The organism is Nostoc sp. JL33, from assembly GCF_017114985.1.
In the GTDB taxonomy this organism is placed as follows: domain Bacteria; phylum Cyanobacteriota; class Cyanobacteriia; order Cyanobacteriales; family Nostocaceae; genus Nostoc.
The window spans coordinates 1-57,671 of sequence record NZ_JABXKP010000021.1 but is presented as its reverse complement, the minus strand read 5'-3'; the positions used below and the strand labels follow the sequence as shown (position 1 = coordinate 57,671).

General features: G+C 42.0%; 47 protein-coding genes and 2 pseudogenes (1 of these 49 running past the window's edge). 25 read left to right on the top strand and 24 right to left on the bottom strand.

Annotated elements, in window-relative coordinates; all coding sequences use genetic code 11:
* From HWQ23_RS04730 to HWQ23_RS04720, 3 genes and pseudogenes are all read right to left on the bottom strand, one after another.
* On the bottom strand, positions 1-1,620 hold the 5' portion of the coding sequence (locus HWQ23_RS04730; protein WP_292824512.1) for a CHAT domain-containing protein. 1,134 nt of this gene lie to the left of the window's left edge; the window shows 1,620 of its 2,754 coding nt (coding positions 1-1,620); the start codon lies at positions 1,618-1,620; the stop codon falls past the left edge of the window.
* A gap of 172 nt (positions 1,621-1,792) precedes the next feature.
* A complete protein-coding gene (locus HWQ23_RS04725) occupies positions 1,793-1,945 on the bottom strand; it encodes a hypothetical protein (protein WP_292824277.1) in 153 nt (50 codons plus the stop codon).
* 880 nt (positions 1,946-2,825) lie between these two features.
* Positions 2,826-3,119, bottom strand: a pseudogene (locus HWQ23_RS04720) (aldo/keto reductase); the annotation flags it as partial.
* Positions 3,120-3,154: 35 nt separating this feature from the next.
* Here HWQ23_RS04720 and HWQ23_RS04715 point away from each other — a divergent pair.
* Positions 3,155-3,754, top strand: coding sequence for a DUF1802 family protein (locus HWQ23_RS04715; RefSeq protein WP_292824274.1), 600 nt, complete (start codon positions 3,155-3,157; stop codon positions 3,752-3,754).
* Positions 3,755-4,242: 488 nt separating this feature from the next.
* A complete protein-coding gene (locus tag HWQ23_RS04710; RefSeq protein ID WP_292824271.1) occupies positions 4,243-4,509 on the top strand; it encodes a hypothetical protein in 267 nt (88 codons plus the stop codon).
* A 58-nt stretch (positions 4,510-4,567) separates the two neighbouring features.
* On the opposite strand, the gene ggt is transcribed toward HWQ23_RS04710, so the two are convergent.
* Positions 4,568-6,400 (bottom strand): gamma-glutamyltransferase, encoded by a 1,833-nt coding sequence (gene ggt, locus HWQ23_RS04705; protein WP_292824268.1) that lies wholly within the window; start codon positions 6,398-6,400, stop codon positions 4,568-4,570.
* A gap of 388 nt (positions 6,401-6,788) precedes the next feature.
* Between ggt and HWQ23_RS04700 the strand changes: the two genes are divergently transcribed.
* The gene (locus HWQ23_RS04700) at positions 6,789-9,653 is read left to right on the top strand and encodes a beta strand repeat-containing protein (RefSeq protein ID WP_292824265.1); all 2,865 of its coding nucleotides are present in this window, start codon (positions 6,789-6,791) and stop codon (positions 9,651-9,653) included.
* A gap of 342 nt (positions 9,654-9,995) precedes the next feature.
* A pseudogene (locus tag HWQ23_RS04695) lies at positions 9,996-10,625 on the top strand (Uma2 family endonuclease).
* Between the two features lie 109 nt (positions 10,626-10,734).
* On the opposite strand, the gene HWQ23_RS04690 reads toward HWQ23_RS04695, so the two are convergent.
* The 5 genes from HWQ23_RS04690 to HWQ23_RS04670 all read right to left on the bottom strand — a co-directional run bounded on the left by HWQ23_RS04690 (position 10,735) and on the right by HWQ23_RS04670 (position 14,559).
* Positions 10,735-11,658, bottom strand: coding sequence for a glycine betaine ABC transporter substrate-binding protein (locus tag HWQ23_RS04690; RefSeq protein WP_292824262.1), 924 nt, complete (start codon positions 11,656-11,658; stop codon positions 10,735-10,737).
* Positions 11,658-12,290 carry an ABC transporter permease gene (locus HWQ23_RS04685; protein ID WP_292824259.1) on the bottom strand — a complete coding sequence of 211 codons (633 nt, stop codon included), beginning with the start codon at positions 12,288-12,290 and terminating at the stop codon, positions 11,658-11,660. The genes HWQ23_RS04690 and HWQ23_RS04685 overlap by 1 nt, the downstream gene beginning before the upstream one ends.
* On the bottom strand, positions 12,287-13,045 hold the full coding sequence (locus HWQ23_RS04680) for an ATP-binding cassette domain-containing protein (RefSeq protein ID WP_292824256.1): 759 nt from the start codon (positions 13,043-13,045) through the stop codon (positions 12,287-12,289). The genes HWQ23_RS04685 and HWQ23_RS04680 overlap by 4 nt, the downstream gene beginning before the upstream one ends.
* Before the next feature lie 188 nt (positions 13,046-13,233).
* Positions 13,234-13,650: a hypothetical protein gene (locus HWQ23_RS04675; protein ID WP_292824253.1), complete on the bottom strand. Its 417-nt coding sequence runs from the start codon at positions 13,648-13,650 to the stop codon at positions 13,234-13,236.
* A 633-nt stretch (positions 13,651-14,283) separates the two neighbouring features.
* Entirely contained in the window at positions 14,284-14,559 is a 276-nt protein-coding gene (locus HWQ23_RS04670) for a hypothetical protein (RefSeq protein ID WP_292824250.1), read from the bottom strand.
* A 596-nt stretch (positions 14,560-15,155) separates the two neighbouring features.
* On the opposite strand from HWQ23_RS04670, the gene HWQ23_RS04665 reads away from it, so the two are divergent.
* A complete protein-coding gene (locus HWQ23_RS04665; protein ID WP_292824247.1) occupies positions 15,156-16,850 on the top strand; it encodes an alpha/beta hydrolase in 1,695 nt (564 codons plus the stop codon).
* Positions 16,851-17,108: 258 nt separating this feature from the next.
* Here the strand turns inward: HWQ23_RS04665 and HWQ23_RS04660 are convergent, their stop codons facing one another.
* The gene (locus HWQ23_RS04660; protein ID WP_292824244.1) at positions 17,109-17,339 is read right to left on the bottom strand and encodes a hypothetical protein; all 231 of its coding nucleotides are present in this window, start codon (positions 17,337-17,339) and stop codon (positions 17,109-17,111) included.
* Positions 17,340-17,712: 373 nt separating this feature from the next.
* On the opposite strand from HWQ23_RS04660, the gene HWQ23_RS04655 reads away from it, so the two are divergent.
* Positions 17,713-18,390, top strand: coding sequence for a hypothetical protein (locus HWQ23_RS04655; RefSeq protein ID WP_292824241.1), 678 nt, complete (start codon positions 17,713-17,715; stop codon positions 18,388-18,390).
* Positions 18,391-18,433: 43 nt separating this feature from the next.
* On the opposite strand, the gene HWQ23_RS04650 is transcribed toward HWQ23_RS04655, so the two are convergent.
* Entirely contained in the window at positions 18,434-19,765 is a 1,332-nt protein-coding gene (locus HWQ23_RS04650; RefSeq protein WP_292824238.1) for a beta-barrel domain-containing protein, read from the bottom strand.
* 921 nt (positions 19,766-20,686) lie between these two features.
* On the opposite strand from HWQ23_RS04650, the gene HWQ23_RS04645 reads away from it, so the two are divergent.
* The 7 genes from HWQ23_RS04645 to HWQ23_RS04615 all read left to right on the top strand — a co-directional run bounded on the left by HWQ23_RS04645 (position 20,687) and on the right by HWQ23_RS04615 (position 27,721).
* Complete coding sequence (locus HWQ23_RS04645) at positions 20,687-20,992, top strand: hypothetical protein (protein ID WP_292824235.1); 306 nt, start codon at positions 20,687-20,689, stop codon at positions 20,990-20,992.
* A 99-nt stretch (positions 20,993-21,091) separates the two neighbouring features.
* On the top strand, positions 21,092-21,388 hold the full coding sequence (locus tag HWQ23_RS04640) for a hypothetical protein (RefSeq protein WP_292824232.1): 297 nt from the start codon (positions 21,092-21,094) through the stop codon (positions 21,386-21,388).
* 95 nt (positions 21,389-21,483) lie between these two features.
* Entirely contained in the window at positions 21,484-21,783 is a 300-nt protein-coding gene (locus HWQ23_RS04635; protein WP_292824229.1) for a hypothetical protein, read from the top strand.
* A gap of 100 nt (positions 21,784-21,883) precedes the next feature.
* On the top strand, positions 21,884-22,183 hold the full coding sequence (locus HWQ23_RS04630; protein WP_292824226.1) for a hypothetical protein: 300 nt from the start codon (positions 21,884-21,886) through the stop codon (positions 22,181-22,183).
* Between the two features lie 576 nt (positions 22,184-22,759).
* Complete coding sequence (locus HWQ23_RS04625; RefSeq protein ID WP_292824223.1) at positions 22,760-23,035, top strand: hypothetical protein; 276 nt, start codon at positions 22,760-22,762, stop codon at positions 23,033-23,035.
* A gap of 214 nt (positions 23,036-23,249) precedes the next feature.
* Positions 23,250-25,394: a peptidase domain-containing ABC transporter gene (locus HWQ23_RS04620; protein WP_292824220.1), complete on the top strand. Its 2,145-nt coding sequence runs from the start codon at positions 23,250-23,252 to the stop codon at positions 25,392-25,394.
* A 1,454-nt stretch (positions 25,395-26,848) separates the two neighbouring features.
* Entirely contained in the window at positions 26,849-27,721 is an 873-nt protein-coding gene (locus tag HWQ23_RS04615; protein WP_292824217.1) for an SDR family NAD(P)-dependent oxidoreductase, read from the top strand.
* Positions 27,722-27,884: 163 nt separating this feature from the next.
* Here HWQ23_RS04615 and HWQ23_RS04610 read toward each other — a convergent pair whose 3' ends face one another.
* Positions 27,885-28,196, bottom strand: a complete 312-nt coding sequence (locus HWQ23_RS04610) for a zinc ribbon domain-containing protein (RefSeq protein WP_375466501.1) — start codon at positions 28,194-28,196, stop codon at positions 27,885-27,887.
* 256 nt (positions 28,197-28,452) lie between these two features.
* Here HWQ23_RS04610 and HWQ23_RS04605 point away from each other — a divergent pair, with 256 nt between their 5' ends.
* From HWQ23_RS04605 to HWQ23_RS04595, 3 genes are all read left to right on the top strand, one after another.
* Positions 28,453-29,952, top strand: a complete 1,500-nt coding sequence (locus HWQ23_RS04605) for a glycosyl hydrolase family 57 (protein WP_292824212.1) — start codon at positions 28,453-28,455, stop codon at positions 29,950-29,952.
* Positions 29,953-30,693: 741 nt separating this feature from the next.
* The gene (locus HWQ23_RS04600) at positions 30,694-31,857 is read left to right on the top strand and encodes an FIST signal transduction protein (RefSeq protein WP_292824209.1); all 1,164 of its coding nucleotides are present in this window, start codon (positions 30,694-30,696) and stop codon (positions 31,855-31,857) included.
* 7 nt (positions 31,858-31,864) lie between these two features.
* Positions 31,865-32,944 carry a sensor histidine kinase gene (locus tag HWQ23_RS04595; protein WP_292824206.1) on the top strand — a complete coding sequence of 360 codons (1,080 nt, stop codon included), beginning with the start codon at positions 31,865-31,867 and terminating at the stop codon, positions 32,942-32,944.
* A gap of 63 nt (positions 32,945-33,007) precedes the next feature.
* On the opposite strand, the gene HWQ23_RS04590 is transcribed toward HWQ23_RS04595, so the two are convergent.
* On the bottom strand, positions 33,008-34,366 hold the full coding sequence (locus HWQ23_RS04590; RefSeq protein WP_292824203.1) for a sensor histidine kinase: 1,359 nt from the start codon (positions 34,364-34,366) through the stop codon (positions 33,008-33,010).
* Positions 34,367-34,468: 102 nt separating this feature from the next.
* On the opposite strand from HWQ23_RS04590, the gene HWQ23_RS04585 reads away from it, so the two are divergent.
* The 3 genes from HWQ23_RS04585 (at position 34,469) to HWQ23_RS04575 (ending at position 36,653) form a co-directional block, all read left to right on the top strand.
* Positions 34,469-34,612 (top strand): hypothetical protein, encoded by a 144-nt coding sequence (locus tag HWQ23_RS04585; RefSeq protein ID WP_292824200.1) that lies wholly within the window; start codon positions 34,469-34,471, stop codon positions 34,610-34,612.
* Positions 34,609-35,370 carry a Uma2 family endonuclease gene (locus HWQ23_RS04580; protein WP_292824197.1) on the top strand — a complete coding sequence of 254 codons (762 nt, stop codon included), beginning with the start codon at positions 34,609-34,611 and terminating at the stop codon, positions 35,368-35,370. Before HWQ23_RS04585 ends, HWQ23_RS04580 begins: the two co-directional genes overlap by 4 nt.
* Before the next feature lie 131 nt (positions 35,371-35,501).
* The gene (locus tag HWQ23_RS04575) at positions 35,502-36,653 is read left to right on the top strand and encodes an S-layer homology domain-containing protein (protein ID WP_292824194.1); all 1,152 of its coding nucleotides are present in this window, start codon (positions 35,502-35,504) and stop codon (positions 36,651-36,653) included.
* Positions 36,654-36,811: 158 nt separating this feature from the next.
* On the opposite strand, the gene HWQ23_RS04570 is transcribed toward HWQ23_RS04575, so the two are convergent.
* On the bottom strand, positions 36,812-37,249 hold the full coding sequence (locus HWQ23_RS04570) for a CAAD domain-containing protein (protein ID WP_292824191.1): 438 nt from the start codon (positions 37,247-37,249) through the stop codon (positions 36,812-36,814).
* Between the two features lie 1,015 nt (positions 37,250-38,264).
* Here HWQ23_RS04570 and HWQ23_RS04565 point away from each other — a divergent pair.
* Entirely contained in the window at positions 38,265-39,989 is a 1,725-nt protein-coding gene (locus HWQ23_RS04565; protein WP_292824188.1) for a sensor histidine kinase, read from the top strand.
* An 89-nt stretch (positions 39,990-40,078) separates the two neighbouring features.
* Here the strand turns inward: HWQ23_RS04565 and HWQ23_RS04560 are convergent, their stop codons facing one another.
* From HWQ23_RS04560 to HWQ23_RS04545, 4 genes are all read right to left on the bottom strand, one after another.
* Positions 40,079-40,780 carry a carbonic anhydrase gene (locus HWQ23_RS04560; RefSeq protein ID WP_292824185.1) on the bottom strand — a complete coding sequence of 234 codons (702 nt, stop codon included), beginning with the start codon at positions 40,778-40,780 and terminating at the stop codon, positions 40,079-40,081.
* 32 nt (positions 40,781-40,812) lie between these two features.
* A complete protein-coding gene (locus HWQ23_RS04555; RefSeq protein WP_292824182.1) occupies positions 40,813-41,124 on the bottom strand; it encodes a P-II family nitrogen regulator in 312 nt (103 codons plus the stop codon).
* Between the two features lie 4 nt (positions 41,125-41,128).
* Positions 41,129-42,097, bottom strand: coding sequence for a sodium-dependent bicarbonate transport family permease (locus HWQ23_RS04550; protein WP_292824179.1), 969 nt, complete (start codon positions 42,095-42,097; stop codon positions 41,129-41,131).
* 706 nt (positions 42,098-42,803) lie between these two features.
* Positions 42,804-43,055, bottom strand: coding sequence for a hypothetical protein (locus tag HWQ23_RS04545; RefSeq protein ID WP_292824177.1), 252 nt, complete (start codon positions 43,053-43,055; stop codon positions 42,804-42,806).
* A gap of 178 nt (positions 43,056-43,233) precedes the next feature.
* Between HWQ23_RS04545 and pcrA the strand changes: the two genes are divergently transcribed.
* Positions 43,234-45,558 carry a DNA helicase PcrA gene (gene pcrA / locus HWQ23_RS04540; RefSeq protein ID WP_292824509.1) on the top strand — a complete coding sequence of 775 codons (2,325 nt, stop codon included), beginning with the start codon at positions 43,234-43,236 and terminating at the stop codon, positions 45,556-45,558.
* A 48-nt stretch (positions 45,559-45,606) separates the two neighbouring features.
* Here pcrA and HWQ23_RS04535 read toward each other — a convergent pair whose 3' ends face one another.
* From HWQ23_RS04535 to HWQ23_RS04515, 5 genes are all read right to left on the bottom strand, one after another.
* Complete coding sequence (locus HWQ23_RS04535) at positions 45,607-45,900, bottom strand: antibiotic biosynthesis monooxygenase family protein (RefSeq protein WP_292824174.1); 294 nt, start codon at positions 45,898-45,900, stop codon at positions 45,607-45,609.
* Positions 45,901-45,992: 92 nt separating this feature from the next.
* A complete protein-coding gene (locus HWQ23_RS04530; protein ID WP_292824171.1) occupies positions 45,993-46,637 on the bottom strand; it encodes a retron system putative HNH endonuclease in 645 nt (214 codons plus the stop codon).
* Positions 46,634-47,893, bottom strand: coding sequence for an AAA family ATPase (locus HWQ23_RS04525; RefSeq protein ID WP_292824168.1), 1,260 nt, complete (start codon positions 47,891-47,893; stop codon positions 46,634-46,636). Before HWQ23_RS04525 ends, HWQ23_RS04530 begins: the two co-directional genes overlap by 4 nt.
* A gap of 53 nt (positions 47,894-47,946) precedes the next feature.
* Entirely contained in the window at positions 47,947-48,480 is a 534-nt protein-coding gene (locus HWQ23_RS04520; RefSeq protein ID WP_292824165.1) for a GAF domain-containing protein, read from the bottom strand.
* A gap of 4 nt (positions 48,481-48,484) precedes the next feature.
* Entirely contained in the window at positions 48,485-49,402 is a 918-nt protein-coding gene (locus HWQ23_RS04515) for a metallophosphoesterase family protein (protein WP_292824162.1), read from the bottom strand.
* A 135-nt stretch (positions 49,403-49,537) separates the two neighbouring features.
* Between HWQ23_RS04515 and HWQ23_RS04510 the strand changes: the two genes are divergently transcribed.
* Genes HWQ23_RS04510 through HWQ23_RS04495 form a run of 4 tightly spaced genes read left to right on the top strand, consistent with a single transcriptional unit; the run spans position 49,538 to position 56,634 of the window.
* Positions 49,538-50,416 (top strand): hypothetical protein, encoded by an 879-nt coding sequence (locus tag HWQ23_RS04510; protein ID WP_292824159.1) that lies wholly within the window; start codon positions 49,538-49,540, stop codon positions 50,414-50,416.
* A gap of 44 nt (positions 50,417-50,460) precedes the next feature.
* The gene (locus HWQ23_RS04505) at positions 50,461-51,294 is read left to right on the top strand and encodes an ATP-grasp domain-containing protein (protein ID WP_292824156.1); all 834 of its coding nucleotides are present in this window, start codon (positions 50,461-50,463) and stop codon (positions 51,292-51,294) included.
* Positions 51,295-51,351: 57 nt separating this feature from the next.
* Positions 51,352-55,494 (top strand): cobaltochelatase subunit CobN, encoded by a 4,143-nt coding sequence (cobN, locus tag HWQ23_RS04500; RefSeq protein WP_292824153.1) that lies wholly within the window; start codon positions 51,352-51,354, stop codon positions 55,492-55,494.
* A 9-nt stretch (positions 55,495-55,503) separates the two neighbouring features.
* On the top strand, positions 55,504-56,634 hold the full coding sequence (locus HWQ23_RS04495) for a peptidoglycan-binding domain-containing protein (RefSeq protein WP_292824150.1): 1,131 nt from the start codon (positions 55,504-55,506) through the stop codon (positions 56,632-56,634).
* Positions 56,635-56,765: 131 nt separating this feature from the next.
* On the opposite strand, the gene HWQ23_RS04490 is transcribed toward HWQ23_RS04495, so the two are convergent.
* Positions 56,766-57,221 carry a Fur family transcriptional regulator gene (locus tag HWQ23_RS04490; RefSeq protein WP_292824148.1) on the bottom strand — a complete coding sequence of 152 codons (456 nt, stop codon included), beginning with the start codon at positions 57,219-57,221 and terminating at the stop codon, positions 56,766-56,768.
* Between the last annotated feature and the right edge of the window lie 450 nt (positions 57,222-57,671).

The following is a 57,671-nucleotide window of genomic DNA, read 5'->3' as shown; positions in this document are numbered from 1 at the left end:
TTTTCCTTGTTGGGATTTCAGCAGTAACTCTACTGACTGTCGGTAGATTGGTTCTACGCTGTCCCGGAAGTTGAATTGCACATCCTGATTCACTACATCTTTATTGACTACTAAATCTTTGCGAAGAGACTGAAGAGTTTCCACAGCAGTATCATATGCCGCGATCGCACCATTAATATCTTTTTGTGCCGAGAGCAATCTACCTAACTGCCATTGTAAGGTATAGGTAATTTCGGGTGCATTGCTGCTCTGTGCCAAAGCTAATCCTTGCCGGGTAAGGTCTTGCGCCTCTGACCACTGTCTGGTTTCTTCGTACAAGCTGCCTAAACTCTTTAGAGCATAGGCTTGTGCGCGGTTGTCCCCTAAACTCCGGGATTGCTGGATGGACTTGGCGAGTAATAGTGCTGACTGGGGAGTGGGGAGTGCTGATAAATAATTTTTACTGGATGCTTGCAATACAGCACTATTGACTTTTGCGATATTTTGTGCAAAGTTAACCTGAGCGTAAATACTAGCACGGCTGAGGGGGAGTTGGTCGAGTTGGGACTCAATCAACGGCAACAGAGTTTGAACCTCTGGCCATTGTTGATCTTGAATGAGTAGGCCCAGGTGATTCAGTTGCGCTTGGACTTTTGTCAGAGGTGAGGGAGATGCTGTGACTGTTTGTTGATAATAGGCGATCGCCCTTGCTTTATCCTGTTGTTTACGGGCATTATTCCCCAGGCTGAACAGACTAGCCGCAATATCACCGCTTGATTGCAGATTTCGAGCAATCTTCAGACTTTCTTCTAGGGCTTGGCGTGACTTTTCCAAATCGCCCACTAGCAAAAGGGCATCACCGAGCGATCGCAAACCCACTGTCTTTTCGATAGATTCTGGTTGAGATTTTAACGTCTGACTAACCTGTTGGAGTGTTTTGACAGACCGAGGGTAAAATCCTTGGGTTCGCCACGCCTGTGCTTGATTGATTAGCGATCGCACCACGCCACTTTTATTATCTAGTTGCTTGTAAATTTTTTCCGTCTGCCGCCAAGTTGCTAAAGCCGCTTCCGAATGTCCCATTGTCAGTTGCAGACGACCTTGAATATCCAGCGATTGGGCAAATATTTGCAGATTTTGGTTTCCATCCTCTCCTTTGAGTAAATCTAAGCTCTCTGTAATTGCCTGCTGTGCCTGACTCCATGCACCAAGTTGCTGGTAGGCTAGGGAAAGATTACTCAGTGTCGCTGCCAGTCTGAGGCTCTCCCCTTGCTGCTTATATGTTTGGACAGCCTGTTTTAACACTTCTACAGCCTTAGCAAAGTTTCCGGTATTGTATAAAACTTTGCCCTGTTGTAGTAGTGAGGCGGGGTCAGTGGCCACAGCCAGCGATGTCAGACTGTTAATTGGTAGTTGCGATGAGGAATTAATTGAGCCAGGAACTTTTGCCAGCACGGGTGAACCAAGGATGCATAGCAAACCGATCAGGAAGTACAAAGGCAAACGTAAAAACTGAGCTAGCGCAGTCTTCTGCCAACGCGAAAAAGCGTCTTGTAGAGAAGGCGAACTACTACGTTGCTTTTGCCTGTTAAGTTTTACAGAATTCGCGCCAAAAATCTTAGTTGTTTTAATCATAAGCATAGCAAGAGGTGATAACCAGGAACGCACAGGATTAACTGTAGGTGTTTGGGCTACCAGGGTAATGTTACCATTCGCATCCATTACTCATGCCTGAGCTTCCACAATCTTATTTCTCGTGGTTTGGATGAGGTTTTACCCCATTTGTGACAGGTTAAGAATGAAATTAGTTTTGTCAATAGTAGTTAGGCTGCAAATTAACCCAGTCAGTGGGTATTGAATTAAATACTGTACGTCCCTTGAGGTTCAGAATAAGTGATGCTTTTTTTAATGAGGCGATGCCTGCTTTGGACGTAGCGATCGCTACGTCCAAAATTGTGTTTTCCACCCCCGTTTTTGACAAAATTTTAAGCAATATTGTTTATTGACAAATAGTTCCATCCTTAACAGATTAAGGATGGAACTGATGCCATTTTTTGGCGAAGCTATTAGACATCTCCAGAAATTAAATATGCGTTATCTAGAACCCTTGTAGAGACGTAGCAATGCTACGTCTCTACATTCTTTTTCAGCAGATGTCTATTGTAAATTAGGGAATATTTGTTTCACCCATGAGAGTCTGTTAGTTTAATCCCATTTGGGTTGTACACCGATTGAACAAGCTCTTTTTTTACGTCCTTCAATCCATCAGGAGTGAATATTGCGATCGCATATCCATTAACGCGTGAATCATAAACTTTGTTAATGTTATCCTAGTCTCACAACTAGCTCCTCAAACCTTAATTCTGGCACTTGCTGCTGCACTGAGAAAAATTATATTACTATAAAATACCAAAAACCTGGTCAAGGTTGACCAGGTTTCATCGAGTTCACAGGTTTCAAATTGTTAAACTAATTAAATAATTGAAGTTAATAACTAGGGTGGACTAAACAATGAACAAACTCAGCATCATTGCGTTTTTCCGCTTTGGGATTTGGCTTTGCCTTCTACATTAGGCTTTTTACCACTTCTATATTTGATCTGCTGAAATTTGCTTGGGCTGATGACAGGGGACACTCAGTCATTTTCCCTTTTTGTTTGATTTTCTTTTGTTTGGTGTCCTACTATTTAAGTTATCACTTAGTTTATGAGTTGCAACCCTTGGTTTACTAAAGTTGACGTTTTGTTAGATTTTGCAATCTAGCTCTATAAAGTTGATCCCCAACACTCTTTTTAAGAGAGTTGAAGGGATCTTCGAGAATTAAACATGGCTAACTAAACAGCATTGTCACCAATTCCACATAATTGGACTGTTATCAAGATGGTTAGTGACACTACGTCCAATAGCGTCAATTTCTGCCAATTGGGCGGCTAATGCGTTGTCTATTGCTTGTTCGGGATAACGCGCCCCGGCAATATCTGACGACAAGCCGCTACGCGTCTACGCATTTGTTTAGGGTTGAGCAATTAACCACGCCAAAGCTAACTGAGCAAGGGTACAATTAGGAAGAAGAGCTATAGAATGCAGTTGTTGTAGCGCTTATTGAGTACGTTCAAAGTTTTCGCGTTGAAACAATTTATGAGTCTTAGCTTGAAATTAAATCAGAGTTACCATAGATGTTGATGGAATCGACTACAACTTTTCATGCTCTCAAAGAATGGGCAGTCGCCGTAAATGCTTTAGAAGACGGTAAAACAATTATGTTGCTCCGCAAAGGGGGTATCCATGAACGGAATGGACATTTCCAAGTTGCCCACAAGCAAATTTTGCTTTATCCTACTTATGAACATCAACAAGCTTTCATGCTGAAAGCTGAATATGCCAATCATGTTTATCCAGTAACATCAGGTTGGCATCCTGAAACAGTTCGCATCGGCAGTTGGGCTGAAATTACAGATATTTTGCCAGTGAGTGACGAGTCTATTGTCAACACTTTACTTCCCTTCCATATTTGGAACGAGCATTTTATTAGCGATCGCCTCAAATGGAAACCACGTCAACCGCTTTATATTCTCCTGTTGCGGACATATAAACTTCCCCAAGAGCAAGAAATTCCCTATTACACCAAATACGGTGGCTGTAAATCATGGATTGATTTAGATCAACAAATTCAGTTGCAAGCAGCAAAACCAGTTTTATCTAACTTTGCATACACTCAACTAGTAGAGAAAATTCGCCAGATTGTCGGCGATAAGTTGTATGCTCCATCCTTCTAATAACTCAAGTTGCTGCCCAGATACCCGACTTATTCAATAAGTCGGGTATCTAAATCTAGCGATTAGACATAGGCGTGAAATTAAATATGCGTTACTCAGAACCCTTGTAGAGACGTAGCAGTGCTACGTCTCTACATTCTTTTTCACGCCTATGTCTATTTAGCTGTAATCTGCGCTTATGTGTGTAAGCAGGAAAACAAATAGTCTGATTGCAAACTTCAGTCAAAATAGTAGTTATTGTTACACCCAGTCACAAATAACGCGGATAACATTAGAAAAATCTCCCTTAAAAGGAAACTCAGGGAAAGCTGTTTATCTTTCCTACTAGCAGCTTTCTCAGGCTATGACTTGTTAAGCAGGTATTTCGTAGTGGATAGAACTTAATTACACTTTGTCTAAAGTATTAGGCAAAAAATTACCCCCAAGGGTGATAAAGGGCTTGACAAAAGTCTGCTATTATGCATTTAAATAAAACAAAGGAGTTTGCAATGCATCGACAAATGTGCTGGTTATCTAAGTCTGGTGGCGACGGAGAGAAAATTTTGTATTTGCAGACAGAACCCAATCAACCTTGGCGTCCCTACACAGCTTTTGGACATTTTGCAGTCCCAGATTATAAAATACAAGGTGGTTCTAAAGGTTGGGCAACTTATCAAAAACTTCTCAAAGCAGGTTGGACTCTAGTACCTAGCAAACGGGCAAACGAGTTTGGCAGCAGCAGCAGCTACGCAGAGTCAACAGTCCAAAATCAATAGTTAGGAGTTAGGAGTTAGGAGTTAGGAGTCATTTTTTCCTCCTTGTCCCCACTCTCCCTTACAAACCTCTGGGTGAACCTTCACCGCGAGGATCAGCCGCACCTTCTAGAGTTCCATCAGGTGTTACAGCGATCGCATTACCATTACCCCAAGGAGTAGTTTCCTTTATTTTGTGTCCCCGACGGCGTAAGTCTTGCATAGTCAGAGCATCCAAGCCCCAAGATTCGACGCGCAACTCATCGGGAAGCCATTGATGATGTATGCGTGGAACAGAAACAGCCGCACCAACATCCATGTTATATTCCAGCACATTCAGGATCACTTGTAAAACTTGGGTGATGATCGTGCTACCACCAGGCGCACCTGCTGCCATGCGGAAATGACCATTTTCAGTGACAATTGTGGGAGTCATGCTGGATAGGGGAGTTTTGCGGGGTGCAATGCTGTTGGCATCATTACCAACCAAACCAAAGGCATTAGGCACTCCTGGCGCAGAAGCAAAATCATCCATCTCATTGTTGAGGACAATTCCAGTTCCCGGTGTCACCACAGCAGCACCAAAAATGAGATTAATCGTGAAAGTCAGACTTACGGCGTTGCGTTCTTCATCCACAACAGTCAGATGAGTGGTTTGGGGAGATTCATGGCGGCTTGTGTTCGTTTGTAGAGACTGAAGGGATGATGGGATGATATTTTCTGCCGATTTCTGAATATTAGCTTGACTAAAACGTTGTAGGGTTTCTTTGTCTACTGGCTTGACCTCGGTCGAGGGTCTAGCCACTTGCATATTAATTTCTTGACGACGTTTTTTGGCGTAAGCTGGACTGATCAGTTCTTGTACAGGGACTTTCACAAAATCTGGATCGCCTAAATATTGGGAGCGATCGGCGTAAGCAATCTTCATTGCTTCAACCATTAAATGTATCGCGTCGGGATGATGCCATCCCAAAGATTTTAAATCAGTGCCACCGATAATATTTAAAATCTGCAATAGATGAACGCCTCCCGATGATGGTGGTGGCATTGAGCAAATTTTAGCTTTGCGAAAGTTTCCACAAACGGGAGTACGCCAGATTGGTTTGTAGGCTTTGAGGTCTTCGAGAGTAATTAAACCACTATTTTTTACCATATCAGAAGCGATCGCACGCGCAATACTTCCGGTGTAAAAACTTTGGGGATTTTGGGCAATTTCTGTTAATGTGCGTGCCAAATCACGCTGTACCAGTTTCTCCCCTGGTTTATAAAATTCCCCATTGCGAGTGAAAATTTCTCGCGCTGCTGGATTGTTGAGAATTGCTTGCTTGGAAAATTGGTTTGTTTGCAGAGAACGCCAAGTTGGTGCATCGCCAATAACAAAGCCATATGCAGCGAGTGCGATCGCAGGTTTCATCACTTCTTGCCAAGAAAGCTTACCATAGCGACGATGCACTTCATATAGTCCCGCTACCGTTCCTGGTGTCCCTACTGCCAAATAACCATTAATACTTGCATTCGGGCGCACCTTTCCTTTTGCGTCTAAATACATATTTCTTGTAGCTTTCAAGGGTGCGCGTTCGCGGAAATCTAGCGCTTTAATTTCGCCAGTTTTCTCAGAGTGCATCAGCAAAAATCCGCCGCCACCGATTCCGGCTGAAAAAGGCTCAAGTACAGAGATTGCAAAAGTTGTAGCTACGGCTGCATCAACTGCATTACCACCTTTGCGTAACATCGAAATTCCCGCTTCACTCGCTAGGGGATGGGCTGAAACTACCATTCCCTTTTTGCTGCGTAGGGGTAAAGTTAAAGCAGCCGAGGCGACTTGGCTATAAACAAGGAGGGTGAAAGAAAAAACTGCGATCGCTACGTGCGCCGCAGGCACCGCAACTCGCTTGGCTTTAGTAACAGCAGGCATTTTTATACCATTCCTCATAAAATCTTATACATATTTAGCATTTTAGTGTACTTAATTTATCAGATTTTGATTCCCATTGTTTGCCTAGCTTGCCGCCTTCTCTACGAGACGCTCCGCGAACGGCATCGCTCTCCTACTACCCCTTGAACGGTTAGAGCCTATTTATAAAGTAAATATTTAAGTAGGGGTGTTACGGCTGTGTAGGAATTTGAGGGTTTGAGAAAGTCTAATTTAGCCGTAACGCACCATATTCCCAGGTGCCGTACTGTCAGCGATAACGCACGTTATAATTTAACATTTACTTTATAAATTTATTTTATAAAACAGCACTAACTAAATTATTGACAACTAAAGTTACTCCAAAAATCGATTCAGGTAGGAAAAATTTATGGCAATTACCATTGGAACCAACGGTAACGATACCCTACAGGGCTTTTCCAATCAGGATTTCTACGACGGCGTAACCACCGTAACTGGTGGCGGTGGCAAGGATATATTTGTTTACAGCGAGGACATAGGTTACTTGAACAGTGTAATCACTGATTTCGGTGGAGTAGGCAAAGGAACAAACCCCACGGCAGCAGTCATTGCTGAAGTGGATACCCTAAATTTCCAGAACTATAATAGTGGCTTGACTGCCCAGAACTTGATCCTCACCCAGAATGGCACAAGTTTGGAAATCAGCTTTCAAGGGTTTATTTTTCACAAAATCATCTTGGAAAACTTTGCCCTGGAAAACCTGGATAACCTCACCAAATCCACTGGAGCCACTGTAAACTCTGGCAATATACTTTTTGATGGGCAAACTACCATCACCGACAGCTTTGATGTCTTCAATGCTAACTCCACCCAAAGCACTGTGTTTAGAAAAAACACAGTCACCTTCCTAAACGACCTCGACAACAATGTTAGTGGATTTGACAATTCAAATGATGTGATCAATGGTCAAGGGGGTAATGACATTATTGAAGGCTTAAGTGGCAATGACCTTTTGAGGGGTGGTGCGGGCAATAATACCCTCAACGGTGGTGTTGGTGACGACTCTTTGGATGCTGACTCCCCCTCAAGCAATAATCTGCTTAATGGTGGCGATGGCAATGATTCTCTGACAGCCTCTGGCAGTTACTACTACAACACCTACAACGGACAAGGCGACGATCGCTCTTTAGGCAATAATACCCTCAACGGTGGTGCTGGTGCTGATACTTTAAATGCTAGCGGTTCATTCGGCGATAACCTCTTAGATGGGGGTGATGGCGATGATTCTCTCTCTATCTCTGGGAATGTAAGTAGTGCCGAGTACACATTATATAGGTCTGTCTCAAATGGCGATAACACCCTCAACGGGGGTGCTGGTAATGATATCTTGAGTACTAGTGGTTCATCAGGCAATAACCTGCTTTTTGGAGGCGATGGCAATGATTTTCTAGACATCTCTGGCTTTAGTTACCTATATCCTGACTCCTACTTCAACTCTCGCTCATCTGGCAATAACCTCCTCTCTGGGGGCGATGGCAATGATAGTCTAACAGCATCTGGTGCCACTGGTAATAACACCCTCAACGGTGGTAATGGCGATGATAGCCTTACAGGCGGCGGTGGTAAAGATAGCCTCACAGGCGGCGGTGGTAAGGATAAATTTGTTTATAAAGGCTTAAGTAACGAAACGATTAATACTGGCACTTATACGATCGCCGATTTTACTGGAGTAGGTAAAGGAAAAAACCCCACAGCAGCAGTCATAGCCGAAGTGGATACTCTAATATTCCAGGACAATAGTAGCTTCACTGCCGACAATTTGCTTCTCACCCAGAATGGCACAAGTTTGGAAATCAGCTTTCAAGGGTATGGTAATACCAGATTCATCCTGGAAAACTTTGCCCTGGAAAACTTGGATAACCTCACCAAATCTACTGGAGCCACCGTAGATTTGGGCAATATTCTGTTTTATGGGCAAACTACTATCACTGACAGCTTTGATGTCTTCAATGCTGACTCCACCCAAAGCACTGTCTTTAAAAAAAACACAGTCACCTTCCTAAACGACCTCGACAACAATGTTAGTGGATTTGATAATTCAAATGATGTCATCAATGGTCAAGGGGGTGATGACATTATTGAAGGCTTAAGTGGCAATGATACTCTCAATGGTGGCGATGGCAATGATACTCTCAATGGTGGCGATGGCAATGATACTCTTAATGGTGGCGATGGCAATGATACTCTCAATGGTGGCGATGGCGATGATTCCTTAAATTTCCACTCCCTATCTACCTTAGTGACTCAAACAGTAGACGGAGGAACAGGTAACGACACCTTGTCTTTCAGTTATAGCAGTGCTACCACGGGAATTACTTCGACTTTCAATCCTACTACCAACATTGGAGTAATTTCTTCGACGGCGGACACAACAGTGTTTAGCTACAAGAATATCGAACAATTAAATATCACAGGTACAGACTACGATGATTATCTTGTGGGAAGCAATGGTAATGATACGCTCCGTTCAGGCAATGGTAACGATACAATAGATGGCGGCGCTGGTGAAGATTTCTTGGATATTAGTTTTTCGACAGGGGATCACCTCCTCAATGGAGGCAATGGCAATGATTCTTTACAGGCTTCGAGTTACATTTACGACGAATTCGGTAATTACGTTGGGGGTAGCATAATATCTGGCGATAATACCCTCAACGGTGGTGTTGGTAACGATACATTAAATGTTTCCGATTCAACAGGCGATAATCTATTAGATGGGGGCGATGGTAATGATTTTCTGATAGCCTCTAGTGGCTCAGGCAATAATCTATTAGATGGCGGCGATGGTAATGATTCCCTGATAGTCTATGGTGCCTCAGGTAATAAGACCCTTAAAGGTGGTAATGGTGATGATACCCTCAAAGGTAACTATGGTAATCATAGTCTCTATGGAGAAGGTGGTACTGATACCTTTGTTTTCGATACCTCCTACATTGAAGAAGGTCTTAATCTGATACGTGACTTCGATGCCACTAATGAACTAATTCAGGTGTCGGCTGATGGTTTTGGTTCCGGCTTATCAGCAGGTGTACTTAAGGCAAGTCAGTTTACACTTGGAGAATCTGCAACCACTAGCAGCCAGCGATTTATTTATAACTCCACTACAGGTGCATTGTTCTTTGACCCGGATGGTAGTGCAGGCGCTACTCAGGTACAACTTGCAGGATTATCTGCTGGGTTGTCACTAACGAACAACAATTTTGTGGTTGTTTAATCGTTATTAGAGTTTCATCACTTAGCCGCAGAGGACAAGAATAGGACTTACGCACTGAAGCCTAGATCCCCCTAGCCCCCGATCAATTAGAGGGAACTTCTAAAGCCCCCTTTTTAAGGGGGTTGGGCGATCTGAGTGTGTAAGTCCTAAAGAAAAAATTTTGATCATGAGGGGTGTTAAAAATAGCACCTCCCATTTCATTGCTTAATACAGTGAATTTAATAAACCAAGGCGATCGCATTCTCAGGGTATAGTCATTCGTGAGAGTTTAATATAAAGCTATTCATTGAATTCATGAATCCTGTAATCGCCCATCTTCCATGTAAATAATGTGAGTTAATTATGGATACCGTAATTACACCAGAAAGAATCGAATTACCACCTGGCGCGGTGTTGAAGCTTTTAGGAAACTGGAAAGACTATCAAGTATTGAGTCAGCAACTAGGCGATCGCTCTTCGCCTCGCATTAAATATCGAAGGGGAGAAATTTTACTGATGGCACCGCTAACAGAGCATGGAAGAGATGCGAGTTTGCTGGCAGATATTGCTAGGGTTTTGCTGGATCATTTAAACCGCATATACGAGTCATTTACGCCCATTACCATGAGCTTGCCAGAAATTAGTGGTATTGAGCCAGACTTTTGCTTTTAGATTGAAAATTCCAGAGCAGTAGTAGGCAAAAAAAGAATTAATTGGGAGTCAGATCCACCACCAGATTTAGCAATTGAAATAGATGTGACAAGCTACACCGATATTAATCATTTCTTGCCTTATCGAGTACCAGAAGTTTGGATATTAAAGGGTAATCGGCTATTAATTTATAGATTGCTCTTAGAAAGTTATGTGATTACAGAAAGCAGCTACTTTCCTAACGTCAGAGAAATTGTGCAGCAATGTCTTCAAATGTCCAATGAGCAAACAACAAGTGAAGTCATTAGATGGTTAAAGAACTTTTTGCATGGACAACACTAGACAGGCGGTAATCGGTAAACTGGTTAGGCGATCGCTCCTTTGTATGCAATATACATAGGAGTGAAATTAAATATGCGTTACCCAGAATCCTTGTAGAGACGTAGCAGTGCTACGTCTCTACATTCTTTTTCACTCCTAATCCTTTCGATTTGCGAAACTCCTGGACAACATCTTTAATATCACGTAATTCTCCCTCAACTAAATAATTTAACTGTCGCATTTCCTCTGCCGAAATCTTTCCAGCAAGTTGTGCGATCGCTGTTCTTAATTCGGGATATTTTTTTAATATTTCTTGTCGAACAATTGGCACAGTTTCATAAGGCGGAAAATACTGTTTATCATCCTTTAGTACAACTAAACCCAACCGAGAAATCTGCCCATCAGTTGAATTACCCGCCACCATATCTACCTGTTTTTGAACCAAAGCACGATATATTAAACCCAAGTCCATGATTTGGGGAGATTTGGCAAAACGTAAATTGTAAGCTTTAGCTAATCCGGGAAAACCATCTTCTCGTTCTAAAAATTCGTAGCCGAAACCACCGCGCCATTGTGGTGTATATTGAGTAGCTTCGGAGAGAGTTTGAATGTTGTAGCGTCTGGCATCTTCACCCCGAACAATCATCGCAAAAGTGTTTTCAAAACCTAAGCTTGGCATTACTTCCAGATTGAACTGTTGGGAATATGCTTGTTTTAACTTCTGATAAACTTCTTTAGGATCATTAACTGCTTTTTGCTTTAAAATTCCAGTAAAAGCTGTGCCTGTATACTCAATATATGCGTCAATTTTGCCAGCAGTAATAGCACTATGACAAACAAAAGAACCACCCAAACGGGGGCGACGATCTACTTTTAAATTAGTTGTCGCCTCGATTTGCTGTGCTAACAGTTCACCTAAAATATCTTGTTCAGTAAAATCTTTGGAAGCAACGATAATATTACCATTGCTGCTACTATTTAAATTCGGCGTACAGCTAGTGGTTAACAATAACAAGGCAAAAGCTAAAAAGCAAAGTGTTAAAAATCTTTTCATTAACTTTTAATTTTTAATTTATTCTCCAACCAGCCAATTGCAAAGTCAGCCAGCAATGCAATTCCCGCCGCCGGAACTGCACCAGCTAAAATTAACTGATCGTTCACAACTGATATCCCGCGAAAAATAAACACTCCCAAACCACCAGCACCAATTGCTGCTGCAATAGTCGCAATACCAATCGCAATTACCGTTGCTACTCGTACTCCTGCTAAAATTACTCCCATTGCTAAGGGAATCTCAACTTGCAATAATAATTGTCTATCTGTCATCCCCATTCCTCTCCCAGCTTCTCGAATAGCTGGATCTACGCCAGTAATACCTGTGTAGGTGTTACGAATTATCGGCAGCAGAGAATATACTATCAGGGCAACAATTGCTGGTACTGCGCCAATTCCGCCAATTATGGGAACGGGAATGAGTAAGCCAAACAGCGCCAAACTAGGAATAGTTTGCAGAATATTCGCTATGCCGAGAATTGGTTGGCGGAGATAGGTTTTACGTGTAATCAAAATACCTAATGGAATGCCTATAAGTATGGCAATTACAATAGCAATACCTACCAAAAATAGGTGTTCTAGAGTATGCTGAAGAATTTCTGGGGCATACTTAACGAGGAAGAAATTTTTCATAAAGTATCTTGCAGGGAACGCAGACATTGGAGAAAAGCGAGGCTTTCTGGGTGTTGCGATCGCATAAATTCATCTGTTGTCCCCAATACTACCAATTCTCCACCAGACATTAAACCAATTCTCGATGCCAAAATAAAGGCTTCTTGAATATCGTGGGTGACAAAAACAACTGTTTTGCCTAATTCTTGCTGCAAATGCCGAAACTCTTGTTGAAGTTCTAAGCGCGTAATCGGATCAAGTGCGCCAAAGGGTTCATCCATTAACAACACTGGCGGATCTGCTGCTAAAGCCCTGGCTACACCGACTCTTTGCCTTTGTCCTCCCGAAAGTTCGTGCGGGTAACGCCCCGCGAATTGTGCTGGTTCTAAACCCACCAATTGCAACAACTCATAAACCCGCGTTTTTATTTGTTTCGGTTGCCAACCTTCCAAAGCCGGGACTAAACCCACATTACGTTCTACGCTAAAATGGGGAAATAAACCAATTTCTTGAATTACGTAACCAATCTTGCGCCGCAGTTTAATTTCATCCCATTGAGTTGTCGGAATACCATCAAATAAAACTTCCCCTTGTGTAGGTGTAAATAGGCGATTAATTAACTTCATTGTTGTAGTTTTGCCGCTACCACTACGTCCAAGTAATACCAGTGCTTCTCCTTGATGAATCGTGAAATTGAGATTTGATACCAAAGGGCGATGATTGCGGCTAAAAGTGACATCGCGGAATTCGACGGCAGTTTGGTTATTTTGCGGCATGAGTGGCTGGCAGTAGAAGCTAGTTATATGTATTATCTGCTAATTTTGTGAGTATGTTTTATATAAATTAATTATTTTCCTAAAAATACCGTAGGGGGAATTCATAAATTGCCCCTACATTTCCTACTTGATCCGTAAGTCCTAAGATCATAAAAACGGTGCGTTAGCCTTCGGCATAACACACCCTACTAGGCAGTTTTAGCATTCTCATCTGATGCTTGTTCTGCAACATTTTTCAAGCGGCTTGACCTGATTTTGCGGACGCGTAGGCGTAGCCCGCCGCAGGCATCGCTACTGCGAACACCACCCGCCATCTCATATTCGCGGCTGTCTTTGCCGTATTTGATAGCAACCACCATCAGCATCTTCTCAGAAAGCTGACTCAAGTTTTTTTCCATCTCTTGAATTTCAGTTTTAGAAGAGTCAACCACAGACAAAGCAGTATTATAAACATCAATTGTGTTACGCAACTGGTCAATTGACTCAATCATTTTTTCCACACTATAATTTTCATCAAATTTGATGTTTGGAATAATCGATTTCAGTCCAGCCGATCTTAACTGAGCTTTTTCTAAAACGCGGGATGTACGTTTTTTACGAGACATAAATTTACTCCTTTAAGATGCTTCTACAGCTAGCTTGCCTCAATTAAAGTACATTCCGGTTCAGTATAACTCGCCATTTTTCCTAATAAAATTTTTAAGTTATAGCAGTAATCTTTCGGGATCTAATTACCAAATCTTAATCTTTATAGAGATAATTGTCTAAACTTCATAATTGCTTTAAGCGAGACTGCTCCTGTAAGTTGTGATACCGTTGCCGTAAGTTGTGATACCGCTCCTGTAAGTTGTGATACCGCTCCTGTAAGTTGTGATACCGCTCCCATAAGTTGTGATACCGTTCCCATAAGTTGTGATACCGTTCCCATAAGTTGTGATACCGCTCCCATAAGTTCTGATACCGCTCCCATAAGTTGTGATACCGCTCCCGTAAGTTGTGATACCGCTCCCGTGAGAAATTATTTGCTGACAGCCGTTAGCGTAGACGCTTTTTAGCGGCTTAGGGACTGACAAATAAAAAAATACTCAATTACTTCTTGTGGGGTGCGCCGAAAAGCCATTGGTGTCAACTTAACGTGAAAGCCAGTCTCTAAAAAGCTTTTAGAGATTATCTCGTTCCCAGTCTCTGACTCTTAATGCCTATTCTGAGGCTCCGCCTCAAGACTTGCGGCACCGCAATCAGGTGCATTTCCAGCCTCTGGCTGGAAACGAGGTTTGAAAAGGGTTTTGGCTTAAGTTGACACCAATAGCGACACGAGCGCCCGTAGCCAAGGGCGGACAAGATGTCCACCCCACAAGTAGTAGTAATTTATTTGTTGTCAGTCCCTTATCGCAGACATCCCGTTCAGAGAAAATGGATCTAAAGGCGATCGCATTTTTCATTTCTATGCGTAACCATGATATTTCTAAGAATAATATCAAGCCCGGATAATTAGTTATCATTCCCACAGTCATTGCACCCCACCCCCAGCCCCTCACCTCCAGCCCCTCCTCTCCAGCCCCTCCTCTCCAGCCCCTCCTCTCCAGCCCCTCCCTCCAGCCCCTCCTCTCCAGCCCCTCCTCTCCAGCCCCTCCTCGCTTGCGGGGAGGGGAGACAAAGCGTAGCTTTGGCGGGGTGGGGTTCTTGGGGTTTAGCAACTAATCAAGCGCAATGATATAACACTGGCTACGTAGGCAAGATCAACTCAGGCGATCGCAAATCCCACTAATCCGTGAGTCACGCCAATCAAATTGCTGCACCCCACCCCACAACAAGTAGTTGAGTATTTTTTTATTTGTCAGTCCCTAAGTAGACTATCCGCTTTTCTTTTTCAAGGAGTATTCTTATAAGTAAGAGCGCACAGCTAGCTGTGGGCCCCTACCATCCCGAAATTTAATTCAGTGTCGCTTATGGCGTATGTGCGGCACTATGGCTGTAAGAACTTGCTTCCTTGTGCTTATAACCTGTTTGATATATCTAAACCAAGTAAACAGGAAAGCGGTGATACATACCGCCCCGCTTTCCTCCCTGCCCAAACTTGTTTGGCAGGGTTAGACAGTGGGTTTTTTTAATGAAAAAATTTTTGAGATACCTGGGTTTAGGTATGCTATCTACCTTTTTGACTGCTACTCCTGGATTGGGAGCTGAACGCATTAGCTTTTATTACCCTCCCTTCGGCGAATTCTACTTATCCGTGGACTCGCTAGAAACTTTTGCTAAAGAAGGCAAAATCGATGAGGACTTTTCATTTTATGCTAATCGTGCTAGTCCTCAACAACTCGCTCAACTGCGGGATCTACTCCAGCAACGCTTCAATGTCACTCCTACACTAGTATCTCAAGTTACCTACTCACCTATAGGCGAACAGCTGATGCAACAGCTGGGAAAATTACTCCTCACCCAGTCTCGAAAGAACGGCTTTTATGCCATACGTGCCTCTTTGATTTTGTCTGCTGCTGATCAAAAGGGCTTAACAGTGGTGAATTTGCTGCGGAAATTTCCTAGCAATACCATACGGGTGAATTTCACAGAAGGGCTAAAGATAGTCGATGAATTGTCACAATTGCTGAAAAAGAAAGATGAAGTTTTTGCCTCTCTTGAAAAAGAAGCGATCGCTCAAGCAGCCAATTCAACTACTGACTTCTCCCAACTGCCAGATTTGCGATCGCCAGGAAAATTCCACTGGCAGAAAAAAAGCTTTGAGCTAAATGACGTTTCTCGCGATCGCCGTCTACCCGTGGATATATATGTACCTGCAACTCAAAACTCACAACTGACAACTCACAACTCTGTGTCGCCTCCCTTTCCCCTGATTGTAATTTCTCATGGCATCGCTTCAGACCGCTCTACCTTTGTCTACCTGGCCCAACATCTAGCATCCTATGGTTTTGCCGTTGCTGTACTGGAACACCCTGGTAGTAATGCCAAACGCTTTGAGCAATATTTTGCGGGTTTGGCAGGGCCGCCAGACGAAGCAGAATTTCTCAACCGACCTTTGGATATTAAGTATCTACTCGATGAACTCCAGCGTCTGGAAAAATCTGATCCCGCCCTCCAAGGAAAACTCAATTTTGAGAAAGTTGGGGCGATTGGTCAGTCCTTTGGCGGTTATACTGTTTTGACTCTAGCAGGAGCAAAGATTAACTTTAACCAACTCAAGCAAGACTGTAATCCTGATGATAATTCATCCTTTAATTTATCGCTGGCTTTGCAGTGTCAAGCAATTAAGTTACCCCCGAAAAATTACGAACTCAAAGACGATCGCATCAAGGCGATTATTGCGATTAATCCGATTGACAGCTCAGTTTTGGGTGAGGGCGGAATAAGTCAAATTAAAATTCCGGTAATGCTGGTAGCAGGTAGTCAAGATATTTTCGCCCCACCCGTATTTGAGCAAATTCGCCCCTTCACCTGGCTTTCTGAACCCAATAAATACCTAGCTTTGATCGAAAACGCTACCCACTTTTCAGCGATCGGAGAATCTACTTCTCAAAACGATGTCTTACCTGTGCCGCCTGCGTTGCTGGGCCCCGATCGCGCTCCTGTTTATTCTTATCTCAACGCCCTTAGCGTAGCTTTTTTGGAAACCCATCTCCTCAACCGCCCTGAATACCGCTCCTATTTGCAGCCTTCCTACGCTAAATTCATCACTAAAGAGTCGCTTAATCTCAGTCTTATACAATCGTTGTCAGCAGATCAATTCAATCAAATTTGGAATGGCTCTATTCCCCAGTCTGTCAAACCATCAAATCTTCAACCTAAGTAGGTAGGCGGGAAAATTCATAACTACGTGATTGCGAGCGGAACCTAAAGCCTTCTCTACGAGACGCTGCGCCAACGGCATAGCTTCTCTTCGAGACGCTCCGCGAACGCTTAACGCGGTAGCGTCTCATAGAGAAGTCAAGCGTAAAGCCTTATAAAGACAGGAGACGCGCAAGGGACGGCATTTAACGCGTAGCCTCTCCAAGAGTTGAGTTGAGTTGCGATCGCAAAGGTTTTGAGCATTTTATATTTCGTTACATAGTTAGGTTTGTTTATGCCTACCTTCGTTACCCTTCCACATCCAATACGGTTCGGATAAGGTTTTTTGATGACACGCCGCTAATCGCAAAGACGCGATCGCCGTCTTTACAATAATCAGTTCTTTGTAGAGACGGCGATTTATCGCGTCTCTTGCCTTAACCGAACCGTATTGCTTCCACATCCGTGAGAGGTTGAGGTAAAGTTTATCACCATGCCCAAGCGAGCAAAACAAAACTCTGACGACGCATAAGGGGAAAACGTTGGCTGTAACGCCATTGGTGAATTTTTGTAAAGAATTGGCTGGCTGTGCATAAAGCCTTTGAGCGGAACTGATAACTCAATAGGTGCTGCGCTGTCCAATTATCAGGTAGGACTCTTTTATGAACTTTTGTAAAGAATTGGCTGGCTGTGCATAAAACTTCTGAGCGGAACTGATAACTCAACAGGTGGTGCGCTGTCCAATTATCAGGTAAGACTCTTTTATGAACTTTTGTAAAGAATTGGCTGGCTCTGCATAAAACTTGCGCGTCGAACGTAAAGTAAGCAGGTGCTACCTTGAGGAACTTTAATAGTAAACAACTAATGATTGTAGGTGAAAGTTCAACATGAAAAAAGTGTTTGCATTAATTGAAAAAGAATCAGCCAAATTTAATCAATTAGCCTTCTTTGAGTTTTTAGGAGATAAAAGCATTGATCTTATACAAAGATTATGTTTTGCTCCTTGCTTTGCACTTTTTGTAATCGGATATGGAGATTCAAACAAGTTTGTTTGCTTAGAAGAACCAACAGTTAACCCAATTCCACATATTGTTAACAAACAAACCCGTGAAGAAGAGAATCATTGGATATGGGTTTTAAAAAATTTATCAGGCTTAAATTTTAATAGATTTTTAAATTTCACTGACTCTTTAAAATTTAATTGGAGTGATCAGACAGTGATTTGTAGACAAATAATTTATCAACTATATCGGCGAAGTTTTCAAGTTAACCCCAGTTATAAGCTAGTAGCTATTGAGTGGATAGAATCCATTTTGAATATTTTTTTCTTAATAAGTGCACCAGTCACTCAAGAATTAAAATTTCTTACTAATCGAGAGTATGCGGATTTTGGAAATCGTCATTTACTCGCTGAAAATGACGATAATGTTCATTCTAATGAAACAAAAGAATTCATTGCAAGTATGCATTTAGCAGAAGATATTCCTAAGCAAGCCTGTGAATTAGTTAATAAAATTTTTGAACTGTTTACAGCCTTGGTCTATCTTCAATGCGTGAATGCGTGAATTCCTATAGTGGTTTTCGATGGCGTGGAATACAGTAAGGAGCCTACAAATCTGTTAGCAACCTTGCTTTTCTCAGAATAAATTTCAGTAGGGTTTCTTTTTTGGAAATAATATCAGCTGTAACTTCCATACCTGCTTGAAGAGGATAGGATATATCGCCCCTTTTTAAATAAAGTCTCTCTGCCTCAATTGTCACCTCATAGTAAGGCGCAATTGGAATACCGTTAGCTTGAGATGTAATGGCGTCGGCACTAATACCTCTGACAGCACCTTTGAGGGTTCCATAATCTGGGTACGGATAGGCAGAAAACCGCATTTGTACTTCCCCCTCTGGACATTTTGTTACTTTTGCGACTTTACACACCTTCACTTTACTAATATCAGAAGCGGCAACACGAGATTTGATCACCAGAGGGGCATTGTTGGGAGCAATTTGAGCGATCACATCCCCAGGACGGACAACTTGTCCAGTATTTCTTAATTCTAGTTTGAGGATAGTACCTGCCTCTGAGGTACGAACTACAGTTTTTTGGAGTTCCGTAAAGACTTGTTTAAGTTCTTGTTGAGCGCTGCTAATTTGGTTTTGGATTTCAACTTCACGCCTGATGATTTCCTCTTTCTCTTTGTTCAATTGAGCGAGAGTAGACTGACCCTTTGTCGATTCTTGAGCAATGCGTTCTTGAGCGATCGCCACATTAGCATTACTAGGATTGAGTCCGGCTTTAGCGTGTTCGAGTCTAGCAGTAGCAGCTTTAAAAGCTTGTTCTTTTTCTTTAATTTCGAGAGCAGCGATCGCCCCTGTATTTCCTAACTGCTCATATCGCTTCAGTTCCTCTTTAGCTAATTCAACAGAGGCTTGTATTTCTTGTACGTCTGCCTCACTAGTGATTTGCCGATCTTGATAGTCTCTTTTGTTGCGATTTAAGTCCGCTTTTGCAGATGAGATCGCCTGTCCCATTGCACTGGACTCAGCAGCCATTTGAGCTTTTAGTGCTGTGAGTTGTGCATTGATTTGCGATCGTTGTAACTGATTCTGTTGGATATTGCCGAGTATTTGACTTTTTTTACTTTGCAATTGGGAATTGTCGATCAGTGCGATCGTATCTCCCTTTTTCACAACCTGATTTTCTTTCACCTTGATGCTGATGATTGTTCCCTCGGCTGATGCTTGCACTAACCGTATTTCTCCGGTTGGGCGGACGGTAGCATCAGCCTTGACTATTACGTTGTATTCAATGACGCTAGTAAGTGCGAAAGTAGCGCCAACACTTCCAATTAAAAATATCCCTCCCAACCTTGTCCAGATGCTGATTGGTGGAAGATATTCGTCGTTTTGGACTAGGCGAACAAAGTCTGCTTGGGGGTCAATGAGCATGAAGGCTAAAAAACATTTTGGTTGTATAAATAATCTAGCAAAAAAATCTACCTAGCGTTAGGGTGACGACCAAGATTTCGGAATATCCAAAAAATAAAAGCCCTCTTCCGTTTCAATGATATTTTCGGCAAAACTCCCATAATTTTGGTTTTTACGCCCTCTAGGGCGAAAGCGGCAGCTTTTTTTTTATTACTGATAAGTACCTTGCCTGTATGTAGTTAGTATGTAAATACAAGGTTTGTATACAGCTAAGTCTAAACAATAATTGGCGGATTTTATTACGAACGCTAAATCTTTATAATTCTTATCCAAAAATTTATCTTTTCTTTATTTATTTCCAAAAGTTTTGTTTAGTAAATAAAGCTCTTTTCCCATTAATCAATAATTAAGCAAACTTAAGCGTTTATATATTAAAAGAAATTATATCTATTCCATCAATATATGTATAAAAAAAATCTAGTATAATTTTTTTTACATATAAATACTTATTCAAAAATGCAGAATCCCATTTTTGAGTTTTAAAAATTTATTTAAGCTTCACTTATATAAAAGCTTGTCTATTGCTTTACTATATCTTTGCAGTCAGGGCATTTCCGTTGATTTAGCAGTATTAATACGCTATAAATTTAACTTATAAATTTTTTGAGAAACTTCAGCTTTTAGCTTGCCATAGTTATGTGAATAACTTGATAAATAAAAACTTATTTTTAATTAAAATTGTATAAAAAGCCACTATGTAGTATGTTACCTGTAAAGGCATAATACATATTTTTTAAAAAATCAGTTACTTGACCTTTTGAGTAAGAACCGTATAATACATGTAGCGGCACAAAAAAGTTACCAAATATACGCTTTATCTGTATATTTATTACTTTGAAGTGACGTGACTTTAATCCCAACAATCAAGCGAGAACTAAGACTATGGAAAGCACATTGTTCACTACATTAACCGCCAACGAAGAAGCCAATTTATCTGGTGGTAATTCTTGGTATAAAAAGCCAGTAAAGAAGACCCCTGCTAAACCAACCACCACTACTACTACTACTACTACCGTTACACTTACTGGCGGTAATGGCGGTAATGGTGGAACTGGTGGAGCTGGCGGACCTGGCATCAACAACCCCGGCTCCGGCAGTGTAACTGTTAGTGGTGGCACTGTTACTGGTGGAGCTGGTGGACCTGGTGGAGCTGGTGGAGATGGTGCTCCAGCCGTTGCATTAGGTTAATCCCAACAATCAAGCGAGAATGCCGAACTGGTGCAAATGGTGCGCCAGGAATTGCATATTAGTTTAATCCCAACAATCAACCAAGCGAGAACTAAGACTATGGAAAGCACATTGTTCACTACATTAACCGCCAACGAAGAAGCAAATTTATCTGGTGGTAATTGGAAACCAAAGCCAAAAAAGAAGACCCCTGCTAAACCCACCACCACCACTACTACTACCGTTACACTGACTGGTGGTAATGGCGGTAATGGTGGAACTGGTGGAGCTGGCGGACCTGGCATCAACAACACCGGCAAAGGCACTGTTAAAGTTACTGGTGGCACTGTTACTGGTGGAGCTGGTGGAGCTGGTGGAGCTGGTGGAGATGGTGCTCCAGCCGTTGCATTAGGTTAATCCCAACAATCAAGCGAGAATGCCGAACTGATGCAAATGGTGCGCCAGGAATTGCATATTAGTTTAATCCCAACAATCAACCGAGAACTAAGACTATGGAAAGCACATTGTTCACCACATTGACCGCCAACGAAGAAGCCAATTTATCTGGTGGTACTTATTGGTATAAAAAGCCAGTAAAGAAGCCTGCTAAACCCACCACCACTACCACTACTACTACCATTAAACTTACTGGTGGTAATGGCGGTAATGGTGGAACTGGTGGAGCTGGCGGACCTGGCATCAACAACACTGGCACCGGCACTGTTAAAGTTACTGGTGGCAAAGTTACTGGTGGAGCTGGTGGACCTGGTGGACCTGGTGGAGATGGTGCGCCAGCTGTTGGCTTGTACTAGGTTAATCCCAAGAATCAAGCGAGAACGCCGAATTGGTGCAAATGGTGCGCCAGGAATTGCATATTAGTTTAATCCCAACAATCAACCGAGAACTAAGACTATGGAAAGCACATTGTTCACAACATTAACCGCCAACGAAGAAGCAAATTTATCTGGTGGTAATTGGAAACCAAAGCCAAAAAAGAAGACCCCTGCTAAACCCACCACCACCACTACTACTACCGTTACACTGACTGGTGGTAATGGCGGTAATGGTGGAACTGGTGGAGCTGGCGGACCTGGCATCAACAACACCGGCAAAGGCACTGTTAAAGTTACTGGTGGCACTGTTACTGGTGGAGCTGGTGGAGCTGGTGGAGCTGGTGGAGATGGTGCTCCAGCCGTTGCATATGGGTGGTAGGCAAACTTTATGAGGTTGAGTAGAAGGGAAGGAATAAACGTAGAGACACTATTAACTGCGTCTGTTAGTAGGATAAAGTGTCTTAAATAAACTACCCTGTTGAAGCAGGTTAAGTTACTTTTTGGCGAACGATTAGCTGTGTTGGTTATCGCAGTTATCCTAGCATACGTTTATTACTACCTAAATACTTTTCTTCAATAAAGTTAATAAAGTCTATCAACGGTTGCTAGTAGGCAACTGTTGATAAATTTAAATCGTGCTTTTCCCTAGTTCACTGCTCACATTGAGTAGTCAACTAGGGAGGTAAGCGCTACTATTTCATGAAGTCAACCAAATTCATCACAACCTAATAATTTGTTAACGATAATGAAGGTCTTTTTGCCTCACTTACTCCAAACGAATAAGCAAGTATATGTATTAGCTTGGAGTAAGCGAGGTTAACGTACCAAAATTGCCGATGTTTTCTCTGTTAATATATAAAATATAGCGATTTTGGTACGCACTACCTCTCGTTATCTTAACTGAAAGCAACTTTGTAAAAAGTTCAAAACTGATAATTAGCAATTTAGGTTAAGTATGAAAAGTACTCACACATCCTCAATGTTTACCTCATTAACTGAAACCGAAGAAGCAAACCTTTGTGGTGGTACGGCTGTGGTTAGTGTTAAGACAGGTACTGTAAAGAAAGGATCAACTGGGAAAAAGGGAGCATCTGGGAAAAAGGCATCATCTAAATCAGTAAAAAAAGTACAGACAGTCAAATCAACTACAGGTAAAACTACAATTGCAACTACAACTCCAGAAGTTGTTGATAGTGGTACGCTGGATCTATTGGCGTCTTTATTCGGATGATAAAGATAGATGAAAATGATAAGCTATCGGCATTGATGTTTCCAGGGTGATTCACTTTTAGTAAAGATTTCATATCTGGTTTCATGAAATTTAAATGAATGCTCATTAGCTTAGTACAATTAAAGTGTTGGTCAAATTTTTAATCATGCAGGGACGAAACCCTGCTATTTTTTTTGGGTTTTGTGACGATATTATCAGGTTATTAGAGTCTGAAATGAAATACCAAGTTGTTACACAACATAGTGAGGAAGATTGTGGAGCTGCTTGTCTTGCTTCCATTGCCAAACATTATCGGCGTAACTTTACACTAAATCGCATCCGAGAAGCGGTAGGGACTGGGCAATTAGGAACAACATTGTTGGGATTGAGGCGGGGAGCGGAGGCACTTGGTTTTAATGCACGTTCCGTCAGGGCATCAAAAGAAATATTAGACCGAATAGATCAAGCACCACTACCAGCAATCATTCACTGGAAAGGCTACCATTGGGTTGTTTTGTATGGTCAGAAAGGCAAGAAATATATAGTTGCCGATCCAGCAGCTAACATCCGTTATCTCTCCAAAAAAGAATTAATGGAGGGTTGGCCGGATATGGTGATGCTTTTACTAGAGCCAGATTCGGTTCGGTTTTATGCTCAACCAGATGATAAAATAGGCGGTTTTGGGCGCTTTCTGCGGCGTGTATGGCCTTATAGAGGCATACTATTCGAGGCTTTTCTGTGCGCCATCATTATCGGTCTGCTTTCGTTAACTTCTCCAATCCTGCTTCAAATTCTGACAGATGATGTACTGGTTCGGGGTGATACCAAGCTGCTTGGCGCTTTGATTATTGCCGTTGTGGCAATGAACCTTGTGTCAAGTAGTCTACAACTATTTCAATCTAATCTGATTGCTCATTTTGCTCAACGGCTTGAGTTAGGGCTAGTTATGGAATTTGCCAGGACAATCCTGCGGTTGCCTCTGACGTACTATGAATCACGTCGCAGTGGCGAGATTGTTAGCAGATTGCAAGATATTGAACAAATTAATCAGCTAGTTACCCAAATTGTTGTCAGTCTGCCGAGCCAATTTTTTATTGCACTGGTTTCTTTAAGTTTCATGCTGTTCTACAGCTGGAAACTCTCCTTGGTAGCCTTCGTTATTGCTATTGTGATGAGTTCATCTACGGTTGTTTTCCTGCCTACACTTCAACAGAAAGTCAGAAGTATATTAGTCTTAGACGCGGAAAACCAAGGTGTTCTCGTTGAAAGCTTTAAAGGGGCGCTGACACTCAAAACTACTACTGCTGGGCCGCAATTTTGGGAAGAATTCCAGAATCGATTTGGTCGGTTAGCAAATCAAACATTTCGCACAATTCAGATTGGAATTATTAACAATATCTTCTCTGGGTTAGTTTACGCTATCGGCAGCGTTTGTTTGATTGGTTTCGGCAGCACCCTAGTTATTAGTAAGGAACTCAGCATCGGTCAACTGCTGGCATTTAACGCGATGAATGGTAATTTTTTGGCATTCATTGGTACTGTGATCGGATTTATAGATGAATTAATGCGTGCCAAAACTGCCACCGAACGTTTAACAGAAGTTATCGATGCCACACCTGAAACTCAAGGCGATACTAACAAACCCTTTGTTAAAATTCCTAGCAACGCTAATATTATTTGCACAAATCTAAACTTTCACTACCCCGGCAGGTTAGAGTTACTGGAAGATTTCTCCCTAACTATTCCTGGCGGTAAAGTTGTTTCCCTAATTGGTACATCTGGCTGTGGTAAAAGTTCTTTTGCTAAACTGGTAGCCGGATTATATACACCTATTTCTGGCAACATTCGCATTGGGATTTATAATCTGCAAGACCTAGCCCTCGATTGTTTGCGGCAACAAGTTGCTCTCGTTCCTCAGGATGCTCATTTTTGGAGTCGCTCAATTGTTGAAAACTTCCGGTTAGGTTCTCCTCACGTCACCTTTGAGCAAATTGTCAATGCTTGCCAAATTGCTGAGGCAGATGATTTTATTAGTAAACTACCTGAAAAATATCAAACTGTATTAGGTGAATTTGGGTCAAACATTTCTGGTGGACAACGCCAAAGACTGGCTATAGCAAGAGCGATCGTTAATGATCCACCTGTCCTGATTTTAGATGAATCAACTGCTGGACTCGATCCAGTTAGTGAAAGTCAAGTTTTAGATCAACTGTTGTCCCACCGCAAAGGTAAAACCACAATCCTGATTAGCCACCGTCCTAGAGTAATTACTCGTGCTGATTGGATTGTGTTGCTTAATCAAGGCAAGTTACAAATTCAGGGGACTGTGGAAGATTTGCGTGCCCAACCAGGAAACCATTTAGACTTTTTAACCCCTTAATTAAGAGGCTAACTTTTCACGGTATCTGGGGAACCTCTCTCTTGAAAAGCTTTGAGCGGAGGAAACCTCACCCTGGTTCTGCATAGCAGAACCTGTCCCTCTCCGTGAGTTCGGAGAGGGATGTCCGTCAGGACAGGGTGAGGTTTTTGTTCTGGATAATTCGATGACTTATGTGTACACTGTAGCATTTTAGGAGAGAGACTTTGAATTTGTCCCCTTCCCGATACGGGAAGAGGATTGGAGGGTTATACCGTTTTACTTTAATAATGATACAAATACGTTGGTAGGGGCTTTAGCAATGCTCATTGGTGTCAACTTAAGCCAAAACTCCTTTAAAATCTCGTTTCCAGCCTCTGGCTGGAAATGCAGTTCCTGGTGGCTCTGCCGCGAGTTACGGAGGCGGAGCCTCAATGAGGGGCATTCCCAGTCGGAGACTCTTAACGAGATAATGAGATAATCTGCTAAAAGTTTTTCGTGGCTTTTCCATACAACGTGAAAAGTCAGAATTAAGGGGTAGGGCTATTTCGTTCTAGACATAAATACATAGTTTGATTTATTCTTGCTCACTTACTTACTGGTAGTTTTAGCTAGAGCAATCTTATTTGATTTGTGAAGATTGAAAGCTTTAGATCCTTGACTTCTTAGAGAAGTCGGGGATCTTGTTGTTCATGAATGATTTAAGTTTGCTATACACCCACCAGGCAAGTCTCAACCTTTTCCTTGATGAACTCAAAGCTAAAGCTAAACAAGTTACGATTTTTCTAAAGTTTTGGCAGATAAACATGCCATTGTAATTTGCATTGAAGAGAATAATTTAACTCTTTTTTATTATTTTTAAAAGTAGAAATCAAAAACGTTTATTTAAAATAATTAAGTAAATATACTGATGCTATTTTGCGAAACACCTGAATAACAGCAGTGTTGCAACAGTAAATCAAAACTTATATGTCTTTTTTGTTTCTTAGCTATGACTTAAGTATCACAATTTCCCAAAATAGAGCTTAATTGTCAGGAGATTGAGATATTTGTACTGAAGTATTCATAAAAACTTATTTAAGAAAATCTTTTTCATATATATACTTGTCGTTAAGAAGTATTAAGAAATCCTGATTAAAGAATATTGCAATACCTTGATTTAATTGTTAACGTGTGTATGACAACGATGCTGATGAGCGCTCGGATCTAGGAGAAATAAAATCTATGAGCTACATGCATTCAGCCAAGAGTGTTAGGCTTTGACGGGTTAAAAACGAGAAATTTCTGCCTCGTAGAGACAATTATGAGCGATCGCAGATTAACCAAGAAATATTTCGTTGCTAAAGGCTTAGTTTCAGTTTGATTTCAATTGCAATTGATTATTTGTCTTACTTGTGCCGATAAGCGAGTAGCTGTGATTGTGTGGGTCGGCAATAACGAAGAGTTTGGTAAGACTTAGATTTTGGAGGATAAAACCAATGGAGATTCAAGGTAAAGTAGCCCTAATTACAGGGGCTTCCCGTGGGATTGGACGAGCGATCGCCCTCGAACTAGCGCAACTAGGCATACAGAAGCTGATATTGGTAGCACGCGATCGCCAAAAGTTAGTCGAGGTAGCCAAAGAAATCGAGGCGATGGGCACAGAAACTGCGATCGTCCCATTAGATTTAACGCAGACAATTGAAGTGAATATCGCTGTTGCCCAACTTTGGCGCAATTACGGGCAGATTCACCTGCTGGTTAATTGTGCGGGAGTCGCATACCAAAGCTCGTTTTTGCAATCTAAAATGCCCCAAGTTCAAGAAGAACTCTCTGTGAACTTGTTCGGAATGTACAACCTCACTAGTCTGATCGCTAGACGCATGGCCAGCCAAAGGCAAGGAACAATTGTTAATGTATCGAGTCTGATGGGGAAAGTTGCTGCACCGACGATGGCAACTTACTCAGCTACCAAGTTTGCAATTTTGGGATTTACCCAAGCCTTGCGGCGTGAACTAGCTGACTATAATATCCGCGTGATCGCATTACTGCCTTCCCTCACAGACACAGACATGGTGCGCGACTTAAAATTATTTCGCTGGGTGATCCCTATGACTCCCCAGGAAGTGGCGAAAGCACTCGTTACCGGAATGCAAAATGATTCAGCAGAAATTTTAGTTGGATGGCAAAGTCATTTAGCCGTATTGTGTCAACGCCTTGCCCCTTGGTTGCTAGAGCTAATTTTACAAATAGCAACTCCGCCAGCATCAACAAAACAACAGCCTCGTGAAAGACTGAACAAGCTGATCCCGAAACTGAGCTTTTTGACGAGAATCCATCGTTTCGGCGATTTGTTCTTGTCAAGAACATGATTTGTTGTGTGTCTGCACATAAGTCCTAAATTTTTTGACGCGATCGCCTACCGTGCAGCAAAATTTCTACCATAGTTGCGATCGCGCCATTATCATGCATTTGCCTTCAGGAACTTCTTGTAATACTATCTCAGTCACTCATTTAAAATGAGAGATTAGTGAACTACCTACACTGACCTGACGGTATAGTGTAGGCTTCCTGTCCAACAGAAAGCGTAGTAGTAGATTTCTTGCGTCCTCTATTACTGCGACTTACATCTGGGCGACAGGCTTTATCCCCCGTTCCAGAGGTCAAAATCCGTAGTCCTTCATCTCGAAGGTTAATACTGGCGTTAATATCCCTATCATGCTTAGTTTTGCAATTCTCACAAGTCCAGGTTCTTACATCTAGTGGTAAGCTACCGACTTGATTCAGGCACACATGGCAGGTTTTTGAACTAGGGAAAAATCTATCTACGAAAGTAACCTTTGGAATGAATACCTAGATATTCAGCTTTACTTCGTGCATCCGCAGAGCGTAAACAAATTTTATCAAAAAGTAGAACACAAAGATGCGAATATCTGGGTAGACTGCACCGATGATTACTAGACTTGCCTGAGTTCGCAGTTACTGAAAATCACCAAATTAAAAATGTTATGGCTCAGGGTATTTATTGTATCTATGCTGAGTCAGGTGCTATTAGATACTCACGCAAATTTTATACATATAACTTATTTCGGAGCAATCAGAAATGCTTTCCTTCCCGACAACTCTCACTCCTTTGCCCGAAATCATTGATGGCTTACCGAATATTTCTGGTTGGGAAACAGAGGTTCTCTCTGTAGTTAACCATGATAAACCAGTATTTTTACCAACAACGAATATCCGCTTAGAAGACGTAAATGCTGTGTTTGCGATCGCCTTACACATGCACCAGCCAACTATACCTGCTGGAAATGGTGGTACACTGATCAGCAATCTGCAATATATGTTTGAACATCCTCATGAAGGGGATAACCATAATGCAGATGCTTTTGCTTATTGTTACAGCCGCATGGGAGACTTGATCCCCGAACTTGTAAATCAAGGTTGCAATCCGCGTGTGATGTTGGATTACTCAGGTAATCTTTTGTGGGGATTGCGACAAATGGGACGCAGTGATATTCTCGATAATCTCAAACGCATCACTTGCGATCCAACCTACCAACCTTATGTAGAATGGCTGGGTACAATGTGGGGCCATGCAGTTATTCCTTCCACACCCATAGCAGATATTAAATTGCATATCATTGCATGGCAACATCACTTTGCAGCAATTTTTGGCTGGGAAGCACTAGCGCGAGTCAAAGGATTTTCGCCGCCAGAAATGCACCTCCCAAATCACCCTGATGCTCTCTTTGAATTTGTGAAAGCGCTGAAAGAATGTGGATATCGCTGGCTACTCGTTCAAGAACATTCTGTAGAAACAATTAACGGTCAATCTCTTACCTACAAACATTTACCACATCGTTTGGTTGCTCGCAATTCTCAAGGCGAAACAATTAGCATTACTGCCTTAATTAAAACCCAAGGTTCGGATACTAAATTAGTCGCCCAAATGCAGCCTTATTATGAAGCTAAAACCTTATCTAAACAACAAATTGGCAGTGTTTTTGTGCCACCAATAGTTAGCCAAATTGGAGATGGTGAAAATGGCGGTGTGATGATGAATGAATTTCCTAGTGCTTTTAAACAAGCTTGGTGGGATATGGTGAATAACGGGGGAGGAAAATCAGGTGTTGTTGGGATGTGTGGTACAGAATATTTAGAATTAATAGAAGCTGCTGGATGCAAACCTGAAGACTATCCAACTTGTCAGCCAGTCGGACAATATCAGATTTGGGAGCGAGTTTCACCAGACAATAGCCAACCGGAAGCTGTAGAGAATGCGATTCAAGAATTAAAGCAAATCAACTCTAATTTTCACATGGATGGAGCCTCGTGGACAAATCATATCAGTTGGGTGAAAGGATATGAAAATGTGTTGTCTCCCATGTATCAACTAAGCAGTTTATTCCATGAAAAAGTTGATACATTACAGCAAGTTGGCTCAACAGAACCTGTAACCAGACAAGCTGATTACCGTAACGTTCTTTTACATAACCTTTTGTTGCAAACCAGTTGTTTTCGTTATTGGGGACAAGGTGCTTGGACTGATTACGCGCGGGAAATTTACAAACGTGGCGAAAGTTCGCTAAAAACGATATTTTAATCAGAAATAACTCAGGTGAAAGAATGAAACAGCCCTGCTTTTTAAGGGTGGGGCTGAGGGTATATTCTAGGGTAAATTATCACTAAATCAAACATATTTACCGTTTCGATGTATCACAAGCCGGAGAAATTTCAGAAATTGGCTATTTTGAGACAGAAAAGTTTGCTATGGAAGAAGTTAATAGAGAGTTTGAAGTTTCTTTTGATGAGTGGGAAGCCTCAAATACTATCTAAGTATCTTAAACTTATAAAAGAATAATTTCAACCCGAACTAATGCTGATTTCAAAATCAGTCAGGACTTACGCAAACAATAGCCGAAAAGAATGATTTTCTTCTTAGGGCAATTCATGTAGACCCATACTCCTACGGAGAAGCAAGCTACGCAAAGCGTCTCCTTGGCGCAGCCTCTCGTAGAGAAGAGTTGCGGCTTAAGGCAGGGTATTGCCCCTACAGCGTCTAATTTGGCATAAGTCCTATCAGTATTTGAGCAATTGCTTATTTGAATAAGTTGTTTGAGATGGTAGCTGGATTTACGGCACAGTGTAATAGGGAGTTGATTTTGGAGAAAATGCTCCCAAAGTTTTTCATGCAGTTTTTGTATCGTCAGATCAGGTGGAAAATAAAAATTCAGGTGAATTGAGATTTAGTTCAAGTAAGTGGGAAAACTAAATTGTAGGTTGCTGGGTGCTGCCTTCCGAATTGGATTAGCACGCTGATATTCAAACTTACAATGAGGTAGTTGTGTTTCGAGTTGTTGTTGGTCATAGTGACGATCCTGATTCTCAAAATGCGATCGCTGAAGTTTTGCAAGAATGTAGCCGTTCCCTAGCAGGGTCAATTCCTCAAGCTGGACTTTTATTCACTGCTATAGACTTTAACCATGCGTTAATTTTGCAACGCATCCAGGATGCTTTTCCCGGAATTGAGTTGATTGGTGGAACTACAAATGGAGAAATCTCCTCAATTCTGGAGTTTCAGCAAGATTCTCTGACCTTAATGCTGTTTGCTACCGATGAAGTGGAAATTTGGGCAGGTATTGGACGAGGAGCATCTAAAAATCCAGCCCTTGCAGCCCAAGAAGCGATCGCACAAGCAAAGGCAAAGAGTAAGAGTGCATCTCTACCACAATTGTGCCTTACCTTTCCCGATAGCCTAACGAGCAATGGGGTTTTAATTTTAGAGGGTTTAAAACAAAGCCTGGGAGGGCATATTCCCATCATTGGGGGAATGACAGCCGATGACTATACCTTTGACAAAACCTACCAATTCTTCCAGGGTGAAGTGTTAAGTGATTCAGTTCCAGTGCTGTTATTTTCTGGACAACTCCTATTTTCCCACGGAGTTGCTGGTGGTTGGACTCCCATCAGCCAACGTAGCCGTGTAACTAAAGTGGATGGCAACATCGTCTATGAAATTGATGGACAGCGTGCCTTAGATTTCTATCAACACTATCTCGGTGAAGAAAGATTTGCGGCCAACTATGCGATTCATGCCCTGGCAGTTTTTGAAGATCAAGATCATTTCTATTTGCGGGCACCCAATGGCTACGATCGACACTCTGGTAGCGTCACGTTCTTCTTAGATATTCCTGAACAGGCAGTTGTGCAAATTACTGATGCGACTCGTGACAATATTCTGTCAGCTTCTGAGACATCTTTGAAAAATGCTCTCGCTGATTATCCTGGTGTGGAACCAACAGCAGCGTTACTTATTTCCTGTGCAGCCCGGCGGCGAATTCTTGGGACTCTGACAAGACTTGAGTATCAGCTTGTCAAAACTCATTTACCACAGGCATTACCTTGCTGTGGTTTCTATGCTTACGGTGAAATTGCTCCTTTGGTGGGCGGAGGTCAAACGCAATGTCATAATAAAACGTTTGTCACACTATTAATAGGGACAAAATGAGTGGTGTATGGATAACCAGGACAATTCCATACATATCCAAGCATTGGAAAAGGCAAACCGCATCTTCCAAAAAAAGCTGGAACGCTGCAAAGCTGAACGCTGTCAGCTAGAAACTGACATTGCAACAAAGGAATTTTTACTTAAGAAAGTCATTTGTGAGTTAGAAGACTTTCGGACAGACTTGGAGCGAAGAAGCCAAGAGTTAGAAAATACGTTAGATAGTTTGCATACGATGCAAGCTCAAATGATTCAAAGTGAAAAGATGTCTGCTTTGGGTCAAATGGTAGCTGGCATTGCTCACGAAATCAACAATCCTGTTAGCTTTATTTACGGAAATCTCAGCCATATCAGCCAATACACTCATGACTTATTACGACTAGTCCAACTTTATCACCGTTACTTCCCCAACCCACCTACTGAAATTCAAACCGAACGCAAAACCATCGATTTAGAGTTTTTAGAAAAAGATGCGATTATGGTATTGAACTCAATGAATATCGGGACGGAGCGTATTCGGGATATTGTGCTTTCACTGCGTAACTTCTCCCGTTTGGATGAAAGTGATTTTAAAGGCGTCGATGTTCATGAGGGGATCGACAATACTTTGATGATTTTGCAGCACCGCTTCAAAGCCACTGACAAAAGCCCACAAATTCAGATTATCAGAGACTACGGCAATTTATCCAATGTAGAATGCTACGCCGGACAGCTAAACCAGGTATTTATGAACATTTTAGTAAATGCGCTCGATGCGCTCGAAGAATTCAATGCCAAACGAACTTATCAAGAAATCCAGCTTAATCCCAGTCGGATCACGATTAGTACTTCTATCGTTGATTTGCAATGGGTGAAAATTGCGATCGCTGACAATGGATCTGGAATTCCCGAATCGATTCAAAAACAGATTTTCAATCCCTTCTTTACAACAAAACCTGTCGGGAAGGGAACAGGAATGGGAATGGCTATCAGCTATCAAATCATCACCGAAAAACATGGCGGTAAGTTAGAATTTTTTTCGACACCTGGAAAAGGAACGGAGTTTGTGGTTCAAATTCCTATCCAGCAGCAAGTTTGTGAAGTAATCTAACGTAACGTGATGATGGGTATTCAAAAATTGATTCATAATTCATAATTCATAATTTAGAATAAATCAAACTAAAGGCAATAAAATTTCAAATTCCGTGCCTATACCAATCTGTGAATTAAAACTCAATTTTCCGCCATGTCTGACGGTTATAATTCGATAACTTACTCCTAAACTAGTATTTTTGCTATTCTTTGTTTCCAGAGAAAACGACTCCATAATTTGCTGTTGCAATTCTTGAGACATTCCAGAACCATTGTCTGCAATGCGAATTAAGATCCAGCGAGAATCTGGTGCATCTGGGTTGCTTGCTTCTTGCGAAATAACCTCTGTGGTAATCTCAATTCGGGGTTTTTGAACAGTCTTTGTATCTTCTAGATGCAACTGCTGTCGCACTACCTCATTGAGTAAAGTATCTACAACTTCGCTGAAAATATTCATCAAAACCTGGTTTAACTGCCCCATAAAGCAATACAGTGGGGGTAATTGACCATAGTATTTGACGATTTCAATTTCTCCTAGAAGACGGCTATTAATTAATAAAATAATACTATCTATGCAGGCGTGTAAATCTACTGGTTTGGGATAAAGCTCATCGATATGACAGAAATTTTGTAAGCTGGTGACAAGTTTTTTTAATCTTTCCGCTCCGGTGCGGATACTAGCAAGCGATCGCGACAAATCTTGTTCTAAAAAATCAAATTCAATCTCTTCTTTAATCTGATTAATCGTCTGGGAAGCTGATGGTAACTCTTGGTCGTAAGCCGCTATCAGCTTGAGTAAATCTTGGCTATAGGTTGAGACATAAGTTATATTACCCCAAATAAAACCCACTGGGTCTAAAATTTCGTGCGCTACGCCGTCTACCAAACGTCCCAGATTCGCCATTTTATCATTTTGAATCATTTGGGCTTGGCTGCGTTCATAGCGCACCAGATTGTCGATTCCCCGAATTTGCCAAGAAATAATATTCAATTCTTGTACATCTAACAATCTATAAGCGCCAGATTCTGTTTCTACTACAATTGGTTCTGCTAATAATTCAGCCGATCGCTTTAAGCTAAGTTGCATCGCAGTTAAAATCGATGTTGTATCAGCAAGCAGCAACATCGGTATCCGCGCATAGCTGTAGAGAACGGCTAATGGTTGCTGAACAAATAACTCTTGTCCATAGGGGCGAATCAAAAATTCCAGCAGTCGCCGCCGCGAAATCATCCCGATGAACTTTCCCTGTTCTACCAAAATTACTCCTGGTAGCAGGGGGTATTTTTCCAAAAAATGAGCCACTTCCATACCAGTGCGGTTGATTTCCACTGGGAAGTTGTACATTGGTAGTTCTTGGAGGGTTGACTCTAAATCGAGATCGCGATCGCTACCAAGAGACACAAATGGCGGTGAGATTTGGCAACTGAATTCTTCTGACACTAGACACCCTGATTTTTACAATGATTAGGTAAACAATAAGTTAATTTTTTACATTCTGTCACCCTCTAAATCCGGTTTCGGTTTAGGTATCTAGTAAGACTAGTGGTCTGTCAGGGTGAAAATCGTTCTCAGACGACTGGAAGCTATTGGCGTGCGATTTATAATCTGGGTGGAGAATATAAACAAGAGCGATCGCAAGCTACACTAAAAACAACCTTTACAAAGAGTGCAAAGGTAGCGTTATGACCTCTGCAACCAATCCACCCACCGCCCTCACTCCTTTCCCCGATCATACCCAGCTTCCTGAGTCTGATGGCATATTTGTGTTCGCGGAGCGTGCCGGAGGCAAAAATTGCCAAGAGCATCCCCAAAGCATCCTACTGACTGACTCAATTACACCCGTCCTCAAGCAATTAAATCCTGAAGGTGAATATTGTATTGGCCAGGACTTAGGCATTTACTGGCGCTTGACTGATCCCCCTGAAAAAGGAGCAGAAGCGCCGGATTGGTTTTATGTACCAAATGTAGCGTTTTTGCTCAATGGCCAAACGCGAAGGTCTTACGTGCTTTGGCAAGAGTTTATTGCCCCGTTGATTGTCCTGGAATTTGTCTCTGGGGACGGTAGTGAAGAACGAGATAAAACTCCTTGGAAGGGTAAATTTTGGGTTTATGAGCAGGTGATTCGTCCTCCCTTCTACGCCATTTATGAAGTGAGTAAAGCCAGTGTAGAAGTTTATCATCTCATTGAAGGGCAGTATCAAGTGTTACCAGCAAATGAACGAGGACATTATCCCATAGTTTCTTTGGGTGTTGAATTAGGCATTTGGCTAGGAGAATATCAGAATGTGGAATTACCCTGGCTGCGTTGGTGGGATTTACAAGGTAATTTGTTGTTGAGTGGCGATGAAAGAACAGAACAGGAATCCCAAAGAGCAGAACAGGAAAGCGAAAGAGCCGATCGCCTAACTGCCCAATTGCGTAGACGCGGAGCGGCTTGTCGTTAGACATCGCTCGGCGTTGAACCAGAAGCCTAATATTTTGCTATGAATTACGAATTAAAAAGGGGTGGTCTAAAAGAGTCATCTATGGCTTAATTTGTTTAGACACAAATTTTACTGCTACCAGGGTAATCCCGATGACAAATAGACCTCCTTCTGAACCGGAGTCATCCCAAAGAACTGCCCTTGGCTTTGATGAATTTATAGCCATTCTGGTTGCCTTCACCACTATCGGAGCGATTCTTTTTTGGTCATTGTCCCGCAGGGATTCTAGCTGGAACTTAAACGGGCTGCTGTCGCCTTCCGCCACTCCCTCTTTTAGTGTTCAACCAAATCAAGTATTGCCCTCCCCTACTCCCAAGGTAGAACCAAACGCAGCCCCTAGATTCAACGTTTTGCCGTCATCTCCACCTGCGGCTGTTGTTGAACCCAAGACACCTCCATTCTCGACTAACAGCGCAACTCCTTGGCCTGCAGTGTTACCATCTGCTCAGGTAATCCCAACTCAATCCCCACAACTACAGACGCCTGTACCCTCTTCAGCAGGAATTGAGTCATCAATTAGATCATCAGCGTTACCTTTAGTAACTCCGGCAAAACAAAAATCAATCATTCCGCCGCCAATTGCATTTAACGATGTGCCCAATAACTTCTGGGGTCGGCGTTTTATAGACGTTCTTTCTTCTCGTGGGATTCTCAAGGGGTTTCCTGATTATTCTTTTAGACCAAATCAGCCTGTAAACCGCGCCGAATTTGCTGCTATACTGCAAAAAGCCTTTGACCAAGAACCGTCTAAGACTGCGATCGCATTTCAAGATGTATCAGAAAAATTCTGGGCAACTCCAGCAATTGACCAAGCCATCAGTGCCGGATTTCTCAAAGGCTACCCGAAACAAAGCTTCAAACCACAACAAAATATTTCGCGAGTGCAAGTTTTAGTTGCCCTTGTCAGTGGGTTGAATTTGAAAGCATCCACTTCCCCAAATCAGATTTTAAGTGTCTATAAAGATGCTAAAGATATTCCAACCTATGCTATCAGCAAAATAGCCACTGCTACAGCCAATGGTCTGGTAGTTAACTATCCAAATCCACAAATTCTTAATCCCAATAAAGTAGCTAGTCGGGCTGAAGTTGCGGCGATGATTCATCAAGCTTTAGTAAAACGAGGCAAGTTGGAGCCAATCCGATCTCAAAACATTGTGCGCTCGCCCAAAATATCTCCAAAACTTTCGCAGACTCCAAAACCGAACTCAAAGGGTAAATTGTCCGCCGGAGGTTCGTCTCAATAAACTTCGCACGGAATTATCAAAGAAGTCTGAGCGCTGACTTGGGGCGCTCAGACTTCGGTGATTTGCAATTAGAGCGTACTCTTACACAGGAGGAAGCTAGCAAGAGTGTCTGTCTGCGACACGCTATTCGCGTTCGTAGAGAAGCGATAATTTAGATATTAAGCTTCTGGAATTTCTTTACCGACAACTTGTGATTTAAGAGTGGTGATTTCACTACTTAACTCTTTCCTGGTTGAGGCTTTGAGTAAATAGCGGTAAACAAACCAGGCAGAGTAACCAATACCGATCAACTCAAAAGTAGGAGCTACCAAAGGGATATCATTCAAAGCATCTAATATTGCCAAGAGTACTTTAACCCCAACAATTGATCCCACAATTAAACCAACACTCACCAGAGGTTGCTTATATTGATTAAAGAAGCTTCCCAGATATTCTGGCAATGTTGCTAAAAAGGTAGAAACTTGCTCCCCGTATTTTAGCCATTCGTCTTGAGACTGCGCGGGAGGCTGAAGTTTGGTGATAGTTCCGGTTTGGTTGTTGATCTCTACCCCTGTAGTCTCTTTGGATGCGGTTTCAGTAAATTCTTGTTCTGGCATTTTCACTCCTATATATTTGACAGTTGAGTTTTTCTAATCTGGATAATTACAACCAAAAGGCTGTTGATTAGGGAATGCACAAGTGCATCACTACAATTTGGTGAAGGGCACCTCAAGGTTTTAGTGTCCTACAATCATAATTGCCCTGTAATATCTACTGCATCAACTACAAGGTAGAAAGTCAGTAGGAGGATACAACTCAGAAGGCAGCAAAACGTATTATAATCAACTTCCTGAGTTCTATTTTTTGGAATCAACTGGAAGCCTCAGGTTATGATTATCCCATTCCGTGTCATTTGCTCATAATCGTACTGAATTTAAGTACGAATCATGCTCTTAATCAGTCCACCTCTCATTTATATAAGCCTAAAAGCCGATTTTAGCTGATATTAAAGCTATCTTAAGCCGCGTTCGTCAATTAAGGCATTCGTATTGATATTAATACGTAATAAAAGTTTTTGTGTGTTCACATAGACTAGACTTTAGAAGTATTTTATGATATTCATGCCTGGGGATGAGGGAGTAATCAAGTACTGTTAGCTTTCTTCGGGGTCTTTAGCCCTTGCTGAGTGGGGAATCTCACTTCTTTACTCGGAACTCTTTTGCCCGATAGCCAACGAATGTCAAATCTTTTATTTTTTTCCTGATTGTATTAATTTTATCAGGAAGCAGTAAGGTAGAGTAATGGCATAGCTGATAGCAAGAACTCGTTGCTATCAACTGTATATTCACGAAAGTGTTGTGCTAAGGGGAAGACGGTCTTAAACAGGTCTTTAGTACAGGGAATTATTCATTGCTGCTGAAAAAAGTGAATTCTATTCGCTGTCAGTAAGTATACTTAGGAAGATTGCTATCAAAACCACTCATACTATATAAGGTTATGCTAATTATCTAGTAGGCAATGATTTGCTCTTGCTATAAAAGAAGATAATGTAAATGTTAATCACCAACTAAAGTGTTTGCACAAGCTAGACTGATTTAGTGATTTTTGCGGGAAGGCAAGGAGGTTTGAGAAATGCCAACTCCAAAGCTAACCCCGATCGACAAAAGTTCAAAAAGCAAAAAAGTGTCAGCCGAAGAGCCATCGACAGACGAACTCCCAACCATAGAATTTCCCTCACGAGGGAAACTCAAAGCCAGTTCTTGGCGCATCCATCAAAAAATTGGCTATGGGTACTTTGTAGCTATCGGAATTGGTTTTTTTGGCTCACTGACTGGGTTAGTGATCGCCAGCTACTACCGGGGAAGGGAAGTCAGGCAATTCAATCAAGCCTATGAACAAGGGCAACTACTGAGTAATTATAAAGATGCAGTAATCGGGGCGCAATTACATAGCTCTAACTTAGTTGCGGTATTGGAAAATTCCCAACAGCTACAAAGCAAAAAAGCCGATTTTCTGAAAAATGTTGAAAAAGCTAAAGAATTAGAGTCAAAAATTGCCGGATTTATCGATAGTAAACCTAAAAGACTAGCAGCAACAAGTTCGACTTTACAGACGTTATTGCTGGATTACAAGAATAATTTAAAAGCTTACGTTGACCAAATCGAGGTTGTCTTACAGAAAATTGACTCCCAACAAGTGCAGCCGGAGCAAATTTCATCTGCCCGATCGCAGTTATTGACAATTATGCGTGGTGAAACAGCCGTGCGGCTAGAGCAGCTTTCGCAAAACTTGACTAACATCCTGCAAACTGCTGAAGATCAAGAGCAAGAAAAGCAAGAAGCCGTTGAGCAGGCAAAAGTAGTTGAGCGATTCATCGTGATCATCAGTATGCTAGTTTCGGTGGCGATCGCAGCTATTGTAGCTTGGCGTACCAGTCGTGCGATCGCTGAACCAGTGATCATTGTCACCCAAGTAGCTGAACAAGTTGCCAGAAAATCTAATTTCGATTTACGAGCGCCCGTCACCACTGAAGATGAAATTGGCCTACTCGCCAAATCTCTAAATCATCTGATTGAGCGAGTATCTGAGCGAACAAAAGAACTACAACAAGCTAAAGAATTAGCCGAAGCTGCTAGCAAAGCAAAAAGCGTATTTCTGGCCAATGTCAGCCACGAATTACGCACACCGTTAAATGCTGTGATTGGCTTGAGCCAACTTCTAGAAGACGACGCTACCGATCTTGGTTTATCGGGAGACTTTATCACAGATTTAGAGACAATTAACTCTGCTGGTAAGCATTTACTGCACTTGATTAACGAAATCCTCGACTTGTCAAAAATTGAAGCGGGGAAAATGACCCTGTATCCAGAGATATTCGAGATTGCGACGCTGATCCATAACGTCGTCCTTACAGTCAAACCAGCTATAGAAAAAAATGCCAATGTTTTAGAAGTGAATTTTGATCAGCAACTTGGCACCATGTACGCTGATCAGACTAGGATGCGGCAGGTGTTGTTAAACTTACTCAGCAACGCCAGTAAATTCACTACAAACGGCAAAGTGACGCTGACAGTCAACCTAGAAAAGGATGAATTCCGACCAGAGGCACCTTTGGGTATGATTACTTTTACCGTTACCGACACAGGTATAGGTATGTCTCACCGTCAACAGCAGCAGTTATTTCAACCTTTTACACAAGGAGATACCTCCACTACGAAAAAGTATGGAGGTACGGGATTAGGATTGGCAATTAGCCGCCACTTTTGTCAGATGATGGGTGGTGAGATTATTGTCAAAAGTCAGCCGGGAGTCGGCTCTACTTTCACCATTCGTCTGCCAATGACTGTGCAGGATTGAATGGGGCATTGGGAATTGGGCATTGCTTATTTCTCCCTCACTCCCCCACTCCCCCCTCATCCCCCCTCATCTAGCAATCCTCTGCCGAACTAAGTAATAATAGTCACCCTCCCTGTATCCAAGTCGTAACGACCGCCGACAATTTTCAATTTGCCCGATCGCACCTGCTCAGTTAAAAGCGGCGATCGCTTCAACCGTTCAATTTGATATTGCACATTTGCAACCACAGCATTTTCAACCGCGTCACCTGGCTGATTCTTGACCTTTTCCAGAGCTGGCTTAATTGCCTTCACAAAAGTACTAATATCACCGAGCAAGGATTCGTTTTGGACAGCTGCGGTTACAGCCCCACAACGCTCATGACCCATCACCATCAGCAGGGGAGAACCTAACAAGACAACCGCATATTCAATACTGCCGATCGCTTCATGGGTGGCAATATTTCCGGCAATCCGAACATCAAAAATGTCTCCGATGCCCTGATCAAAAACAATTTCTGCGGGTACTCGTGAATCCGCACAACTGAGAATAGTTGCAAATGGATGTTGAGCTTGAGCAACTTCCTGCAACCGCAGCGCAGTTTGATCCGGGTATTGGGGCTGATGATTAACAAATCGGTGATTCCCCTCCATCAGCTTTTGTAAGGCTGCATCGGGATTGAGGGATTCAGGGGATTTTGAGGGTATTTCGGCAGCTTTAGCCTGTTCAACCTGCCAGAGTAAATCGCTGGCAGATAGCATCATTCCAAACGCCCCGGTCATTCCTAACTTCAAAAAGTCACGACGTTCCATGAAACGCTTCCTTGATTGAATTTATAACTCTCTTAGATTGACGCAACACATCTGACAGAACGAATTTCCATCACATCGGAAACGTAGCAAGTACCTCCGAACTTATTGAGGAGTGGTCTAATATTTTCGACAACACGCTTGAGTTCTTCTGGCATACAAAACGCGAGAATGTAAACATTATCAAGCATGGTCATGTCTAAATCTTCTGTTGTTCCTCGTAATCCTTTACCAACAACATTTCTAATCACGGCATGGCTATGTACACCAGACTTGTCTAAACTCTCTAAAATTTTGGCAAGCTCAAAGGAGTTGGCGATAATTTCTATCTTTTTAACTACGTGCATATTATTACCTCCAAAATAGGTTAATTCCGTAGAGATATAGCGGAATTCCCACAATAATATTGAACGGAAATGTGACTGCTAGAGCGGTAGAAACATATAGGCTAGGATTTGCTTCGGGAACAGTCATCCGCATCGCTGCTGGGACAGCAATGTAAGAAGCACTGGCACACAAGACAGCGAATAACAGCGAATTTCCCTGAGGCATACCGATGAATTTGGCAATCACTAACCCAATGCCTGCATTCAGTATTGGAATTAGTATCGCAAATAAAATCAGGAAAACTCCGGTTTTTTGCAAGTCTTTAATTCTTCTAGCAGCTACCAATCCCATATCTAGCAAAAAGAAGGTGAGAATGCCATAAAACAACCCTTGAGCAAAGGGTTCTAATACGTGCCAACCACGTTGTCCTGTCAAGACGCCGATTAAGAGGCTACCGACTAATAGAAAAACTGAACTATTAAGAAATGCTTCTTGCAAAACTTCCGACCAAGAAAACTCTCGTTTTTCATCGGCGGTGAATATACTCACCAAGATCAGACCAACAATGATCGCTGGAGATTCCATCAGTGCAAGAGCTGCTACCATGTAGCCATCATACTGAATACCAAGCTCACTGAGAAAAGCGCCAGCAGTGATGAAAGTGACCGCACTGATAGAACCGTAGGTTGCAGCGATCGCCGCAGCATCGTAAGTATCCAGTTTCAACTTCAGGATAAAAAAGGTGTAAATTGGAACAAAACAAGCCATGATCATTGCTGCCAGGAGTGTTAGAATTACTTCCTGATTCAAGCCGCTTTTGATTAGTTCTACCCCTCCTTTAAAACCAATGGCAAACAGCAGATACAACGAAAGGAGTTTCGGCACTGGTGGGGGAATTTCCAGATCAGACTTGACAAAAACGGCAGTCATGCCTAAAAAGAAAAACAGGATTGGCGGATTCAAAATGTTGGATACAATTAAGCTAAAATCCATATCCACCCCTCTTTATACTGGTGAAACCTGCAATTAAAGAAATTTTTCATCTTTAAAAATTTAACGGTTCAATGATGATGTATCGTGTATTGCTACCCAATGTCAATTGGCTACTCAAGGAGTGAATAGTCCTATTGGTGACTATACTCTCAGTTAGGTATTACAGCGTTTTTCAAGCAAATAAACCACTGGCTAGGGAACATTGCCGTATCCCTACGAAAATCTCTAGGGGCAATTCATGAATTGCTCCTACTTTTGACAACAGAACAAGTGAGAGCTTGCCCACCATGTTTTGATGTTTGATTCCCCGTCGCTGATTTTACGACACAACGCGCAGGAATAACTAGCGGCTAACTTTTCTACGTAGAAAAGTTAACGTATTGTCGGGGCAATTCATGAATTGTCACGACCAAACCTTGTGTAATACAACAGTTTGGTAAACCCCGCTTGCTGAAAATGACGGTTATAGGACTTACTTACGCACTGTACAAATTCATCATGATGTGCATTAACTAAAATAGGTTGTTTCAGGCTTTGATTAATTATCCTTTGCTCGTAAATAGACCATGTTGTAGGGGTTTAGCAATGCTAAACCCCTACGAAAGATGTGGTTTTTCAATTTGCCTGGTGATGGAGATTATCCCTAACATTAATAAGGGCAATCCAGGCAGCTAGCTAGCTGTGTCTACAAAAACTTTTGTCAAGGTTATGATTCTCGCTTTGGCATTCCGTAGAGATAATGGTCATGCTGGTGTGCCAAATCGCCAATATCTGTATCAACTGCACAGTTTTTAATCAACTGCCTCAATTTATCCCAATCTGAGTCTTCTGGCGTTGCTGGGCCAGGTGTGTGATTTTCTTCGACAAACACGATTATAACTGACTGCCCCTCATGCCCTTCAATTGGTTCGTTAGGATGAACCATACCGTTTTGGAATGTGCCTTTGACTGACAGCATAGCTTTTTCTTGCTTCTACATAAATCATGATAGAGTACCATTCTGGTTAAGAAGATTGCCACACAATCTTTATTGACCAACTTTCGTTAGGATATTGTAACCTGGGCAATAGCAACTCTCTATTGATGTGATGCCAGGCGTAGGCGTAGCCCGTCGGAGACATCGCTTTTTCACATCCATGACTACAACCCTCGACTTTCTCAGTCACCTTAACCCTAGCCAACGTCAAGCTGTCGAACATTACTGCGGCCCGTTGCTAGTTGTTGCTGGCGCAGGTTCCGGTAAAACACGAGCGCTGACTTATCGCATTGCGAATCTGATTCTGAAACACCGCGTTAATCCAGAAAATATCCTGGCGGTTACTTTTACCAACAAAGCCGCACGGGAAATGAAAGACCGGATTCAACGACTGTTTGCGGAACAACTGGCTATGAAACAACACGGTCAGAAGTGGGATTTGTTGACAGAATATCAACAAATGCAATTGCGATCGCAAGTTTACAAAAATACGATCAAAGACTTATGGTGTGGCACTTTCCACAGTCTATTTTCTCGCATTCTCCGCTTTGATATTGAAAAATATGTAGACGAAAAAGGACGCCGTTGGAATCGGAATTTCTCTATCTTTGATGAATCCGATGTTATAAGTCTGATCAAAGAAATCGTTAATAAACAGCTAAATTTAGACGATAAGAAATTTGACGCCCGCTCTGTCCGCTACGCTATTAGTAATGCTAAAAACCAAGGTTTATCACCCCAAGAATTTGAGCAAGAACAACCCAATTATCGCGGACGAGTAATTGCCCAAGTTTACAATTTATATCAAGATAAGTTAGCACAAAATAACGCTCTCGACTTTGATGATCTAATTCTCGTACCAACTAGATTATTCCAACAAAATGAGCAAGTATTGGGTTATTGGCATCGCAAATTTCACCATATCCTCGTAGATGAATATCAGGATACTAACCGCACTCAGTATCAACTTATTCATTTATTAGTTACTAATGGCGAAACCAGAAAAAGTGAATGGGAATGGCAAAATCGCTCAGTTTTCGTTGTCGGCGATGCAGATCAATCCATTTACAGCTTTCGGATGGCAGATTTCACCATCTTGCTGGGATTTCAGGAAGACTTTGGTGATGGTTTAGTAGATGATGACACCCGGACGATGGTTAAGCTGGAAGAAAACTATCGTTCTTGTGAAAACATTCTGCAAGCCGCTAATGAACTGATTGAAAATAACACCCAACGGATTGATAAAGTCCTGAAAGCGACGCGGGGGCCGGGTGAGCAGATTACTTGTCACAAAGCCGATGAAGAACTTGCAGAAGCCGCATTTGTCATCAATCAAATTCGCACTTTAGAACAGAAAAATCCAGAGTTGAACTGGGGTAGTTTTGCTATACTTTATCGGACAAACGCCCAATCTCGCCCCTTTGAAGAATTGTTGGTGAAATATCAAATTCCTTACATAGTTGTGGGAGGAATGAAGTTTTACGATCGCAAAGAAATTAAAGATGTCGTCGCTTATTTAAGAGCGATCGCTAACCCATCTGATACAGTCAGTTTATTGCGAGTCATCAATACTCCCCGGCGCGGAATTGGCAAAACCACTATTGACGCTTTGGTGAACGCTGCCCAACAATTAGGGACAACTCTGTGGGAAATACTCAGCGATGAAACATCAGTTAATACATTAGCTGGACGGGCGACAAAAGCTGTAAATAGCTTTGCCGAAATGATTAGCCGTTGGCAAGGACAAATCGCCACTGTTCCGGTAACTGAGGTTTTGCAAGGAATACTAGAAGACTCTGGTTACGTTCAAGACTTGATGAATCAAGGCACAGATGAAGCCACAGATCGAGTACAAAACGTTCAGGAACTTTACAACGCCGCGCTGCAATTTCAAGAAGAAAACGAAGAGGTTTCCCTCAGAGACTTTCTGAGTAGTGCCGCCCTCAGTTCCGATTTGGATAACTTAAAAGAAGGACAAACAGCCGTTTCTTTAATGACTTTGCACGCTTCCAAAGGTTTGGAATTTCCCGTAGTATTTTTGGTGGGATTAGAACAGGGACTATTTCCCGGCTACCGATCGCTAAGTGATCCCGCATCTTTGGAAGAAGAACGCCGCCTGTGTTATGTGGGGATTACTCGCGCCCAAGAGAGGTTATATTTATCACACGCGCGGGAACGTCGTTTGTATGGTTCTCGTGAAGCCGCCATGCGATCGCAATTTCTCGACGAATTACCAGAAGAATTATTAAGTACTCAACGCCTGAGTCGTCAAACTTATACTAAAAGTGCCTCTACGTCTAGTGGTAAGCAAGACACAACGCAGAATTGGCAAGTAGGCGAGAGAGTATTACACAAAACTTTTGGGCTTGGTGAAATCACTCATGTTTTCGGAACGGGTAGTAAAATGTCTGTGGCAATTAAATTTGCCAGCTTGGGACAAAAGATTGTTGACCCAAGAGTAGCGCAGCTGCAACGAGTAGATTGATACAATCGTAGAACCCCGACTTCTCAAATAAGTCGGGGATTTAGTTTTTCATATTTCAATTTCTTTAAAGTGTTCAACCGTGGGAAATGACTCATAAAAATGATGCAGAAGTTTTTTCCACTCTTGAAACTCAGCAGAATTTCTAAACCCAACAGTATGAGATTCTAAAGTTTCCCATCTGACAAGTAATAAATATTTACCTTTGACTTCTATACATTTATGCAATTCATGAGATAAATATCCGTCCATTGAGGAAATAATTTTAGAAGCTTTTATGAAAGTAGCTTCAAAATCTGATTCTAAACCAGGTTTGACATGAAGTATAACTGCCTCAAGAATCATAAAGTTTTGCGGTGAGAGTTAAGCTAATGTTATTTAGTATAAAGTGAATGCATGTCTACGACGGGCTACGCCTACGTAGATATTTTCTTGAATCAAAAATAATTATTGAAAAAATAGCTAATAGCAGCACAAAACGGAGTATATTGACCGTTGGCATCCAGTTTTTCATAACCTTGAGCAAGTAGCTGTATTTCTGCTTCAGTTAAACCGTCAGTAGCAAGCAATGCAGCGTCAATTGCTAGCCTACGCATATCTTGTAGCTTGCTGATATTGAGTGCAAGCTTCTCAATCGTTGTTTCAGCAGCAGCTTTTTTAGTTGGATTATCTGTTGGTTGAATTTCGCCAGAAGGAGGGTATTTAAAAAAATCAGCACAGGTTATTTCTAGAGGCGAAACCATCAAATGCCCGTCGTACCAGTTATCTTTTTTATGACCACAATGTACTGGTACTCGAGGTTGATCTTCATCTTCACCTTGACATGACACCATGAGATTTGTGTATTCATAAGTCAATTGTGTATAAATACTTTTGGGTTTCAAGTGTTCAATATGGCATTCATTCCTCGTGATTGAAGCACCACAGTAGCAGCAGATATAACCTTGTTCACAGAGTAATGCCTCGAACACATTGTTTTTCACTGATTGTTTGAATTTTATCCAAGGAAATATCTTACCGCCAAGCTTCTTATTCCATTTAGTTAAGCTAATCGGTTCTGCACCCTTTTTTATGTGTTTCATCGATTGATAATTTCCTTGCGCCGGATGAGTACATCTGCTTTAACAAACTCTGGCTCATCTGCTCCAATTTCATTAGCCAATTGTTGACGTAATTTCCTAGCACCTTCAATATTTCCAGCATCAATTAGTCGAAAAAGCTCTAAAAGACTTTCCTTAATTTTCTGCGGACGTGCTGGAACACCCATGAGGTCTTCTAAGATACGATTGCTGTCTCTACCAAAGGAACTTTCTGGTCTTTTAGCAACAACACCTTCGTCTGTTTTTTCTAGAATGTAAATTCCTTCCGGCTTGACTTGGCTAAGTACTTGAGGCGAATGAGTAGTGACGATGAATTGGCAATTGGGGAATGTTCTTGTCAACGCCGGAATAATTTCTCGTTGCCATTTTGGATGTAAATGTAGTTCAATTTCATCAATTAAAACAACACCACTACCTTGGAGTGGATCTGGTAAACTAGGGTTAGCGATCGCTAATCGTCTTGCTAAATCTCCCACCATTGCTAACAAGCATTTCTCCCCATCAGATAGCTGATTAACTATAAGTTCTTTACCTTGTTTTTGCACAGTCATTCTCATTAGCGGTGAACGACGCACGCGTAAATTAGAAAAACTCGGTATTAATGAAGATATGGCTTGCCTGACTGATTCTAATTGCCTATCTCGATAACTATAATTACCTTCCAGGCGTAACTCATTCTCTAAATCTTCTTGCTTTTTAAACCATTCAAAGAAGATTCTAAACTCACTTCCTACTCCTGTAAGTGCGTTTTCATATACATCTATTTGTTCAAATGAATGCTTTGTGCGAATCTTCAAAGGAATATCCAACACTGCACGATTGGTGGAATAATAAACTAAGACAGGAATATTTAATTGATTAGATATATATAAATCTTTTTTTATATTTTCAGCAACCTTTGTTATGGCTGACAGGTTAGTGTTAGTATCTTTGCTTAAACCTTTACGTACCTTGGTTAGAGACCATATTGCTTCTTCAGAATTCAATGAAACAGTGATTTCGTTATGTGTTTCCTTTTGCCCATTAGTGATGTCTTCCTCCCTAAAGACTCTTCCCGAAGATGTTGAGTGTTGAATCGAGCTAGTAAAACGCGATAGAAGAATAGCAAGGCAATCAATAATACTCGATTTTCCTACGCCGTTGATACCAATAAATACCGTTGGCTCTGCTTCATCGAACTCAAGCGTCAAATCGCCGATTCCACGGAAGGATTGCATTTTCAGGCGCTTGACTTTCATAGTTTTAATAACGCTGAATGTAATTTACTTGCTGGGTAATGCCCAGCCTACAACTAATCAAAAACAGACTTGACATAATCAACTGCAATAGGTGTGATTTTTTCGACAAGATTATTAATCACCCCTCGTTCATATTCAGTCCAAATTCTGGGATGACCAAAAATGCATGGTTGTAAAATTCCCCAGAGCTGCCCATCCTGGCGGATATGGGCATGAATAAGAGCGCGATGTCCAAAATTTTTCTGTTCAAATTCCCGATTTAACACTTGAGGTTCAGCAGTTTCTACATCTTCGACAAAGATTGAAGGTTGGGCACGTAGCGCAGCCGCAAACATCGGATCTTCATCTGTTAAAGTTGGGGGTTGTGCTGCCCAGTCTTCATTATAAACAGTAGGTATATCTGGAGTGCGAATCCAACAAAAGGCAACTCTACCAAGGTTATTTTGTGGATTGTGCAAGTATAGAAAACATCTGTCAGACTGTAAAAAATCGCCTACAGCTGGTAACAGTGCAGAAAATAGAGCATCTGGTGTTTTAGATGATTCTATAATATTTTTGAGTGCAGAAGGAAGTTCTTGCTGAGTCATATAACTAAGCTGATTTTAATTGAATAATACCTTTATCAAAAATGCGTTTATCAGTAGCGATCGCACTTACTTCTATTCTATCTTTATACACCTCATAAGAGGCAAAACTTAAATCACTGGTGGAATACTCTGTCCACTCGGAACGCCCTACAGGACGATTGCCAGCACCTGCGCCACAAATTAAATAAGTTGTACCATCAATAGCACGAGTACGTTCATAACTATGTTCGTGGCCATTGATGTAAAGTTGAACGCCGTATTTTTGAAATAGAGGAGCAAAAGTTTTAATAAAATCTGGATTACTCCCATACTGACCCGATGAATAAATCGGATGATGTCCAAACACCACTTTCCAAGGAGCTTTACTAAGACTTAATTCTTTTTGTAACCAAGATAGCTGGTTTTTCCAATCAGCATTACTATTAGTATCTAATGCAAAAAATTGTACTTGATTACGTTTAAATGTATAGTAACGTCCCTTCATATTAAAGCCGGCATACTTGACTTGTTGATCACCATTGGCAGTACGAATATCGTGATTACCTAAACAAGCCTGAAATTTCACACCAAGCTTTAGCAAAGCTTGGTAGGGACGCTCAAAAACTTCGCCGATTTTTTCAATTTCGCCGTTATTATAAATGTTGTCTCCAGCTAAAACTACTAAATCATAAGGATTTTGCTTGTGATAAGCATTCATCGCCCCAGCCACAGCATACTGTCCTTTAGCACCAGTCCCCGTATCAGCTACAGACACAAAACGTAATAACAAGTCTTTTTTGGCTGAATTGGCGGCTATAGCTGTTGTTGAATCCGTAATCTCAGCACTTTGATGATTTTGACGAACTAACATCCAGCCGAAAAATCCTGTACCAATGGCGCTGAGGCTACTTAAAAATAAAAATTGACGGCGTTTCAGGTTCATAATTCACCAAATTTTATAAATAGTCAGTTTAGCTGAAGTAATGTGCAATTGAAGTGATACATTAAGGCAAAAGAGGCAGCACCAGTAATAATGTACGTTGTTTGTCTTTGATTCGCTGCTTTTGGTGAAAGTTCCATGTCACAAGACAATCAGTCAAAACCGACGGATGAGCAGGTAACTCAACCTCCCCAAAAACCTTACCAGAGAGTTCAGCCATTTTGGAAGGCTAAAATTATCCAACTTCTCCAAGGGACGATTGGGGTTTTAGAAGTAACGGTGGAGAAACTGGAGACAGCACCCCCGCCTGGTACTGAGGGAACACCCAGTTTTTTCCAGCAGCTTCAGTTGCGATGGGGTGGACTGTTAAGGACAATCCGCTTGTTTTTACCATCAAATTTGTCAACAAAGTTATCAGATACAGCTTTGACGGGAATTGTTACTGGAATTGCTGTAATTCTCCTTTGGACAACTGCGAGTGTCTTTACTGGTAAACCTAGTGAAATAGCAACAGTTCCCCCAGTTGAGGAGGTTCCTGTACCAACACCAACGATAAGTACTCCACCGGAGTCAGTTGTACCTGAACCACAGCCACCACAGCCACCAGAGGAAATTACGCCGCCGCCAGAAGTACAAACTACGCCACCAACGCCGGAACCGGAACCAATTCCCACGCCAACGCCAACGCCGACACCAATCATAGAATTAACACCAGAACAAGCCTTGATTGCAGCTATTGAAAATCAGGTAGCCGAAATTAGCGATCGCATTGCCTCTGGTCTGATAAAGTCAATTCAAGCTAACTTCCGCACCAGTAATCTAACTGTCAAAATTAGTGACGATTGGTACACTCTTCAAGAATCTCAGCAGGACAAACTAGCTGCGGAGATATTACAACGCTCTCAAGAACTTGATTTTACCCATTTAGAAATTATCGACTCCCAAAATAGGCTGATAGCGCGTAACCCAGTTGTTGGTACTGAGATTGTGATTTTTAAACGGCAAACAGCAAGTTAAAGTGATTCGTAATTACTAATTTAGACGTTTAACTTTAAATATTTATGTTAGACAACGTTTCGCTATTGCTCCAAGCTTGTGAAAACTTAAACATCAGCTATGAAATTATTCATCCTGCTGAAAACTTAATCAAAATAAAACTCAATAATAAACCCCATTATTTTTGTAACTATAGCACTCCGTTAATTAATCAAGCAGTAGCACACCTGATAAAAGACAAAGAGTACACTTACCATGTTTTAAAGGAAAAAGTTAAACTTCCTCGGACATTAGGTTTTCTTTCTCCTTTTTGTGAAATCGAGTATAAAATTTACTTAAAATTTCCAACTATTCAAGATATTGTATTAGAAATAAAAAACAAGTTTGAAATTCCAGTGATAGTTAAAAGGAATTCTGGTGCAAGGGGACATAACGTCTTTTTATGTCATAATGTAGATGAAATTGAAACTGCTTTAAATAAAATCTTTAATATCAATTTAAAAAATTATGATTATGTCGCTCTTGCTCAAGAAGTTATTCAGATTAAATTTGAATATAGAGCGGTGTTCTTAAATAAAGAGTTAGTTTTGCTCTATAAAAAAGATATAAGTGATGCAAAGTTTGCGGGTAATCTCAGTCCTCTGCACTGGGATGGTGCGAAAGCAAAGTATATCAACGATCCACAAATATTGTCAGAAATTGCTAATTTTGCTAAACCAGTTTTTGAAGAATTAGACCTTGATTATGCTGGTTTAGATATCGTATTAGACCGAGATAACCAATATTGGTTAATTGAAATCAACTCTAACCCAAATTTTAGCATTTTTACTAGAGATAATGGAAATGAGCATGTGTTGAAAGTTTTTGAAAAAATGCTAATTAGCCTAGCTTCAAAATAAAAAATTCAGTGCTTTGATTGTGTACTAAGCAACAGTTTAAAACGGTAATACAGCATTATGCATCGTATAAGTAGCACATCGGGTGGATGGAATCAGTCAGAAGGTTTAATTTTTATAGAACAAACTCCAGCACCTTTCGTGTTGATTACGGCTGCTGATACCGACATTCAAACTTTGGCAGCTGCGGTGACAAAATTACCTGCAAGTTTTCCTGCATTAAGAGTCGCTAATCTGTTGCAGTTGCAGCAACAATTAAGCATAGATACTTATGGAGAGCAAGTTTTGGAACTTGCCGAAGTAATTATTTTGCGCCTGTTAGGAGGACGCTCATACTGGGGTTATGGCTTAGAAGTAGTGCAAGAAATTGTGCAACGTAATGGTAGAACCCTGATTGTAATGCCAGGGGACGACGCTTTTGATCCCGATTTAATTTCCCAGTCTACCGTGCCCTTGGGTATTGTTAACCAGATATGGCAGTATTTTAGCCAAGGCGGCGTGGAAAATTTCGTTAATGCTCTGCAATTTATCTCCGATACTTGCCTGTTAACTACATATAATCCGCCGTTACCCCGGCCAATTCCGCGTGTGGGATTGTATGAATGGGGAGTGGGGAGTGGGGAGTGGGGAGTGGGGAGTGGGGATGAGGGGGATGAGGGGGATGAGGGGGATGAGGGAGAGTTAGATACTCATTCATCCACCTTTGATACTCATTCATCCACCTTTGATACTCATTCATCCACCTTAGATACTCATTCATCCACCTTAGATACTCGTTCATCCACCTTAGATACTCATTCATCCACCTTAGATACTCATTCATCCACCTTAGAAGCTCAAAGCTACCAATCCTCAATACCCAAAGTCGGCATCCTTTTCTACCGCGCTCATTATTTAGCGGGAAATACTAAGGTAATTGATGCTTTATGCGAAGCTTTAGTGCAAGAAAATTTACAACCTGTGCCAGTGTTTGTTTCCTCATTGCGTGAAGTAGATGTTCAAGTTGAGTTGAGTGAATTTTTCCAACCCAAAGAAGCGGATTCTATAGCTGTGCTGCTGAATACCACCAGTTTTTCTCTAGCACGCTTGGAATCCGAAACACCCCAAACCGACCTGTGGCAAAAATTAGATGTGCCTGTGTTGCAGGTGATCCTCAGTGGCGGGTCAATTGAGCAGTGGGAGTCACAGTTTCAAGGGCTTTCTCCCCGCGATATTGGGATGAATGTGGCGCTACCAGAAGTAGATGGGCGGATTATTACTCGTGCTGTGTCTTTTAAAGCAGTGCAAACTCGTAATCCCCATTTAGAGACAGATGTGGTAATTTATGAACCAGTGAGCGATCGCATCGAGTTCGTTGCTAAACTAGCAGCCAATTGGGCGCGTCTACGTTCAAAACCACCCCAAGAGCGGCGAATTGCCCTAATTCTGGCAAACTACCCCAACCGGAATGGCCGCCTCGCTAATGGTGTGGGACTCGACACTCCAGCTAGTTGTGTAGAAATCCTGCAAGCTTTACATCTGGCTGGGTATGAAGTAGAAAATCCACCTGCTCAAGGAGATGAGTTGATTCAACGGCTAACAGCTGGCGTAACCAATGATCCCGAAGGTCGAGAATCGCTTCCGGTACACCAAAGTGTCTCTTTGGAAGAGTATCAAGAATATTTCGCTTCTTTGCCGCCAGCAGTTCAGCAAGGTATTAGTGAAAGGTGGGGAGTGGGGAGTAGGGAGTGGGGAGTAGGGCATGATGAGGAAGAGAAGGGGGACAAGGGGAATAACCGATGCCAAATCCCTGTTCCTGGAATTCAACTCGGCAACGTTTTCGTGGGAATTCAGCCAGCAAGGGGTTATGATAATGACCCCAGTTTGAATTATCATGCGCCGGATTTAGAACCAACTCATGCTTATTTAGCTTTCTACTATTGGGTAAGAGAATGTTTTGGTGCTGATGCTGTAGTTCATGTGGGGAAACACGGAAATCTAGAATGGCTACCGGGTAAAAGTGTGGCTTTATCCAGCAATTGTTATCCAGAAGTAGCTTTCGGCGCACTTCCCCACCTGTATCCGTTTATTGTGAATGACCCTGGTGAAGGTTCCCAAGCTAAACGTCGCGCTCAAGCGGTGATTATAGATCATCTCACGCCGCCGATGACTCGTGCAGAACTCTATGGTTCTTTGCAACAGTTAGAAAATTTAATTGATGAATATTATGAAGCGGACAGTTTAGATCCTTCGCGTTTGCCAGTGATTCGCGATCGCATCCGCGAACTGGTGATCAAAGAAAATTTACACCTGGATTTAGGAATCCAAAATGAAACAGAAATTTTTAATTCTGTTAGCGCAGCGTTAGCGAGTCCGCGAGCGTCATCTTTAATTTTGAATTCCATCGGTGGCTATCTTTGTGAATTGAAAGAAGCCCAAATCCGCGATGGGTTGCACATTTTTGGTCAATGTCCCCAAGGACGGCAGTTGCGAGATTTAATAGTAGCGATCGCTCGGATACCCAATCGCCATTCTTCAGGTATTACCCGCGCCATAGCTCAAGATTGGGGTTTAGATTTCGACCCCCTCACAGCCGATTTGTCAATGCCTAGTGGTGAATACTCAATAGTCAATGGCACAGAATGCCGTACCCTCGGTGATATCGTCGAAGTCCTAGAAGAACACGCCGCCCTCTTAGTAGAACAACTCATAAATCAAAACTCTTGTACAGACGCGATGAATCGCGTCTCTCCCCCCAGCACAGACGCGATGAATCGCGTCTCTACCTGGATACGCGATCGCCTACTTCCAGCTTTACAACAAACCCACCAAGAAATCACCCATTTATTACATGGACTCGATGGCGGTTACGTCCCAAGTGCCCCCGCCGGCGCACCCACGCGCGGCCGCCCGGAAGTTCTACCAACTGGGAGAAACTTTTATTCTGTCGATATTCGCGCCATTCCCACAGAAACAGCTTGGGATATCGGCAGAAAAGCTGCTGAAACCCTCGTTGAATATTACACCCAAGAGCATGGTGAGTATCCCAAAACACTAGGCTTATCAATGTGGGGAACTGCCACCATGAGGACTGGGGGTGATGATATTGCCGAAGCCTTGGCTTTACTTGGAGTCCAACCTGTATGGGATGGTGCAGCGCGGCGAGTAGTGGATTTTGAAATTTTGCCCCTAGCGATTTTGGGGCGTCCCCGTGTAGATGTCACCTTGCGAATTTCGGGATTCTTTCGAGATGCTTTTCCCAACTTAATTGACTTATTCGCTCAAGCAGTGTCAGCAGTGGCAGACTTGGATGAACCGCCAGAACAAAATCCCCTCGCCGATGCAGTTCGCCAAGAAACTGATTTGTGGACTAAACAAGGATTAACTTTAGAAGAAGCCGTGGTGCGATCGCGCTATCGCATCTTTGGTTCTCGTCCAGGTGCTTACGGCGCCGGACTTCAAGGTTTAATTGAATCACAAAACTGGACAGATGACGAAGATTTAGCCCGCGCCTACATCAACTGGAGTTCTTACGCCTACTCATCAGGAAGCGGCGCAGGGGAAGATCAGGGAACAGAGGAAGCAACAATAACATCCCCCTCATCCCCCTCATCCCCACTCCCCACTCCCCACTCCCCACTCCCCAATCCCGAAGCCTTCAACCAACGCTTGGCGAAAATGCAAGTTGTCCTGCACAATCAAGATAACCGTGAACACGACCTGCTCGATTCTGATGATTATTACCAATTTCAGGGTGGCTTAACAGCGGCGGTGCGTTCTCTACAGGGAAAAAATCCCCAAACTTATTTTGGTGATAATTCCATACCCGCCCAACCACGCGTTCGCCAACTGAAAGAAGAAATTGCACGAGTGTATCGTTCTCGCGTAGTTAATCCTAAGTGGATTGCGGGAGTCATGCGCCACGGTTACAAAGGTGCGTTTGAAATGGCGGCGACGGTAGATTATCTATTCGCCTACGATGCTACAGCTAAATGTGTTGAAGATTATATGTATCAAGGCATAGTAGAAGCTTATTTACTCGATCCAGTTGTCTCGGAGTTTATTCAGGAAAAGAACCCTTATGCTCTGCGTGATATTGCTGAAAGATTATTAGAAGCACATCAGCGCAATTTGTGGGAGGATGTAAATATCGGAACATTAGAAGCTTTGAGAAACCTAGTACATCAAGCTGAAGCAGTTATCGAAGAAAAATCAATGGTGTAGGAAACAAATATGGAAAATCTTGCGTATTTGCACCTAGCTTTCGCCTACGAAGACAGTACACCCAGTGAATTGGTCTCCCTCAGTTCTTTGTTTAAGGACGCAGCTGCACCAGACTGGAAACGGCTTTCTGGTAGGGCTTGGAAGTATATGTTGCCCCTTGCTCTGTCTTTGTCCCTTCTTAGCGCCCTCACCAGCGTTATGGCACTGGAAAAAGGCGATCAAGGCCCTTCTGTCAGAAATATACAACAACAGTTGAAACGAGCAGGCTTTTATCAAGCTCCAGTCACCAGAGTATATGACGTATCTACAGAAGAATCTGTGCGGCGCTTCCAAAAGGCCGCTGGTTTACCAGTAGACGGCATTGTTGGAGCAAGCACCCTGCAAAAATTAGAAAGTTGGCAAGCCAAAAAGCCGAGTACTACGACTACACAAGCTAAAAAGTCCACTACTGTAAGTACACAAGCCAAAAAGCCTAGCACTACTAGTTCAGCAACTAGCAAGCGCCGCAATCCCAACTACCTTGCTCAAGGGGATGAAGGTGAAGATGTCAGGGTTTTGCAAGAACGCTTAAGAATCGCAGGCTTTTATTACGGAAACGCCACAGGGATATTTGGCCCAATTACCGAAGAATCTGTCAAGCGGTTCCAAGATTCTTACAAATTAAGCGTTGATGGAATTGTGGGCCCAGCAACATTAGGCAAATTGCCGGGAGTTGGCATCGGTGATGGAGAAGATGCTCCCAAAAAGGTAGTCAATCGGGATAAACTCCGTGTAGGCGATCGCGGTGAGCCAGTTAGAATAGTTCAAGAACAATTGATCCAGGCAGGATATTTAGAGGGAGAGCCAAATGGCTACTATGGCCCCTATACTGCCGATGCTGTAAAGAGATTTCAGGCAGCTAATTTTTTAACAGCAAGTGGCGTTGCTGGCCCAACTACCCGAGCTAAGTTATATAGCTCAGTTAATACTGCTAGTAAAAGCGAATTTAATACCCTAGAAATCCAAACGCGACTACGGGAGCGGGGTTTTTATAAAGGCAAGCTCAACGGTGTGATGGCAGATGACACTAAAAAAGCGATTAAACAAGCCCAGGAATTCTACGGCATTAGTCTCAAGGATCTTAAGAGCGGACGCTTTTAACATCCGCTTTGGTGTTGTTAGTATCAGTTCCCAACTGGTTGCTTGCCTCCAGTAACAGCAAATTACGAACTCCTCAATATTCCACTTATTTGGTTAATTTGAGTAGCTTCGTCTGATTATCTACCCAAGTGCTAAAGCGGCATCAGCGCCCGTTGGCACTTGGGGCACACTGCATGGATGGTCATTTGACAGTCCAGCAAGTGAAAACCTTCTTTTTGAGCGGTTTTCGAGCCAATTTTTAAAATTGAGTCATTTTTAAACTCAATGGTTGAGTTGCATCTGACACAAATTAAGTGATGGTGATGATGGGGATAGGGCTGGTTGATCTCATAATGCTTATGTCCCTCGCCCAGTTCTAGTTCCCGTAAAATTCCCATCCTTGCCATCAACTTCAAACTCCGATAAATAGTTGACAGGCTGATCCCTTTGCCATCAGTTTCTAGCCGATGATAAAGATCTTCCGCACTCAGATGTTGACCTTGCGGAAGTTCTTGAAAAATGTGTAAAATTGTTTCGCGCTGGGGAGTTAAACGCCAGCCTCGTTCGTTCAGTTCTGCCTTGAGTGAAGTAGTTGTGTAGACAGTCATACTAATATTTCTCAACAAAGCTCATTAGTTGAGAATATAACAAATCTTGGGAGCAATTTGCAACAATCATTGACTATTGAGAATTCTTACTAAATATTTAAGAACAATTTATCAAATCTTGATCGAAATTCAACTAATAAGCTGTAGTGCATTTAATTTGCATACAGCTAATAGTTAAGATACTTATAACTATTGCATCCCTTGACTTCGGATTTTGAATGAGTGAATTTTGAATTGCTTAGTTGATCTCCACCTTCAACATATCTGAGCAAAAGTCTCGGCTAACTTTTGTATAATTAAATGCAAATTATTTGCTATAAGCTTCTAAGAGGCTTTGGAACTGGGGATCAAATCAATTTAGTGTGCGCCTAATTAGCCCAATCAAAAGACCTCTAAGAGGGTGTTTATAAAATAATTCTTAAGCAGGTGAGCTACTATGATTACGAGCTA

Excerpts from the sequence above, each read along its gene's own strand:
- HWQ23_RS04625 (WP_292824223.1), top strand. The coding sequence starts at position 22,760 with ATGAAAAGTACTCACACATCCTCAATGTTTACCTCATTAACTGAAACC.
- HWQ23_RS04555 (WP_292824182.1), bottom strand. The coding sequence starts at position 41,124 with ATGCACGTAGTTAAAAAGATAGAAATTATCGCCAACTCCTTTGAGCTT.
- HWQ23_RS04515 (WP_292824162.1), bottom strand. The coding sequence starts at position 49,402 with ATGAACCTGAAACGCCGTCAATTTTTATTTTTAAGTAGCCTCAGCGCC.
- HWQ23_RS04670 (WP_292824250.1), bottom strand. The coding sequence starts at position 14,559 with ATGACTGTGGGAATGATAACTAATTATCCGGGCTTGATATTATTCTTA.
- HWQ23_RS04580 (WP_292824197.1), top strand. The coding sequence starts at position 34,609 with ATGACCTCTGCAACCAATCCACCCACCGCCCTCACTCCTTTCCCCGAT.
- HWQ23_RS04630 (WP_292824226.1), top strand. The coding sequence starts at position 21,884 with ATGGAAAGCACATTGTTCACAACATTAACCGCCAACGAAGAAGCAAAT.
- HWQ23_RS04615 (WP_292824217.1), top strand. The coding sequence starts at position 26,849 with ATGGAGATTCAAGGTAAAGTAGCCCTAATTACAGGGGCTTCCCGTGGG.
- HWQ23_RS04710 (WP_292824271.1), top strand. The coding sequence starts at position 4,243 with ATGCATCGACAAATGTGCTGGTTATCTAAGTCTGGTGGCGACGGAGAG.
- ggt (WP_292824268.1), bottom strand. The coding sequence starts at position 6,400 with ATGCCTGCTGTTACTAAAGCCAAGCGAGTTGCGGTGCCTGCGGCGCAC.
- HWQ23_RS04595 (WP_292824206.1), top strand. The coding sequence starts at position 31,865 with ATGGATAACCAGGACAATTCCATACATATCCAAGCATTGGAAAAGGCA.
- HWQ23_RS04700 (WP_292824265.1), top strand. The coding sequence starts at position 6,789 with ATGGCAATTACCATTGGAACCAACGGTAACGATACCCTACAGGGCTTT.
- HWQ23_RS04545 (WP_292824177.1), bottom strand. The coding sequence starts at position 43,055 with ATGCTGTCAGTCAAAGGCACATTCCAAAACGGTATGGTTCATCCTAAC.
- HWQ23_RS04575 (WP_292824194.1), top strand. The coding sequence starts at position 35,502 with ATGACAAATAGACCTCCTTCTGAACCGGAGTCATCCCAAAGAACTGCC.
- HWQ23_RS04635 (WP_292824229.1), top strand. The coding sequence starts at position 21,484 with ATGGAAAGCACATTGTTCACCACATTGACCGCCAACGAAGAAGCCAAT.
- HWQ23_RS04530 (WP_292824171.1), bottom strand. The coding sequence starts at position 46,637 with ATGAAACACATAAAAAAGGGTGCAGAACCGATTAGCTTAACTAAATGG.
- HWQ23_RS04620 (WP_292824220.1), top strand. The coding sequence starts at position 23,250 with ATGAAATACCAAGTTGTTACACAACATAGTGAGGAAGATTGTGGAGCT.
- HWQ23_RS04570 (WP_292824191.1), bottom strand. The coding sequence starts at position 37,249 with ATGCCAGAACAAGAATTTACTGAAACCGCATCCAAAGAGACTACAGGG.
- HWQ23_RS04495 (WP_292824150.1), top strand. The coding sequence starts at position 55,504 with ATGGAAAATCTTGCGTATTTGCACCTAGCTTTCGCCTACGAAGACAGT.
- HWQ23_RS04605 (WP_292824212.1), top strand. The coding sequence starts at position 28,453 with ATGCTTTCCTTCCCGACAACTCTCACTCCTTTGCCCGAAATCATTGAT.
- HWQ23_RS04655 (WP_292824241.1), top strand. The coding sequence starts at position 17,713 with ATGAAAAAAGTGTTTGCATTAATTGAAAAAGAATCAGCCAAATTTAAT.
- HWQ23_RS04640 (WP_292824232.1), top strand. The coding sequence starts at position 21,092 with ATGGAAAGCACATTGTTCACTACATTAACCGCCAACGAAGAAGCAAAT.
- HWQ23_RS04650 (WP_292824238.1), bottom strand. The coding sequence starts at position 19,765 with ATGCTCATTGACCCCCAAGCAGACTTTGTTCGCCTAGTCCAAAACGAC.
- HWQ23_RS04505 (WP_292824156.1), top strand. The coding sequence starts at position 50,461 with ATGTTAGACAACGTTTCGCTATTGCTCCAAGCTTGTGAAAACTTAAAC.
- HWQ23_RS04535 (WP_292824174.1), bottom strand. The coding sequence starts at position 45,900 with ATGATTCTTGAGGCAGTTATACTTCATGTCAAACCTGGTTTAGAATCA.
- HWQ23_RS04645 (WP_292824235.1), top strand. The coding sequence starts at position 20,687 with ATGGAAAGCACATTGTTCACTACATTAACCGCCAACGAAGAAGCCAAT.
- HWQ23_RS04525 (WP_292824168.1), bottom strand. The coding sequence starts at position 47,893 with ATGAAAGTCAAGCGCCTGAAAATGCAATCCTTCCGTGGAATCGGCGAT.
- HWQ23_RS04490 (WP_292824148.1), bottom strand. The coding sequence starts at position 57,221 with ATGACTGTCTACACAACTACTTCACTCAAGGCAGAACTGAACGAACGA.
- HWQ23_RS04715 (WP_292824274.1), top strand. The coding sequence starts at position 3,155 with ATGTTGATGGAATCGACTACAACTTTTCATGCTCTCAAAGAATGGGCA.
- HWQ23_RS04565 (WP_292824188.1), top strand. The coding sequence starts at position 38,265 with ATGCCAACTCCAAAGCTAACCCCGATCGACAAAAGTTCAAAAAGCAAA.
- HWQ23_RS04685 (WP_292824259.1), bottom strand. The coding sequence starts at position 12,290 with ATGAAAAATTTCTTCCTCGTTAAGTATGCCCCAGAAATTCTTCAGCAT.
- HWQ23_RS04520 (WP_292824165.1), bottom strand. The coding sequence starts at position 48,480 with ATGACTCAGCAAGAACTTCCTTCTGCACTCAAAAATATTATAGAATCA.
- HWQ23_RS04675 (WP_292824253.1), bottom strand. The coding sequence starts at position 13,650 with ATGTCTCGTAAAAAACGTACATCCCGCGTTTTAGAAAAAGCTCAGTTA.
- HWQ23_RS04510 (WP_292824159.1), top strand. The coding sequence starts at position 49,538 with ATGTCACAAGACAATCAGTCAAAACCGACGGATGAGCAGGTAACTCAA.
- pcrA (WP_292824509.1), top strand. The coding sequence starts at position 43,234 with ATGACTACAACCCTCGACTTTCTCAGTCACCTTAACCCTAGCCAACGT.
- HWQ23_RS04665 (WP_292824247.1), top strand. The coding sequence starts at position 15,156 with ATGAAAAAATTTTTGAGATACCTGGGTTTAGGTATGCTATCTACCTTT.
- HWQ23_RS04550 (WP_292824179.1), bottom strand. The coding sequence starts at position 42,097 with ATGGATTTTAGCTTAATTGTATCCAACATTTTGAATCCGCCAATCCTG.
- HWQ23_RS04560 (WP_292824185.1), bottom strand. The coding sequence starts at position 40,780 with ATGGAACGTCGTGACTTTTTGAAGTTAGGAATGACCGGGGCGTTTGGA.
- cobN (WP_292824153.1), top strand. The coding sequence starts at position 51,352 with ATGCATCGTATAAGTAGCACATCGGGTGGATGGAATCAGTCAGAAGGT.
- HWQ23_RS04680 (WP_292824256.1), bottom strand. The coding sequence starts at position 13,045 with ATGCCGCAAAATAACCAAACTGCCGTCGAATTCCGCGATGTCACTTTT.
- HWQ23_RS04690 (WP_292824262.1), bottom strand. The coding sequence starts at position 11,658 with ATGAAAAGATTTTTAACACTTTGCTTTTTAGCTTTTGCCTTGTTATTG.